The organism is Amnibacterium endophyticum, from assembly GCF_042680685.1.
GTDB classification, from domain to species: domain Bacteria; phylum Actinomycetota; class Actinomycetes; order Actinomycetales; family Microbacteriaceae; genus Amnibacterium; species Amnibacterium endophyticum.
The window spans coordinates 1-54,062 of the sequence record NZ_JBHUEA010000008.1 but is presented as its reverse complement, the minus strand read 5'-3'; the positions used below and the strand labels follow the sequence as shown (position 1 = coordinate 54,062).

Genomic DNA, 54,062 nt, shown 5'->3' with positions numbered 1-54,062 from the left:
CTCGAGGCCGAGTTCTACCTCCGCGCCGTCACGGGCAAGGGGCTGAACATGTCCGACGCCAAGGGCGGTGATGACGCCGCCGCCGGTGCCGTGTTCGGCGGCCACGAGGTGCCGTGGAAGAGCGCCATGATGAAGTCGTACGCCCGGGAGATCGCGCGCGACGAGCGCGAGCACGTCCGCTTCCTGCGCAAGGCGCTCGGCGGCTCCGCGGTGGCGCGTCCGACCATCAACTTCGACAAGGCCTTCACGGCTGCAGCGGTCGCGGCCGGCGTGATCAAGAAGGGGCAGAAGTTCGACGCGTTCGCGAACGAGACGAACTTCCTGCTCGGCGCCTTCCTGTTCGAGGACGTGGGCGTGACGGCGTACAAGGGCGCCGCGGGCCTGATCAAGAGCAAGACCTACCTCGATGCGGCCGCGGGCATCCTGGCGGTCGAGGCGTACCACGCCGGCGCGGTCCGCACCCTGCTGACGGCCGAGGCCGCGAAGAAGGGCAAGGAGTCCCTCTGGGGCACGGTGCAGAAGCTCTCGGACGCGCGCGACCGTCTCGACGGCCCGGGTGACGACGATCAGGGCATCTCGCAGAGCAGCTACGGGAGCAAGAGGCCGATCAACGATGCGAACCTCACCCCGACGGATCGCAACGGCATCGCCTACGGGCGCACGCCGGGCCAGGTGCTGAACATCGTCTACCTGAACCTCTCGAGCGCTTCGGTGAGCAAGGGCGGCTTCTACCCGCGCGGCTTCAACGGCGCGGTGAAGGCGAGCGCCAGCAAGTAGCGACGCCGCTGGTCGCGACCGCCGCGGAGGAGCCCGTCCGGATCGTCCGGACGGGCTCCTCCTATGAGGCGGCCCTGACAGCGCTGTGGGAGTGCCCCGCACCCGCAGGGGAGCCCCTGCGGCCCGTGCCCGTGCAGCATCCGATGCGCTTGCATTGAGGTCCCCTCCAGGAAGGACCTCATGAACACGCCGGCGGTCGTCTGGGTGCTCACCGTGATCTTCATCGTCGGGCTGCTGCTGTTCGACTTCTTCGCCCACGTGCGGAAGGCCCACGCCCCGTCGCTCCGCGAGGCCGCGGCCTGGTCCGGCGTGTACGTCGGCGTGGCGGTGCTCTTCGGCGTCGGGGGCCTGCTGCTCGCCGGGCCGCGGTGGGGCAGCGAGTACTTCGCGGGGTACCTCACCGAGAAGGCGCTGTCGGTCGACAACCTGTTCGTCTTCATGGTGATCATGGCGGCCTTCGCTGTGCCGCGGGAGTACCAGCAGAAGGTGCTGCTGTTCGGCATCGTGTTCGCCCTCATCGCGCGAACCGGCCTGATCCTCCTCGGCGCCACCCTGATCGAGGCCTTCGCCTGGATCTTCTACGTCTTCGGCGCCGTCCTGATCCTCACCGCGGTCAACCTGCTCCGGCCGGGCGGGCACGAGGCGAGCGGCGACAACGTGGTGGTCCGGCTGGCGCAGCGGTTCCTCAACACCACCGACGAGTACGACGGCGACCGGCTCACGACCCGGGTCGCCGGCAGGCGCATGCTCACCCCGATGGCGCTCGTGATGGTGGCCATCGGCGGCACCGACATCCTCTTCGCGTTCGACAGCGTGCCGGCGATCTACGGGCTGACCGAGGACGTGTACATCGTCTTCACCGCGACCGCGTTCTCGCTGCTCGGGCTGCGGCAGCTCTTCTTCCTGATCGACGGGCTGCTCGACCGGCTGATCTACCTCAGCTACGGCCTCGCGGCGATCCTCGCCTTCATCGGGGTCAAGCTGCTGCTGCACGCCCTGCACGAGAACGACCTGCCGTTCGTGAACGGGGGCCGGCCGGTGCCGGTGCCGGAGGTCAGCACCCCCGCATCGCTCGTCGTCATCGTCGTGGTGCTCGCGCTCACCGTGATCGCCTCGCTCGCCACCCCGGCCGGGCGGCGGAACGGGCGGCTGCTGAAGCTGCGCGAGCACGCGCGCATCGTGCTCGACCCGACCGCGGCGCCGCACAAGCGCCACGAGTCGCTGGAGCGGGTCGAGGAGGTCCACGGCGACCTCGAGGCCTCACGCGACGAGCTGTCACCGGAGGATGAGAACCTTCTCCAGCAGGCTCGCTCCACCCGCCTCTAGGGCGGCAGGAAGGATCACCGTGTACGACCTCACCCTCTACCCCGTGGCGTCGCTCTACAGCGTGCTCGCGCTCGTGACGGCGGTCGTCGGCGTCGGGATGATCGTCTGGCAGACCGGGGCGACCCAGCACGCCCTGCTCACCCGGCGCGGCATCCTGGTCGGCGGGGTGCTGCTCATCCTCATCGCGGGACTCGTGGGCACGACCCAGGTCCTCGCGATCGTCAGCGGCTCCTACGGGGGGCTGCCGGGCAACGTGCCCTGATCGGGCGATCCGCGCCGCGCGCTCAGGGGCGGGACTCGTCCGCGCCGTCCTCGGCGAGGGGCGAGAAGAGGCGATCCATCGCGGCCTGACGCTCCTCGGCGTCGCCCGGTCCGGCCGGAGACCGCGGCGTGCGGACGGGCCGCGTCCTCGTCGGCGGCTTCCGCCCCGCGGGCGCGGGTCGCTCGGTCGGAGACGGCTCGGCCGCGGTCGTCGCCGACAGCTGCGCCGTCGGCGCGTCCGCCTGCTCGCCGGCCGGGGTGCGCGCGTCGTCCGGAGCGGCCTCCGCCGGGGGCGCGGGCGTGCGCCGCGACCAGGGCGTCCGAGCGGCGGGTGCCGCCCTCGGCGCGGTGAACCGGTCGTGCAGGCCGCGCGCGGCGCCGGGCAGGTCCGTGCCGGTGCGCTCCAGCAGCACGACGAGCACCAGGGCGGCGACGGCCAGCAGGCAGACCAGCACGGCGAGCAGCACGAGCAGGAGGGTCGGCAGGAGGATCGCGGTCGCGAGCAGCACCCCGCGAGCATGCCTCCCCGCGGCGCCCCGCGCTACTTGAGCAGCCGGAAGAACTGGATGCGCAGGTCCTTCGCCATCACCCGGGCGAACAGCTGGGTGCTGCCGCCGTACTGCCGGTTCAGCGTGTGCGACGTGTAGTAGACGTCGTGCCGGCCGTTCGGCAGGACCACGACCTTCGACACGATGCCGGTGTGGTCCCAGGCCGAGTAGCCCTTCTTGTGGCCGGGCCACCGGAACTGCACGATGTCGCCGACCCGCACCTGGTCCCGCTGCCGGTAGGGCAGGCGGGTCGCGAGATCGGGCCGCGTCTTCAGCCAGCTGCTGAGCGCGGTGGAGGAGACCCAGGTGGCGCTCCAGCGGCCGGGGCCGGAGTTGTACCAGTCCGGGCCGCGCTTCCATCCGCGAGCGAGCAGCGTCTGGCTGGCGAAGTTCGCGCAGTCGCTGTTCGACAGGTAGCCGAAGGTGCTGTTCGAGGTCGAGTTCCAGTTCTGGAACGCGTAGGCCATCTGCCGGTCGACGCGGTTCGTCACCCGGTAGGTGAAGGTCAGGCTCGTCGGCCGCGTGATCCCGTCGACGGAGGTCAGCGAGATCGGCGCCACCTGCGCCTGGTAGTCGATCGCGTTCTGCAGCCGGAAGCGCGCCGACGTCGGGGACAGGATCACGAGGTTCGTCACCGGCTGCCCGGCGACCTGCACCATGGTCAGGTTCTGCAGCCGCGAGCCCGTCAGCGTGAGGGTGCGCGAGCCCGACGCGTGCCCGCCGGTGGAGCTGAGCCGCGTCGCGACCGGCGGCGGGACGATGGGCGTGGGCGTGGGCGTGGGCGTCGCGGACGGGGTCGGTGTCGCGGGCCTCGGCGGCAGCGTGATCCGGGACGGCGTCGTGGTCGGCGCCGTCGTCGCGCGGGGGGCCGTCGGAGCGGCCGAGCCGGTGACGGCGGCCGGGGTCGACGTCGCGGGTGCCGGCGCGGCGGTCGTCGGTGCGGTGCTCGCCGTCGGCGCGGTGGTCGGTGCCGTGCTCGGCGCCGGCGTCGGCGTGACGGCCTGCGCCGGGAGGCCTCCGCACAGCACGGCGCCGGCGACGATCGTCGCGGCGAGCGCGGACAGGGTCGTGGAACGGTCGCCCATGCCTCTGGTCCTTCCCTCGGGTTCTGTCAGCAGATGCGAAGGACCAGGCCCCTGTTCAGGGGAAACGCGCCGATAGACTGCCCCCGCCGTCCGCATGGTGACGGTAGGCCGAGCCCGCCCCGCGCGGTCATCCCCAGACCGGGGCGCACCGCGGCGGGGCGAAGAACCGCTGACCAGGGGGGCGTGTATGCGAGCGCCGTCACGGCTCCCGGTCGCGCAGCACGGGCGTCAGGCGACCCGTGGGCCGGTCGCGGCGGTCCTGCGCCTGCTCGCGATCGGGCTGTGCGTCGTGCTCGTCGCCGGCGTCACCGTGGGGGCGATCGCGTTCGAACGCCTCCGCGCCGGGCTCGAGCGGAACACGGTCGCGCTGCCCGGGCAGTCGGACGAGGCGGTGCCGACGATCGGCCCGTACTCGGGCGCGGTGAACCTGCTCCTCGTCGGCAGCGACACGAGGAACGGGCAGAAGGGGCACTACGGGGAGAACCCGGGCAGCACCCTGAACGACGTCAACATCCTGCTGCACATCAGCGAGGACCACCGGAAGGCGACCGTCCTCAGCCTGCCGCGCGACCTGTACGTCTCCCGCCCGGCCTGCACGAACCCGGACACGGCGGAGCAGCTGCCGGCCGCGTCGGGCGTCAAGATCAACAGCATCCTCGAGTTCGGCGGGCTCGGCTGCGTGCGCGACACCGTCGCGGACCTCACGGGCATCCAGATCCCCTTCGTCGCGATGATCACGTTCGACGGCGTGGTGGAGATGTCGAACGCCGTCGGCGGGGTGCCGGTCTGCGTGGCCGAGCGCATCGACGACGACTACACGCAGCTGCACCTCTCGAAGGGCGAGCACGTGCTCGAGGGCACCGACGCGCTGAAGTTCCTGCGCACCCGCCACGGCGTCGGCGACGGCAGCGACCTGACCCGCATCAGCTCGCAGCAGGTGTTCCTGTCCTCGCTGGTCCGCACGATGAAGAGCACCTCCACGCTGACCGACGTGACCAAGCTGTACGGCCTCGCGGTCGCGGCGGCGCAGTCCATGCGCCTGTCGACCTCGCTCGCGAGCCCCGACACGATGGTGTCGATCGCGCGGGCCGGCGCGTCCATCCCGCTCTCCCAGTTCGTGCTCGTGCAGTACCCGACGGTGCTGTCCGGCGACGGCGTCGTCCCGAACGAGTCCGCGGCGAAGACCCTGATGGACGCGGTCAGGGCCGACAAGACGCTCCGGCTGTCGAAGAAGCAGGTCGGGGCCACGGACGGCAAGGGCTCGGTGGTGCGGGGCGGATCCGAGTCCGCGAGCCCGTCGGCCTCCGCCTCGCCGTCGAGCAGCGCCTCGCCGTCGAGCAGCGCGGACGACGGCGTCGACCTGCCGGAGACGGTCGTCGGGCAGACGGTCGAGCAGCAGACCTGCACGGTCGGCAACGACCTGGGCAGGCGATGACGGCGGTCGTCCTCCGCGCCGAGCCCGAGGGCGGCGTCGCCGGCCTGGCGACCACGGTGCTCGAGGCCCTCGGCGACGTCGGCGTCGGCGTGCTCGTGCTGCTCGAGACGATCTTCCCGCCCATCCCGAGCGAGGTGATCCTGCCCTTCGCCGGGTACCTGACGCAGTCGGGGCGGCTGCACCTGGGGTGGCTCATCGTCTGGAGCACCGTGGGGTCCACCGTCGGCGCGCTGCTCTTCTACTGGCTCGGCGCCGCGGTCGGCCTGCGGCGTGCGATCGCGCTGCTGACCCGGACCCACCTCATCAGTCGGGACGACCTGGAGCGCGGCAGCGCCTGGTTCGCTCGGCACGGCGCCGCAGCCGTGCTGCTCGGCCGCCTCATGCCCGGGGTCCGCAGCCTGATCTCGATCCCCGCCGGCGCCGCCCGGATGCACCTCGGGGTGTTCGTGGTCTGCACCGCGATCGGCAGCGGCATCTGGAACGGCGCGCTGATCGGGCTGGGCGCCGCGCTCGGCACGCAGCGGGACCTCATCGACCCCTATCTCGGCGTGCTCGACTACGTCGTGTACGGCGCGCTCGCGGTCGGGCTCGTGGTGCTGATCGTCCGCCGCGTGCGGCAGGCCAGGGCGATGCGCCGCCCCTGATCCCCCGCTCGGCCCGGAGGGCGCCGCCGCGGACGACGGCGCCCTCCGGGCCGAGCGCGATCAGGCGCGCGCCTCCTGCTGGCGGCGCTGCTCCGCACCGCTCGAGATCGCCGCGCGCAGGTGGCCCTGCTCGTAGCCGAAGGCGTCGACGAGGCCCGTGGCGTGGGGACGCATGCGCGTCACGAGGGCGTCGAGCAGCCGCGTCACCGCGCGGGCGCGCTGACGGGACAGCCGACCGCGGACCAGGTACCAGCCCAGCTCGCGCTCGATCGTCTGCAGCGCGAACACGTCGCGGACGAGCGCCAGCAGCGCCCGGGTGGGCGCGTGCTCCTCGGCCTCCACCGCGCGGGTGAAGGCGCGCCACTGCTGCAGGCGTGCGGACGCCCGCGCGGCCTCGATCAGCTCGTGCTGGCGGGCGCCGAACCGCCGCGCCAGCTCCTCCGGCGAGGCCGAGCCCGGCCGCAGGTCCGGAGCGATCTCCGCCACCGCGACGTCGACGCGCTCGGCCAGCAGGCGCTCCTGCTCCGCGGGGTCGCGCAGCGAGCGGGCGGCGCCCGCCGCGGTCCCGCCGTCGGCGACGCGCTGCACGAGCGCCGTGACCCCCGCGGCGCCGGCGGCGCGGCCCGCGATCCCGGCGGCGACGATGCCGGCGGCGGCCGGTCCGGCGGCCTTCAGGCGCTTCCCGTAGTCGGTGAGCAGGCGCTTGCCGACCAGCTGCAGCAGCACGGTGTTGTCGCCCTCGAAGGTCGTGTAGACGTCGAGGTCGGCGTGCAGCTGGGGGATGCGGTTCTCGGCGAGGAACCCCGCGCCGCCGCACGCCTCGCGGCACTCCTGGATCGTCTCGAGCGCGTGCCGGGTCGCCTCGGCCTTCGCTCCTGCGGCGAAGGTCTCGAGCGCCTGGCGGCGCTCGTCGGTGTCCTCCTCGCCGGTGAAGACCCGGTGGAAGTCGGTCAGCAGCTCCTCCTGGTTGAAGGCGGCCGCGTAGACGCCGGCGAGGCGCGTCAGCAGCCGGCGCTGGTGCCGCGGGTAGTCGAGCAGCACCTGCTCCTCGCCGCCGGCGTCCGCGAACTGGCGCCGCTGGTCGGCGTAGGTCACCGCGATCGCGAGCGCGACCTTGGCGCCCGAGTTCGCGGCGCCGGCGAGCGACACCCGGCCCTGCACCAGGGTGCCGAGCATCGTGAAGAAGCGGCGCCCCTGGCTCGCGATGGGGGAGGAGTACGTGCCGTCGGGTGCGACGTCGCCGTAGCGGTTCAGCAGGTTCTCCCGGGGGACCCGCACCCCGTCGAAGTGCAGCCGGCCGTTGTCGATGCCGTTCAGGCCGCCCTTCGGGCCGTCGTCCTCGCCGCCGACGCCGGGCAGGAAGCGGCCGGCCTCGTCGCGGATGGGCACGAAGAACGCGTGCACGCCGTGCCGCTCCCCGCGCGTCTCGAGCTGCGCGAACACGACGGCCGCGCGGCCGTCGACCGCGGCGTTGCCGATGTAGTCCTTCCACGCCGCCCGGAACGGGGTCGTGATCACGAACTCCTCGCGCTCGGCGTCGTACACCGCACGGGTGGCGATCGAGGCGACGTCGGAGCCGTGGCCGGTCTCCGTCATCGCGAAGCCGCCCGGCGTCCGCAGCTCGATCGCGTCAGCGAGGAAGCGGTCGTGGTGGCGCTGCGTGCCGAGGTGCAGGATCGCGGCCGCGAACAGGCCCCACTGCACCCCCGCCTTGATCTGCAGGGACGGGTCCGCGGTGACGATCTCCTCGAAGGCGACGAGGTTGCCGCCCGCGTCGCCCGTGCCGCCGAACGCCTCTGGGAAGGGCAGCCGCACCTGGCCGCTGTCCAGCAGCACCTGCAGCTGGGCCGTGACGCGCTCGCGGTGGTCCGCGACCGTCTGGTCGACGATGCGGTGCAGCGCGGGATCGAGCATCCGGTCGCGGGCGGCCTGCCGCACTCCGGGCCACCGGCCCAGCAGCGCCGTCCGGATCCGTTCGAGATCCGGCCCGCCCGCCGTCGCCGTCCGCTCCACGGTCTCCGGGACCACCTGCTGCACGACCATCCACGCCTCCTGTCCGATCGGTCGGACGGTAGTCGCGCGCCGCGCGGATTCCGAGCGCGGTGTCGGGAAGCACGACGGCGCCCGGGCGGGGCGTCGGCTGGAGTAGTCGACGACCTACAAACGCGGCGGTGTTCCCTGAGAGGAGTTCTCCACCTCGCGCCGGACCAGGAGGCCCTCGCCGAGACGCTCGCGCATGACCTCGACCGCCTGCGGGTTGTCGTCGACCAGCACGAAGCGACGGCCGAGCCCGCGCGCCGCCGCGCCCGTCGTGCCGCTGCCGGCGAAGAGGTCGAGCACCCAGTCGCCCGGCCGGCTGCTGGCCGCGACGATCCGCCGCAGCACGCCGAGCGGCTTCTGCGTGGGGTAGCCGGTGCGCTCCCGCCCGGTCGGGGACACGATCGTGTGCCACCAGACGTCGGTCGGCAGCTTCCCCGCCGCGGCCTTCTCGGCGCCGGCGAGGCCGGGGGCCATGTAGGGCTCGCGGTCGACCGCCTCGGCGTCGAACCAGTAGCGGTCGGGGTCCTTCACGTACACGAGGATCGTGTCGTGCTTCGCGGGCCAGCGGCGCGCGGAGCGGCCGCCGTAGTCGTAGGCCCAGACGATCTCGTTCAGGAAGCACTCGCGGCCGAAGAGCGCGTCGAGCAGCACCTTGGCGTAGTGGACCTCGCGGGCGTCGAGGTGCAGGTAGAGGGTGCCGTCATTGGCGAGCAGCCGCCACGCCTCCTCCAGCCGCGGCTCGAGGAAGGCCCAGTAGTCGGCGAACTCGTCGTCGTAGCGGGCGAGCACGCTCCTCGTGACGTCGTAGGGCCGGCCTCGGAAGCCGAGCCGGCTGCCGCCGAGCGGCGGGTGCCCGCGCCGTGACGGCCGCTCCTGCACCCGCCCGGTGTTGAAGGGCGGGTCGAGGTAGATCACCGTGAACGCGCCGTCCGGCAGCCCGCGCGCGACGGCGAGGTTGTCGCCCTCGACGACGAGGTCCGGCCCGTGCGGCGACCATCGCGGCCGCACCGCAGGCACCTCGAGCGTCACCCGGCGGACGCTAGCGCCGTCCTCCGACGGCGGCGTCACCTCGGGCATCGCCGTCGTGGACACGGCAGGAGCCCCGCAGCACGCGTGCTGCGGGGCTCCCGATCTCGCGCGCCCGGAGGGACTCGAACCCCCAACCTTCTGATCCGTAGTCAGATGCTCTATCCGTTGAGCTACGGGCGCATGCCGCTGTCAAAGCGACCGGACGATGCTACCAGGCCCGCCGCCCGAGGTCCGACGGGGCCGAGCGGGTGCGTGCGTCGCCGGTGCAGCGCTGAGCGGCGCGGGCGGTGCTGGGCGGGCGGTGACCGTGCTGCTGCGGGCTGCACGGGCGGGAGTCAGCGGCGCTCGTGCGTCCAGGCGAGCAGGTCCTCGAGCGGCCACGTCGTCACGATCCGCTCCGGCGGCACGTCGGCCGCGGCCGCCCGGCTGGCGCCGAGGCCGAGGAGGTCGAGGTGGCCCGGCGCGTGCGCGTCCGTGTCGATGCTGAAGAGGCAGCCGGCGACGAGCGCGCGGGCGAGCAGGTCGTCGGGCGGGTCCTGGCGCTCGGGCCGCGCGTTGATCTCGATCGCCACGCGCGACTCGGCTGCGGCCGCGAAGACGCGGTCCGCGTCGAACACCGACTGCGGCCGGGTGCCGCGCCGGCCCTCCACGAGCCGCCCGGTGATGTGGCCGATCACGTTGGTGTGCGGGTCCGCGATCGCGCCCAGCAGCCGTGCGGTGACCTCCGCCGACGGGGCGCGGAGGCGCCCGTGGAGGCTCGCGACCACGACGTCGAGCCGGTCGAGCATCGCGGGCTCCTGGTCCAGGGTGCCGTCGTCGAGCACATCGACCTCGATGCCCGGCAGCAGGCGCACGCCGCCCGTGCCGTCGAGGCGGCGGACGAGCTCGAGCTGCTCGGCCAGGCGCTCCGCGGTCAGGCCGTTCGCGACCGTCAGGTGCGGGGAGTGATCGGTGAGGGCGAGGTACTCGCGGCCGAGCAGCCGCGCGGCGTCGAGCATCGCCTCGACCGGCGTCGTGCCGTCCGACCACTCACTGTGGGTGTGCAGGTCGCCGCGGAGGCGCTGCAGCAGCGCCGTCCCCTCGGGGGACACGTCGTCGGCCGCCCGGTCCCGGAGCCCCTGCAGGTAGTCGGGCACCCGCCCCTCGAGGGTCTGGGCGATCACCTCGAGGCTGCGGCCGCCGATGCCCTTGGTCGCCTTCAACCGCCCGGTCGCGAGCGCTGCCCGCAGGTCCTCGTCGTCGCGCCCCTCGATCGCGGCGGCCGCGCGGCGGAAGGCCTGGATGCGGAAGGGCTCGGCCCGATCGCGCTCCAGCCGGAACGCGATCTCGGCGAGGGCGTCGTGCGGGCTCACCCGCCCATCATCGTCCGGTGACCGCCTGCAGGGTCACGAGCAGGACCAGGGCGTTCAGGGAGCCGTGGGCGACGACCGACGCCCACAGCGTGCGGTGGAACCGGGCGATGAGCGCGAGGCACAGGCCCGCGGTGAAGAGGTAGGGGAGCAGCAGCGGGACGGCGTGCGCACCCGCGAAGAGGACGGACGAGCCGACGACCGCGACCCAGACGGGGAACCGGCGCGCCAGCCCGCCGCCGATCACGCCGCGGAACACCGCTTCCTCCCACACGGGGACGAGGACGACCACGCCGACGGCCAGCACGGGCACGAGCGACGTCGCGCCGTCCCGCAGGACCAGGTCGACCCCCTGCGTCTGCTCCGCGGTGCCGATCACCGACGCCGAGACCGCCGCCACCGCGACGACGACCACGACCATCAGCGGGACCTGCCAGAGCAGGTGGATGAGCCGCGCGGTCGGCGGCCGGAACCCCAGGTCCGCGAAGCCGACGTGCCAGCGCCGGAGCAGCAGCGCGATCGCGCCCAGCATCACGAGCGCGTGCCCCGGTGCGAGCCAGGCGATCAGTGCGATCGGGTCCGCGCCGCCGCGGACCGCGAGCCCCAGTGCGCCGACCAGCAGCGCCGACACGAGCAGCAGGACGGCGAGCAGGACGAGCGATCGCCGCCAGGGCAGCGGAGAGGTCATCGGACCGGAGGCGGGTGAGGGCTCGGTCATGAGCGGAGACGGTGGGATTTGAACCCACGGAGCCCTAATAGGGCTCTCCACCTTAGCAGGGTGGTGCACTCGACCGGACTATGCGACGTCTCCCGGCGCCAGCAGCATAGCCGCTGGGCGGTCCTCCGCGGACGAGTCGGCGGCGCGGGCGCGTGCGCCTCCTTCGCCGGGCGGGGCCGCGTTGCGAGCGGGTCCGGCGCGGGACTAGATTCCTCGCGCCGGGCACCCCCGAAGACGCCCGGCGCGGTCAGTGCCGCCCACCCCCTCGACTTCCGGACGATCGCGCTCGCGTTCCTCCGGCTCCGGAAGTCTCATCATCCGACCGTTCGGGCCGTCGCTGGTGAGACCAGGGGGGCCGTCGGACTGCACATGGGTATGCAGCGCCCGGCGGCTCCCCGCCTCTCGGCCCGGCTTCTTCGCCGCGGGGTGACGAGTTCGCCGCTGCTCCCGGGCGGATCCGTCACGGAGGGGTGAAGAAGCGGGCGGGTCAGTCGGCGTCGGCGACGGGCAGGGCGCTCGCGACCGGCTCGCGGCGCTCGACGCGGTCGAGCGGCTCGGGCTCGGGCTGCGCGACCTCGCCGCGATCGGCGGCCGCGAGCGGGCCCCGGACCAGGCTGAGCACCAGCGCGGCGACCGCCACGGTGCCCGCCGCGATGAAGAACGGCAGGTGCGCCTCCGGGTCGAAGGCCTCGACGAGCAGACCCGCGACGAACGGGGCGAGACCGCCGCCGATGAAGCGGACGAAGCCGTAGGTCGCGCTCGCGACCGGCCGCTCGACCGGCGCGATGCTCATCACGGCGGTGGTCACGAGCGTGTTGTTCACCCCGATGAAGGCGCCGGCGACGATCACGCCCACGACGACCACCGCGGGCACCTGCGAGAAGACGCCGATCAGCGCGAGGTCGACCGCCATGAGCGCGAAGTTGACGTAGAGCGTGCGGGCGGTGCCGAAGCGCCGGTGGAGCCGCGGGGCGACCAATACGGAGAAGACCGCGACGAACGCGCCCCAGCCGCAGAACACGGCGCCCAGCAGGATCGGGCTGTCGATCCCCATCAGGAAGGGGGAGTAGCCGAGCAGGGTGAAGAAGCCCCAGTTGTAGAGCAGCCCGACGATGCTCGTGAGCGCGAGGGAGCGGTGCTTCAGCGCCACCAGGGGTTCGCCGAGGCGCTGCTTGCGCGCGGCCGGCGGCGTCTTCGGCAGCAGCGTCAGCGTCGCCACGAGCGCGATCGCCATGAGGACGCTGACGCCGTAGAAGGGGCCGCGCCAGCTGATGCTGCCGAGCACGCCGCCGATCACCGGGCCGAGGGCGATGCCGACCCCGAGCGCCGTCTCGTACAGGATGATCGCGCCCGCGAAGCCGCCCGAGGCCGACGCCACGATCACCGCCAGGCTGGTGGCGATGAAGAGCGCGTTGCCGAGCCCCCAGCCCGCGCGGAAGCCGACGATCCCGCCGATGCTGCCCGACGAGCCCGCGAGGGCGGCGAAGACGACGATGATCGCGAGGCCCGCGATGAGCGTCCGCTTCGCTCCGAGGCGGCTCGAGACCCAGCCCGTGATCAGCATCGCGAACGCCGTGATGACGAGGTAGCTCGTGAAGAGCAGCTCGACCTGGGTCGGCGTCGCGTTCAGCTGCCCCGCGAGGCTCTTGAGGATCGGGTCGACGAGGCCGATCCCCATGAAGGAGACGACGCAGGCGAAGGCCACCGCCCAGACGGCGCGGGGCTGGCGGAACGGGCTGGTGGGAGGGGAGTCGTGCACGGGGCGGGGTCCAAGTCGTCAGCGGTCGCGGGGCGGGACGGCGACGAGGTGGCGCAGCGCCGGGAGGGCGCGCTCCAGCGCGGCCTGGTCCGCGGGGTCGAGCGCGGCGAGCCGCTCCGCGATCCGCCGCGAGCGGTCGGCCCGGTGCCGGTGCAGCCGCTCGTGCCCGTCCTCGGTCAGGCGGACGCGCTGGGCGCGCCCGTCGTCGGGGTCCGGCTCCCGCGCCACCCAGCCCGACTCCTCCAGCCGGTTCACCAGCGCGGTGGTCGCGGGCTGCGTGACGCCCTCGGCCGCCGCGAGGTCGGTGACGCGTTGCGGGCCGGTCGTGTCCAGCCGGTCCAGCACGCTGAGGCCGGTGGCGGACACGTCGGTGCGCGGGCTGCGGCGCAGCCATGCGGCGATCTCCTCGAAGGCCCGGCCGAGTGCGAGGTGCTGCTCGGCGGGTCCGTCGTCCATGAGGAGAACTGTATCACCGGCTTATGCAAATACTCGTGCGTCATGCCCGGCACGCGAGACGGGCGCCTCCCGACCGCCCGGGCGCGATGCGTCGCCCGTGCAGTCGGAAGGCGCCCGTGGACGGCGCCGCTCGGTCAGCGAAGGGTGGTCGGGCGCTCGGTGTCGTCGCTGCGCGCCGGCTCCGGCGACGCCTCGAACTCGGTCCACGCGCGCTGGTAGACCTCCTGCTGCGCCGGCAGGGCGGTCTCGAAGTAGCCGTCGTAGATCGCCTTGCCGCCGGACTGCGGGAAGTCGGTCAGCTGCTCCACCTGCTGCGCGAAGGCGGCGATCTCGTCGCCGCGGTCGGTCTGCTCGGTCAGCCATTCGGGGAAGGTGGGGGTCGCCATGCGCCCAGTCTGGCCTCGGGGGTTTGCGCGGCCGCTGGGCGCGGGGTGAGGATCGCGGCATGCCGTTGACCGGGGAGTACGAGCCGAGCACGTCGGCGTGGGCGCGCGACCAGGCGGAGCGCTTCGAGGCGAGCGGGGGCGCCGAGGCGAACACCCTGCGGGGCAGGCCGATCATCGTGCTCACCTCCGTCGGCGCCCGCAGCGGGAAGCTGCGGAAGACCGCCCTGATGCGGGTGGAGCACGAGGGCCGGTACGCCGTCGTCGCGTCGAAGGGCGGCGCGCCGGAGCACCCGGTGTGGTTCTGGAACCTGCAGAACCAGCCCCACGTCGAGCTGCAGGACGGCCCGGAGAAGAAGGACTACGACGCGCGCGAGGTCACCGGGCCGGAGCGCGACGAGTGGTGGGCCCGCGCGGTGGAGGCCTGGCCGGACTACGCCGAGTACCAGCGGAAGACGGACCGGGCGATCCCCGTGTTCGTGCTCGACCCGCGCTGAGCGGCCTCATGGGCGGGAGCGCCTAGCCTCGGGACCCATGAGCGATCCCGAGACCGTGACGGGAGCCCCGGGTGTGCAGTCGCACGTGCCCGGGCAGGACGAGGACGACGCCTCGGCGGCGGGCGTCGCGCCGGGCGCGCGCGACCTCGACGCCGCGACCAACCCGGACGCCCCGGCGAACGAGTCGCTCGACGCGAGCGGCGACTCGATGGCGGACGACACCGCGGGCGCCGGCGACGACGCCGCGGCGGGCGAGACGACGGGCGCCACGGCGCTCGACGCGCCCGAGGCGGACGAGGACGCCGGCGGTCCCGGCGACGACGCGGCGGGTGCGGTCGGGGTCTGACGGCGGCCCGCGGGTCCTGCTCGTCTGCGGCGACCTGCGTCCGGGGCTGGACGGCGTCGCCGACTACGTGACCCGCCTGGCCGCCGAGTTGCGCGCGGCGGGCGCCACGGTCCGCATCCTCTGCACGGGGCCGGAGCCGTCCCCGCCCGGCGCCCGCTCGGTCGGGCGCCGATGGACGCCCTCCGCGCTCGCGACCGCCGCTCGCGCCGCCCGCGGCGCGGACGTCGTGCACGTGCAGTTCGCTCCGTCCATGTACCGGTTCCGCGCCGGGATCGGCCTGCTGCCGCCGGCGCTCGGCCGGGCCCCGCTCGTCGTCACGCTGCACGAGTACGGCTGGTGGCGGTGGGAGCGCGCGCTGCCGGGGCGCCTCTGGCGCCTCGTCGAGCGGCGGCGCCTCGCGGATCGGGAGACGGTGCTGCTCGTGCCCCGCGCCGCGGCGGCCGTCGTGACGAACCCCGCCCACGCCGCGGTGCTGCAGCGGCGGTTCGCCGGGCGCGTGCGCTCGACCGCCGTGCCGATCGGCGCGAACGTCGGGGTCGCGGAGGTCGACCGCGCGACGGCGCGGCGGGAGGTGCGGGCCGAGCTCGGCGTCGCCGCGGACGCGGTGCTCGTCGCCTTCTTCGGCTTCGTCCACCCCGTGAAGGGCGTCCGCTACCTCGCGGAGGCCGTCGCGACCCTCGTCGCCGAGGGGCGGGACGTGCACCTCCTCGTCGTCGGGGGCTTCGAGTCCCTCGCCCTGCCCGCGGACGAGGCGCGCGCGTTCGAGCGGGAGCTGCGGGGCCAGGTCGCCGACGCCGGCGCGGGGGAACGGACGGCGTTCACCGGCTTCCTCGCCGCCGACGCGGCCTCCCGCCTGCTCGCGGCGTGCGACCTCGCATGCCTGCCGTTCACGGCGGGCGTGACCGCGAAGAGCGGCTCCCTCCTCACCGTCCTCGCGCACGGGCTGCCGACCCTCGTCACCGCGCCGCCGGACGGCGCGGACCCGGAGCTCGCGGACGGCCTCCGGGTCCTCACCGCCTCCCCGGTGCGGGACGGGGCAGCGCTCGCGACCGGGCTGCGGCGGCTCCTCGACGACCCGGGCCTCGCCGCGCGCGTCGCCGAGGCGGGGAAGGCGTGGGCCGCCGAGCGGGACTGGTCCGGCATCGCCGCCCGGCACCTCGCGCTCTACGCGGAGGTCGGGGCGTGACGGACGACGTCGTCGTGGTCGACACGATGGGCGGGCTCGGCGACCTGCTGCTCGCCCTGCCGCTGATCGAGGCCCTCGGGCGCTCGCACCCCGAGGCGCGGCTCACCGTGGTGACGACGGCGCCGTGGCACGTCCTGCTCGAGCGCGACCCGCGGATCCACGCCGTCGTACCGGTCCCGGGTCGCGACGGCGCCGCCGTGACCGGTGCCGTGCGCCCCGTGCTCGAACGACTGCGACCCGACCTCGCGGTCACGACGAACCGCCAGCACGGGCTGCCCGAGCTCCTCGCCGCCCACGCGCGTCGGGCGGTGACGGACCTGTGGCGCAGGCCCCCTGCGGACGAGCCGGTGGATCTCCGCATGCTGCGGCTGCTGGTCGAGGAGGGCGTCGTCGACCCCGCCCTCGCGACCCTGCCGCCGAAGGTCGTGCTCGGGGAGGACGAGGTCGCGGCGGGGCGCCGCGTGCTCGACTCGCTCGGCGCGCGGGCACCCGTGCTCGTCATGCCGGACTCGGGGATGGCGGTCAAGCACTGGCCGCTCGCCTCGTGGGCGGACGTCGTCCGCGGGCTGGCCGCTCGCGGACGGACCCCGGTCGTCGTCTCCGAGGTCGCCGAGCAGCGGCGGGTGCTCGCCGAGGCCGCCGCGGCTGCGGCGCCGGCGCTGCCGATCCGCGGGGTCGCGGGCCTCGCCGCGGCCGCCGCGGGGCTCGGGGGAGCGGCCGCCGGCGGCGACACGGGACCCGTGCGCCTCGCCGCGGCCGCCGGGCTGCCGGTCGTCGGCCTCTTCGGGCCGACCCTCGCCGCGCGCTACGGGTACCGGGGCGCCGCCGTGAACCTGCAGGGCCTGCCCGGCTGCCCGGTCCGCCGCCCGACCGCGATCACGGAGCAGGAGTGCTGGTGGGAGGCGCGCTGCCCGCTGACCGCCGACCACGCGCCCGCCTGCATGGCCGACATCGCGCCGGCGGGCGTCCTCGCCGCCCTGCTCGCGGCGGCGTAGCGGCCTTCGAGGTCAGCTGGCGATCGAGCAGGTCCGCTGGGCGGCGGTCTGCCCGCGGAGCCCCGCGATCGTCGGGTCCTCCTCGGTCCCGTCCGCGCCGGCCGACTCCGACTTCTTCGTCCCCGTGGTCTTCGACGGCGAGGGCGTGGGGTCGGCGGACTTCGACTTCGACAGCCGGGTGCTGAGACCGAGCGCGTCGTCGCCGAGCGCGATCGGCCGGTCGCGCAGCACGCGGTCCATCAGCACCGGCGCGAGCTGCGCGTTCGGCACCACCTTGTTGTGGTTCACCGGGTCGTCGACCACCGGGTACTGCACGAAGACGAGGTGGTCGAGGTCGACGTTCTTCAGCGCGAGCGCCATCTGCACCATCGGGTCGATGCCCGCGAGCGACTTCGACAGCTTCACGTTGTCCGCGGCCGCGTTCGCCAGCGCGTACAGCTTCGTCGGGTCGGACAGCGTGTTGCTGCTCGTCATCTTGCGCATCAGCGACGACATGTAGGCCTGCTGGCTCGCGATCCGGGACAGGTCGCTCTGGTCGCCGACCCCGTGCCGGCTGCGCAGGTAGGCCAGCGCCGTGCGGCCGGAGATCGTCGAGCGGCCCTTCTTCAGCTTCAGGCCGGCGTCCGGGTCGTCGATCGCCTTCGTCGTGCAGACCTCCACGCCGCCGACGGCGTCCGCCATCTTGACCGTGCCCTCGAAGGAGAACAGCGCCGCGTAGGGGATGTTCAACCCGGTCACCGACTCGACGGTGTTCACGACGCAGCGCAGGCCACCGCGGGAGAACGCCTCGTTCAGCGGCTGCGCCGCCATCGCGCTGAAGACCTCGCCCGTCTTCGGGTCCTCGCACTGCGGGTGCGGGATGATCAGGTCGCGGGGGAGGCTGACGACGGTCCCGCGGGTGTGGTCGGCCGAGACGTGGACGAGGATGTTGACGTCGTTCAGGGTCGCGTCGCGGGCGGCGCCCCACGACTTCTGCCCGACCGCGTTGTCGGCGCCGACCAGCAGCACGTTGAAGGCGCCGTCGATGGGGGCGATCTCGGGCTCGCCGTCGCCGAGGTCGATGCCGCCGGCGACCACCTTCTGGTTGATCCGCCAGGCGCCGTAGGCCGCGACCGAGACGCTGCTGATCAGGACGACGGCGACGAGCACCGCCAGCGTCCTGACGAGACCGCCCCAGATCGAGCGGGGTCTGCCGACCGCGTGTCGAACGGCGGACACGTCCGTGTCGTCGCGCACCTGCCGGCCCCCTGATGGTCCTCGAGTCCGGTCCACCTCACGGACGACCGGGAACAGCGGCACTGTAGGCACCCGTTCGCGTGGCACGGCGGAGGCGCGGCGGCGCGCCGTCGGGGTCCGCTCAGGCCGCGAGGTAGCGGCCCGGGCGGTGGTTCATCACGAGGACGAGGTTCAGCAGGGCGGCTCCGGCCGCGGAGACGAGCACGAGCGGCCACGGGACCACCAGCAGCGACAGCAGCACGATCGTGGCGTCGAGCGCGAGCTGCACGCGTCCGGCGGAGACGCCGAACCGGTCCTGCGCCAGCAGGGCCAGCGTGTTCAGCCCGCCGAGGCTCGCGTTGTGGCGGAAGAGCATGAGCATGGCGATGCCGATCAGCAGGTCGCCGGTGAGCGCGCCGTAGAGCGGCGGCAGCGACAGCCCGGGCGCGGCGACGGGGTGGAGGAACGCCCACGCGGCGATGAGGCCGATGCAGATCGCGGTGCGCGCTGCGAACGCGACGCCGCGCGTCCGGGCTGCGAGCGCGAGGAACGGCAGGTTCAGCACCGCGTAGACGGCGCCGAACGGCAGGTGCAGCGCGTAGCCGAGCAGCAGCGCGAGGCCGGCGGTGCCGCCGGTGACCGCACCGCTCGAGTGCAGCAGGAACACGCCGAAGGAGGCGACGTAGGTGCCGAGCAGGATCGCGACGACGTCCTCGAGGCGCGAGTGCGCCAGCGGGCGTGCGGGCGCGCCGTGCTCGCGGGTCCGGGTCACCGCGGCGACGCTACCGAATCGTGAGGAGGAGGGGCTGGCGCGCGCCTTCCCCGTGCGGGATCCTTCCGGCCGTGAGCGCCGCCGATCGCCGCCGTCCCCTCCCCGGTCCCGCCCTGCTGTCCGGCCCGCTGCTCGCGGCCGTCCTGCTGCTGAGCGCCTGCAGCGCGCCGGAGGACGCGCCGGGGCCGGCGAGCGGCTCGAGCGGGTCGTCACCGACCGCGTCCGCGGTCGAGGAGCAGGACGAGGACGGCTCGTCCGCGGGCGCCACCGCGGCTCCGTCCGTCCCCGCGGCGTCGTCGGGGTCGTCGCGCCCGGGCTCCGCGCCCGCTGCGTCCGGGGGCTCCGCCCTTCGGGACTGCGACCCGGTCGACCTCGACCTGGCGCTCGGCGGGACCGACTCCGGGGCCGGCTCGATCGACCGCACGATCGTGCTCGCCAACCGCGGCCGCGTGGCGTGCTCGATCAGCGGAGCCCCGGTCGTGCACATGGTCGACGCGGACGTCCAGCCGCTCGGGCCGGACGCGACCGGCTCCGGCGCCCCGACGCCGGTCCTCCGGCTCCCGGTGGGCGGCAGCCTGAGCGCGGTGGTCCGCATCGTGAACGTCGGCGAGGACGGCGGGCCGCTCGGCGACCGCTGCACCCCGGCGACCGGGGCCGCGCTGATCGTCGAGACCGCGGACCGCCGTCGCGGCGACCCGCTCGAGGGGGCCTTCCGCGGCTGCCGCGAGCCCGACGTCGCCACGATGGCCGTCACCCCCTGGCGGCTCGACGGCTGACGCCCGGGCCCGTTCCGGACATCCGGGCCCGCCGCGGCGGGCCCGGATGTCCGGAAGGGCCCGAGTCGGTGTCAGCCGCGCATCTCGGCGTAGGCGTCGAGCGCGGCCTGCCGCGACGCCTTCAGGTCCACGACCGGCGACGGGTAGGCCGGCAGGCCGGTGCCCTCCGCCGCGGCCGCGAGGTCGTCCGGCACCGTCCACGGCTCCTGCCGGCCCTTCGCGTCGAGGTCGCGCAGCTCGGGCACCCACTCCGCGATGTACTCCCCGGCCGGGTCGAACTTGTGCCCCTGCGTCACCGGGTTGAAGACGCGGAAGAACGGCGCCGCGTCCGCCCCGGATCCCGCGACCCACTGCCACTGCGCCGGGTTGTTCGCCGGGTCGGCGTCCACGAGCGTGTCCCAGAACCACTGCTCGCCCAGCCGCCAGTCGTAGCGGAGGTTCTTCACGAGGAAGCTCGCGACGACCATCCGCACCCGGTTGTGCATCCAGCCCGTGTGCCACAGCTGCCGCATCCCCGCGTCGACGAGCGGGATGCCGGTGCGACCGCGCTGCCAGGCCCGCAGCACGTCCTGGTCGACGTCCGCCCAGGGGAAGCGGTCGAACTGCCGGTGCACGTTCTCCTGCTCGAGGGCGTGCCCGCGCTCGAGCAGGTCGTAATCGAACTCGCGCCAGGCCAGCTCGGTGAGGAACTTCGTCCGCACCTCCTCCGTCGCGTCCGCCGCGGCCACCCGGTGCCACACCTGGTACGGGCTCAGCTCGCCGAACTTCAGGTGGGCGGAGAGCCGCGACGACACGTCCGCCGCCGGCTCGTCGCGGTGGGCGGCGTAGTGCCGCAGGTGGTCGCGGACGAAGCCGTCGAGCCGGCGGTGCGCGCCCTTCTCTCCGGGCTCCCACGTCTCGGCCATGCCGCCGCTCCAGTCGGGCGAGGTCGGCAGGAGGCGCAGGTCGTCCAGCGCCTCGCTGTGGACCGACCCCTCCCAGCCGGCGATGCGCTGCGGCGCGGGCAGCGGCTCGCGCGGGTCGCCCTGCCGCTGCAGCGCGCGGAAGAAGGGGGAGAAGACGCCGAAGCGCTCGCCGTCGCCGTTCAGCACCGCGCCGGGCTCGTGCAGCAGGCTGCCGGTGAACGACTCCACCTCGGCGCCGGCCTGCTCGGCGAGCCGCTGCACCCGCTGGTCCTGCTCGCGCTCGGCGGCCGCGTAGCGCCGGTCCATCAGCAGCCGCGAGGCGCCGCTGCGCCGCAGCACCGCGCGGATCTCCTCCTCCGCGTCGCCCTCCCGGAGCACCAGACGAGCGCCCCGCTTCTCGAGGGACGCCGACAGGGCGGCGAGGCTGTGGTGCAGCCACCAGCGGCTCGCCGCCCCGAGCGGCCTCGCGCCGTGGCCCGAGTCGTCGACGACGTACACGGGCAGCACCGGCGCCCCCGAGTCGACCGCGGCGCGCAGCGCAGGGTGGTCCGAGACGCGGAGGTCGTCCCGGAACCACACGACGACCGGTCCGTCCTGCGTCACGTCAGGGATCCAAGCAGCGCGCTCCGACGAGACCCCCGACGGAGGGCCCCCCGTTGTGGGACTTCGCGGAATTCCCAGGCTCTTCCTAGTTTCGGAGCCGCGGCTCCCCCAGGCCGCCCGCGCGGTCCACCCAGCCGCCCGCAACCCGCCGACGCCGGCTCCCCTCCCTTCGCCACGCGTCCGCCAGCCCGGAGACCCCCATCCGTGAACACCCCCGCGAACCCCTCCGCCACCGCCTCCACCGGTGAGGTGACGCAGCTGGAGCACCTGCTCGAGCTGCCGACGCGCCGCAAGGTGCAGGACGTCCGGATCGCCGCGATCCTCCCCGCGTACAACGAGGAGGAGTCGATCACCGCGACCCTCGAGTCGCTGCTGAACCAGACGCGCGTCCCCGACGCGGTCTTCGTGCTCGTCAACAACTCCACCGACGAGACCTACTTCGTGGCCCGCGAGTTCGAGGGCCTGCACTCCCGCACCTACCGCGACCACCGGTACAGCTGCCAGGTGACCGTGATCGACCTCGGCGAGGTACCGGACAAGAAGGTCGGCGCCCTCAACTACGGCTTCGCGCTGGCGAAGGACTTCGACTACATCCTCGGCGTCGACGGCGACACGACGCTCGACCGCCGCTGCGTGCAGCACCTCACCGAGGAGATGGTGAGCGACAGCCGCATCGGGGGCATCTCGGCCATCTACGGCTTCGACCAGAGCCACGCGCGCACCGGCATGCAGCGCTTCCTCGTGCGCTCGCAGCGGTTCCAGTTCGCCGGCTTCAACATGGACAACCTGCTGCGGAACCGCAACATGGCGGTCCTGGGCGGCCAGTGCTCCCTCCTGAACGTCGAGGCGATGAAGCGGACGATGGCCGCCAACCGCCAGGACTCCCCGTGGGTCACGGACTCCGAGATCGAGGACTCGCTGCTGTCGCTGCAGCTGAAGTCCGCCGGCTACCGCACGAAGATCTCGTCCAAGGCGCGCGCGGACGTCGGCCCGATGCTCACGATGCGCGCGCTCGACGCGCAGCAGGTGAAGTGGAACGCGGGCGGCGTCGAGCTGATCCTGCAGAAGCCGTTCCACGCGAACCTGCGGCTGCGCTGGCGCGAGAACCTCGCGATGATCATGAACCTGGCCTCCCGCGTGCTGTTCATCGCGCTCGCCGCGGCGTCCCTGTCCATCGGCGCGTTCCAGTTCAGCTGGTGGTGGGCGATCCCGCCGGTCGTGTCGATCCTGCTCACCCTGCGCATCGCGATGAGCATCAAGGGCTACACCGCCCGGGACGTCTTCTACGCGCTGCTCTTCGTGCCCGGCGAGCTGTACATGCTGCTGCGCGGGATCCACTTCCTGAAGGCGTGGGTGCAGGTGCTGACCCGCACGGAGCGCGACAACTGGGCCGCCCAGGCGCGGGCCGAGAACGGCGACGGGGGCGGCGGCGGCGTCGTCCTCGGCCTGCTCGGCACCGTGCTGGTCGCGGCGGCGCTCGGCTGGGGCTGGCTGAACCTGCTGCCCGCGGTGCAGTCGACGCTGCTGGCGGTCGGCTGGACGGCGCTCGCCGTGGTCACGATCGTCCAGACGCTGACGATGATCCGCAAGCTCTTCCGACGGCACCGCGGCTTCACGGTCTGACCGGTGCTCGCGAAGAAGGCCCCGCTCCTTCACGGAGCGGGGCCTTCTTCGCGTCCGCCCGGGTCACCAGTCCGAGCGATCAGGGGCCGGCCGCAGAGGCGGCGACCGACCCCATCCCTTGCACCAAGAGTGTCCTGCAATCACACACGCCGTCCGCCACAGCAACCGGTCGACGCGAGAACGACCGTATAACGGTCAGGTAACGGGGCGCCAGCCCCCGCGGCGTGTCGGACGCTCGGGAAGTGCTGTGAGCGCGACGGGCGGATCGGTGCTAGACGCGGTCGGGGCTCGCCGTCTGGCCGTAGCGGATCACCACGTCCGCGTGGCGGTCGAAGCGGTACCCGCCGCCCCGCACGGTGCGCACGACGTCGCCGTACTCGCCGAGCTTCGCCCGCAGCCGTCGCACGTGGACGTCGATCGTGCGCTCGTTCGGCACCTCGGCGTCCGTGCCGCCCCACAGCGAGTCGATGATCTCGGTGCGCGGCACCGTGCGGCCCTCGCGCAGCACGAGGAACTGCAGCAGCTCGAACTCGCGGTACGTGAGCGGAGCCGTCTCCCCGTCGACGCGCAGCTTCTTGCGGCCGAGGTCGATCGTGAGCCCGGTGCGCCGCTTCGGCGCGGGCGCCGAGGCGGGAGCGCGGTCGGCGAGCGCGCGCCGCACGACGTCGACGTCCCGGCCGCCGGCGCCGGCCGGGGCCAGGGCGACGGCGGCGTAGGTCTCCGCGCCCGGCACGAGCTCGGCGGTGAGTCGGCGCAGGGCGTCGACGACGGTCGCCAGATCGACGCCGGCCGCGCGGGCCGTCTCCTCGTCGACGCCGACGTAGAGGGCGAAGCCGCGGGCGCGGCCCGACGGGGCGGTGGTGGCGGTGGTGGGAGCGGTGGTGGAGGAGGCGGTGCTCATCGCGGAGGTGGTCCTTCGGTGCGGTCCGCGCGGGCGGACGTCAGCGGGGGAGCCGGCCCGTGGCGGGTCGGCCGTTCGGAGCGCGCACGACGGCGCGGGGCCCGCGGTGCGGGCGGCGATCACGAACGGTCAGCGACACATTCGGCGGCTGAGCGGGCCGCGCATCATCGACTGCGGGGCCTGCCGAGCCGGAACGGCGGTCGTGCAGCGCAGGGAGGACATGCCGGGATGATGCCCGCCGATCCCGGACGTGTCAACCGTCCGAGCGCGAGCGCGCCGAGGGGGCCTCAGGCGGGGACGGTGCCGTAGAGCCGGTCGCCCGCGTCACCGAGCCCCGGGACGATGTAGCCGCGCTCGTTCAGGCGCTCGTCGAGCGCGCCGAGCACGACCGTGACCTCGCGGCCCGCCGTCGCCCGCTCCACGGCCTCGAGGCCCTCGGGGGCCGCGAGCAGGCACACCGCCGTGACGTCGACCGCGCCGCGGTCGAACAGGTACTCGATCGCGGCGATCAGGCTGCCGCCGGTCGCCAGCATCGGATCGATGACGAAGCACTGCCGGTCGTGCAGATCGGCGGGGAGCCGCTCGGCGTACACCGCCGGCTCGAGCGTCTCCTCGTCGCGCACCATGCCGAGGAAGCCGACCTCCGCGCTCGGCAGCAGCGTCGTCATCCCCTCCAGCATCCCGAGGCCGGCGCGCAGGATCGGCACCACGATCGGCTTCGGGTCGGCGATCGCGACGCCCTCGGTGCGCGCGACGGGGGTGTCGATCACGACCGGCACCGTGCGGACGGAGCGGGTGGCCTCGTACGCGAGCAGGGTCACCAGCTCGCTCGTCAGCGCCCGGAACGTGGGGGAGGAGGTCGTGCGGTCCCGCAGCACCGTGAGCTTGTGCGTGACGAGGGGGTGGTCGGCGACGTGCACGCGCATGCTGCAAGGGTAGTGACCGCGCGGGCACCGGATCCCGGCGCGAGGAGGGGCCGTGGAGGACCGGGACGCCGTGCGGCTCGCCCTCGCGCAGGCGCGGCTCGCCGCCGCCGAGGGGGAGGTGCCCGTCGGCGCGGTGGTCCTCGCCCCCGACGGCCGCGTGCTCGGCGCCGGCCGGAACCGTCGCGAGGCGCAGCACGACCCGCTCGCGCACGCCGAGGTGGTCGCCCTGCGGGAGGCGGCGCGGACGGCTGGCGACTGGCGGCTCGACGGCTGCACGCTCGTCGCGACGCTCGAACCCTGCACGATGTGCGCGGGAGCGCTGCTCGAGTCCCGCGTGCGCCGGCTCGTCTTCGGCGCCTGGGACGAGAAGGCCGGGGCCGTCGGCTCGGTGCTCGACGTGCTGCGCGACCGCCGCGTCGGTGCCGCGGTCGAGGTCGTCGCCGGTGTCCTCGCGGACGAGTGCGCCGCGGTGCTCGCCGACTTCTTCGCCGTCCGGCGGGCGTCGCCCGGGCCTACTCCATCCCGCGGATGACGATCGCCTCGGTCGGCGTCGCCTGATCCGCCGCGACGTCCGGTTCGACGTGCACCGCCGCGCCCGCGGGGACCAGCCGCGCGAGCGTGAGCTGCACGTGGGCGATCGCCGTCACGACCTCCGTCAGCGGCAGCAGCGGCGGCAGCCCGACCCGGATCACGACGACCGGGCGTCCCGTCTCGTCCTCGTGCGCGTACCGGACGAGGGGCACCGAGCGCACGTTCTTCACCCGGCCCACCGCCTGGACGATGCCCTCCGTCGCGTGTCCGTCCGTCGCCGCCATCGCCGTCCCTCCCGAGGAAGCGGCCGAGTGTAGGCGGGGGTCCTGCGCCACGGATGCATGCGCCGAGGGGAATGGTGCTTCCCGGTGCATGCGCCTAGGGTCGGGAGCCGTGGCGGATCTGTTCGACGTCGTCGCCGACCCGACCCGGCGCGAGTTGCTGCGCGCACTGCTCGACGAGGCCGAGGTGCCGGGCGGCGCGGGCGAGGCGAGCGTCGGTCAGCTCGTGGCACGGCTCGGGCTCAGCCAGCCCACCGTGTCGAAGCACCTCAAGACGCTGCGCGAGTTCCGGGTCGTGACGGTGCGCGAGCAGGGGCAGCACCGCTTCTACCGGCTCGAGCCGGCCGGGCTGCAGCCGATCGCCGAATGGCTCGGTCCCTTCGTCAAGCCGGCGGTCGCGGCGGCGCAGCCCGTGCCCGAGCCGGTCGAGGCGGTGGCCGAGCTGTCTCCCGCGCCGCTCGCGCCGCGGGCGCGGGTCGCGGCCGTGCGCCTCGGAGCGACCGCGGCGTCGCTCGTCGGCCGCATCCGACGCTGACCTGAAGGGCGCGGAGCCGCGGTCGTCTAGACTGTCGGGGCTCTTCCGCACGCCCCGCTCTCGCCGGCGTGCCGGTCAACAGCGAGAGTGAGGAGTTCCCATGGGTTCGGTCATCAAGAAGCGCCGCAAGCGGATGGCGAAGAAGAAGCACCGCAAGCTGCTGCGCAAGACGCGCCACCAGCGCCGCAACAAGAAGTAGTCAGCGGGTGCGGGCGCCCGCCCGCACCCGACGGCGCTCGGCCCGGATGCTCGCCGGGTCGAGCGTCAGCGTGCGCCAGCCCTGCGCCCTCGCGTGCTGCTGCAGCGCCCGGTCCGGGTTGATCGCCACCGGCGTGCCGACGGCCGTGAGCAGCGGCAGGTCGTTCATCGAGTCGCTGTAGGCGAAGCAGTCCGCGGGATCGCAGCCGTGCTCGCGCATCAGCGCCGTCGCCGCGACCGCCTTCTCGGCGCCGTGCATCGTGGGTCCGGTGAACCGGCCGGTGAAGATCCCGTCCTCCACCTCGAGCCCGCTGCCGATGCCGCCGGTCGCGCCCAGCTCGGCCGCGAGCTCCGCGGCGAGGAAGTCGGGGGTCGCGGAGATCAGCCAGACCTCGTGGCCCGCCTCGCGGTGCGCGTCGAGGAGGGCGCGGGTCTCCGGCCAGATCTTCGGCTGCATGGTGCGCACCACCTGCCCGGCGAGCCGGTGCAGCTCGGCGGCGGAGTGCCCCGCGAGCAGCACCATCGCGCGCTCGCGGACCTCGTCGAGCACGCTCTGGCGCTCCCCGTGCCGGCGGAACGAGAGGGCCTTCCACCCGAAGCGCACGAGGTCCCGGCGGCCGACGATCCCGAGCGACCGTGCCGCCCGCGCGAGGAAGAGCGCGCTGGCGCCGTTGACCAGCGTCTTGTCGACGTCGAAGAAGGCCGCGACCGGCAGCGGTCGCGGCACGACGGGCGCGTCCTCCATGGGAGGACCAGCCTATGCGTGCTCGGCCCCGCGTCGCGGCTCGGGCGGTCCGGGGAGGACCGGTCGCGCTCGCTGATCGGCCGCATCGCGACGACCGGGTCGCTCCCTTACGCCCGTGCCGTACGGTTCCCTGCGTGCCGCTGCCGACCCCGCCCTGGACGACCCGCGGCGCACGCGCGGGCGCCCACCGGGTGACGACCGCGCCGCCGCGGAACCCGGTCGCGGTGCGGCAGGAACCGCTGCAGAAGCCCCGGGGCACCTCCGCGCGCAGCGGTGACGACTCGTTGCTGCTGGAGGGCGCCCTGCTCGGCGGCCGCTACCGGCTCGGTGCCCGGATCGGCTCGGGCGGCATGGCGACGGTCCACGCCGCCCGCGACCTGCTGCTCGGGCGGGACGTGGCGATCAAGCTGTTCCGCACCCGCGCGGCCGAGGCCGAGGCGCTCCGCCTGCAGGAGGCCGAGGCGCGGGTCGTCGCCGCGCTGAACCACTACGCGCTCACCACCCTCTTCGACGCCGGCGTCGAGACGCCGGAGGGCGAGGCGCCGCAGATCTACCTGGTGATGGAGCTGGTGCGGGGCCGGGACCTGCGCACGCGGCTGGCCGGGGGCGCCGTGCTCACCGCGACGGAGGTCGCCTGGCTCGGCTTCGACCTCGCCGAGGCGCTGCACTACGTCCACCGCTCCGGGTTCATCCACCGCGACCTCAAGCCCGCCAACGTGCTGCTGTCCGACCTCCACGGCGCCAAGCCGATCACCGGCAAGCTGGCGGACTTCGGGATCGCCGCCCTGGTGGGCGAGCGGGACACGAGCGAGTACACCGTCGGGTCGGCCGCCTACCTCAGCCCCGAGCAGGTGGAGGGCCTGGACGCGACGCCCGCGAGCGACGTGTACTCGCTCGGCCTCGTGCTGCTCGAGGCGCTCACCGGTCGCGTCGAGTACCCGGGTTCGATCGAGGCGTCCGCGTTCGCACGGCTGGAGCGGGACCCGCGCATCCCGGACGACCTCCCGACCGGGCTCGCGGACACCCTGCGCCGGATGACGGCGTTCGAGCCCGCGCATCGGCCCTCGCCGCACGAGGTGGCCGTGCGGCTGCAGCAGCAGCTGGTGGTCGAGGGCGTCGACGCCCAGGACGTCGATGCGGGCCTCCTCGACGCCGACGAGTCGAGCCGGCTGGCCGTGCTGCGCAGCTACGACCTGCTCGACTCGCCGCCGGACGAGGTCTTCGACACCATCACCCGGCTCGCGAGCCGCATGCTCGGGGTGCCGATCGCGCTCGTCACGCTGATCGACCTCGACCGCGTGTGGTTCATGTCGAGCCACGGGTGGGCGGAGCGGCAGGTCGACCGGAGCACGGCCTTCTGCTCGACGACCCGCACGGGTGACGGGGCATGGTCGATCCCGGACGCCCTCGTGGACCCGCGGACCCGCGGCAACGCCCTGGTGGTCGGCGGCCCGGAGGTCCGGTCCTACGCGGCGGCTCCGCTCGTGGGCGACGACGGCCACCACCTCGGCGCGCTCTGCGTCTTCGACCGCCGGCCGCGGGAGTTCACCGAGGCGGAGATGGCCTCGCTCGTCGACCTCGCCGCGCTCGTGATGCACGAGATCGAGCTGCGGCGAGCGGCGCGGAGAGCGCTCTTCACGGACCGCGTGTAGCGCCGCCGTCCTACGCTGGCGACGTGCTCGTGCCCGAACTGACGCTCGTCGGCAAGCCCGCCTGCCACCTCTGCGACGAGGCCCGCGCGGTCGTGGAGCGGGTGGTCGGCGACCTCAGGGCGGAGGGCGTGGAGGTCGCGGTCGCCGAACGCTCGATCCTCGACGACGCCGCGCTCGACGCCCGCTGGCACGACGACATCCCGGTCGTGCTCATCGGCACGGCGCTGCACGACCGCTGGCGGATCGACGCCGGGCGGCTGCGCGAGGACCTGCTGGCGGCCGCGGGGGCCTGACGCGGATCAGGCGGGCTGCGCCGACCCGTCGTCCGACTCGGACTCCCCGTCGTCCCGCGAGGGGTCGCCGTGGCCGTTCCAGGCCTTGATCGCCGTCCAGATCACGCTGGCGGTCGGCACGGAGAGGATCGCGCCGATGACGCCGCCGAGGATCGTCCCCGCGGTCAGCGCGAGCAGGATCACGAGGGGGTGCAGCGACAGCGCCTTCCCCATGATCAGCGGCTGCAGCAGGTTGCCGTCCACCTGGTTGACCAGGATCACCACGCCGATCACCGCCAGCGCGATGAGCGGGCCGTTGAAGACCAGCGCGACGAGCGCGGCGACCGCCCCCGCGAGCGTGGCGCCGACGACCGGGATGAAGGCGGTGACGAACACGAGGCCCGCGAGCGGCAGGGCCAGCGGCACCTGCAGCAGGAAGAGCCCGACGCCGATCAGGGTCGAGTCGACCGCGGCGACCGTCGCGGTGCCGCGCACGTAGGCGCCGAGCACCTCCTTGCTGCTCTGCCCGATGCGCGCGGCCCGCGCGTGCGCCTCGCCGTGGAAGACCTGGATCAGGAAGGCCCAGATGCGGCCGCCGTCGCGCAGGAAGAAGAAGGAGATCACGATCACGAGCAGCAGCCCCGTGACGATGTTGCCGACGGTCGAGAGCCCGGACAGGGCCGTGGAGCCGAAGGAGGCGCTCGTGACGTAGTCGCCGGCCGAGTTCAGGGCCTGCTGCACCTGCTCGCTCGAGATCTGCACGCCGAACCCGGAGAGGAACGTCTCCAGCTGGTCGATCCCGTCCGAGACCGCCGAGCCCAGCTGGTCCGTCTGGCCGGCGACGGCGAAGCCGATGAGCGTGAGCACGCCCGCCAGGAGCCCGATCACGACGAGCAGCGTGATGAGCGCCGCGAGGGCGTTCGGCAGGCCCACCCGCTCGAGCAGGCGCACCAGCGGGTGGAAGGCGCAGGAGAGGATCAGCGCGACGAGCAGCGAGATCACGACGGTCTTGACCGCCAGCCCGGCGATGACGACGCCGGTCGCGAGCGCGATGACGATGATCGCCTGCAGGCAGCGGATCGCGAAGCGGCCGAAGCCGTCGCTCCACTGACCGGCGACCACCCGGCCGCTCTCCCCGGCCGTGGCGCGGTCCCGGCCGCGTCGCGCGAGCCCGCTCACGGCCGGAGCCGGTTCGGGCCGCGGAACAGGTAGGTGGTCTCGCGGATGCTGGACCTCCCGAGCATCAGCATCAGCACGCGGGCGAGCCCCATGCCGAACCCGCCGTGGGGCGGGACGCCGTACCGGAAGAACTCGAGGTAGTCGTCCAGCTCCGCCGGGTCGAGGCCCTTGTCGCGCACCTGGTCGAGCAGCACGTCGATGCGGTGCTCGCGCTGCGCGCCCGTCGAGATCTCGGTGCCGCGGTAGATCAGGTCGTAGCTGTTCGTGAGCGCGGGGTCGTCGTCGTGCCGCCGGTGGTAGAAGGGCCGGATGCTCGTGGCGTAGTCCGTGAGGAACACGAAGTCGTGCCCGAACTCCTCGCGGACGAAGTCGCTGATGCGGCGCTCGCCCTCAGGGTCCATGTCCGCGTCGGCGCGCGGGACGGTGTAGCCGCGCTCGGCGACGATCTCCTTCGCCCGGGCGAGCGGGATGCGCGGGAACGGGGTGCTCGGCACCTCGACCGTGACGCCGAGCAGGCGCTCGACCTCCTCCCCGTGCGCCTCGCGGACCGCCTCGAACCCGGCGACGAGCACGGCCTCGTGCATCGCCATCACGTCCTCGTGGCTGTCGATCCAGCTGATCTCCGCGTCGACGGACGTGAACTCGGTGGCGTGCCGCGCGGTGAACGACGGGTCGGCGCGGAAGGCGTCCGCGATCTCGAAGACCTTCCCGAAGCCGGCGGCCTGCGCCATCTGCTTGAAGTGCTGGGGGCTCTGCGCGAGGTAGGCGGTGGTCTCGAAGTAGGGCACCTGGAACAGCTCGGCGCGCGACTCCGACGGGCTGTTCATCAGCTTGGGGGTGTGGATCTCGATGTAGCCGTGCTGGACCCACCAGGTGCGCAGCGCGTGCTCGAACGTCGTCTGCACCTTGAAGATCAGGGCGTTCACCGGGTTGCGCAGGTCGAGGAAGCGGTGGTCGAGGCGCTTGTCGATCGAGGAGTCGGCGGCGATCGGCTGCTCCGGCAGGCTCGCGGCGACGACGTCGAGCGACTCGACCTTCACCTCGATCCCGCCGAGCTTCACCCGCTCGTCGTGCTTCAGCGCGCCGGCGACTCGGACGAAGCTGCCGAGCGCGAGCCCGGAGATCGCGGACGAGACCTCGTCGTCGCCCTCGGGGCGGGGGCGGACCAGCTGGACGGCGCCGGACTCGTCGCGCAGCACGACGAACTGCACCTTCTTCTGGTCGCGCACCGTCTCCACCCATCCGGCGACGGCGACGGGGCCGTCGGGCAGCGGGGCGAGGTCGGCGATCAGGGTGCGGTCGGTCACCCGCGAAACCCTAGTCAGCCGCCCGGAACGACCGGTGGCCGCGCGACGACCCCTCGGGGGCTCCGTACACTGCGGGGGTGGTCGCACGAGCCGTCCACCTCGTCCGCCACGGCGAGGTGCACAACCCCGCCGGCGTCGTCTACGGGCGCCTGCCGGGCTTCCGCCTCTCGGAACGCGGCGAGGCGATGGCCGCGATGACGGCCGAGGGGCTGGCACCCCTGCCCGTGACCCGCCTGATCGCGTCGCCGATGCTGCGCACCCAGCAGTCCGCGCAGCCGATCGCGGACCGCTTCGGGATCGAGATCGAGACCGACGAGCGGGTCGTCGAGGCGTGGAACCGCTTCGAGGGCCGCAGCCTCGCCTGGCGGTCCCTCGTCCGCTCGCCGAAGGACTGGCGGCTCTTCGCGAACCCCGGCCGCCCGTCGTGGGGCGAACCCTTCACCGACGTCGTGCAGCGCATGCGGCCCGCGGTCATGGAGGCGCTCCGGACGACCCCCGACGGGGACGTCGTGATCGTCAGCCATCAGCTGCCGATCTGGATGGTGCACCGCTCGGTCGCGCGCAAGCCGCTCGCGACCGACCCGCGGCACCGCCGCTGCGCGCTGTCCTCCGTCACCAGCTTCGCGCTCCAGGGCGGCCGGCTCGTCGAGACCGGCTACCGCGACCCCGCGGCGCCGCTGCTCGCGGGCGCCGTCGACCGGGGCGCGACGTGAGGCGCGCGCTCGTGCCGGTGCTCGCGGCCGCGCTGCTGCTCACCGGCTGCACCGAGGCGGGCCCGAACCAGGACCGTCTCGACATCAACGGGGTGGTGACGGAGTGGAAGCACCCGGACACGCCGCCGGTCGAGTTCACCGGCACCACCGTGGAGGGGAAGCCGTTCGACCTGAAGGACACCCGGGGCTCCGTGACGGTCGTGAACTTTTGGTACAACGCCTGCTCGCCGTGCCGCGCCGAGGCGCCGGTGCTGAAGGACCTCGCCGCGGACTTCGCGAAGGACGGCGTGCGGTTCGTCGGCGTGAACACGAGGGACGACCGGGCCACCGCGGCGGGCTTCGAGCGGCAGTTCTCCCCGGGCTACCCGAGCGTCGTCGACCAGGAGAACGGCTCGGCCGCGCAGCTCGCCTTCGCCGGGGTCCGCGGCCCCAACACGACCCCGACCACGCTCGTGCTCGACCGGGAGGGCCGGGTGACGGCGCGGTACGGGTCGCTGGCGAACGAATCGGTGCTCCGGACCCTCATCCAGGACGCCGTCGACGGGACCGCGGCGTGATCGGGCCCGCGCTCGGCGGGCAGCTGCTCCTCGGAGCGCCGATCGCCCTCGCCGCCGGCGCCGTCTCGTTCGCGTCGCCCTGCGTGCTGCCGCTGGTCCCCGGGTACCTCGGTTACGTCTCCGGCACGGAGACGGCCGCGGCGCAGGGGCGCCGCCGCGTCGTGCTCGGCGCCGCGCTGTTCGTGCTCGGCTTCTCCGTCGTCTTCGTCGGCACGTCGACCGTGTTCGCGAGCGTCGGGTTCCTGCTGAACCAGTACCTCGACCTCGTCACGCGCATCGCCGGGGTGGTGGTGATCCTGCTCGGGCTCGTCTTCGTCGGCGGGCTGGGCCCGCTGCAGCGCCGCTTCGCGGCGACCTGGCGGCCGCGCACGGGCCTCATCGGCGCGCCGCTGCTCGGCGTCGTCTTCGCGCTCGGCTGGACGCCGTGCGTGGGACCCACCCTCTTCGCGATCCAGTCGATGGCGCTCACGAGCGGCTCGCTCGGCGCGAGCGTCGTGCTCGCGGCGTGCTACTCGATCGGGCTCGGCGTGCCGTTCGTGCTGCTCGCGCTCGGCTTCGGCTGGGCGTCGGGCGCCGTCGGCGCGGTGCGCCGGCACATCCGCGCGGTGAACCTCGCGGGCGGCGCGCTGCTCGTCCTCGTCGGCGTGCTCATGGTGTCCGGCGCCTGGGCCGTCATCGTCGACCGCCTCCAGGTCCTGATCGGCGGCTATGTCCCGGCCATCTGACGGGCGCGACGAGTTCGTCGTCGTCGCGGACCAGGTCGTGCACCCCGCGCTCGGCCCGGTCGAGTGGCTGCGCTGGGCGTGGCGGCAGCTCACCAGCATGCGGACCGCGCTGCTGCTGCTGCTCGCGCTCGCGGTCGCCGCGGTGCCGGGGTCCCTGCTGCCGCAGCAGTCCGCCGACCCGAACGGCGTGATCGCCTGGCGGCGCGCGAACCCCGCCTTCGTCGGCGTCGTCGACTTCCTGCAGGGCTTCACCGTCTACACGTCGGTCTGGTTCTCCGCGATCTACATCCTGCTGTTCATCTCGCTGATCGGCTGCGTCGTGCCGCGGCTCGGGCACCACCTGCGCGCGCTGCGCGCAGCGCCGCCCCGCACGCCGTCGCGCTTCGGCCGGCTGCCCGCCTCCTCCGCCGTGGTGCTCCCGGGCGTCGCGGCCGAGGACGCGGTCGACGCGGCGCAGCGGCTGCTGCGCCGCGGGCGCTACCGCACCGCGCGCTACGGCACGAGCGTGTCGGCCGAGCGCGGCTACCTGCGCGAGAGCGGGAATCTGCTGTTCCACGGCGCGCTCGTCGGGGTGCTCGTCACCGTCTTCATCGGCGGCGGCTTCACCTGGACCGCGCAGCGCGTCGTCGTGACCGGCGAGACCTTCACCAACTCGCAGAACGACTACGACAGCGTCACGCCGGGCCGCTTCTTCTCCCCAGGGTCGATGCGGCCCTACGCGCTGACGCTCGACCGGCTCGACGTGACCTACGAGAAGCAGAACCCGAACGCGCTCGGGCAGCCCATCGACTACACCGCGCACGTCACGACGCGCATGTGCACGACCTGCGCCCCCGAGCAGCACGTGATCAAGGTGAACCAGCCGCTCGACATCGGCGGCACCAGCGTCTACCTCCTCGGCAACGGCTACGCCCCCGACGTCACGATCCGGGACGCGGACGGCGAGGTGCTCCAGTCCGGCCCCGTGCCGTTCCAGCCGGGCGGCGACCCCGGCCTGACCTCCTCCGGCGTCATCAAGGTGCTGAACACCCCGGACCAGAAGCGGCAGATCGGGTTCCAGGGCTTCCTGTACCCCACCGCCGCGGAGCTGACCGACGGCACCTTCAAGTCGATCTACCCGTCCGTCGGCACGCAGAGCCTGCTGTCGCTCTTCGCCTGGGAGGGCGCGATCGACAACGGCGCGGGCGTGCCGCAGAACGTCTACGAGCTCGACCCGACCGGGCTCACGCAGATCGCGGGCAGGACCGACCCGGTGCAGCTGGCGATCGGGCAGACGAGGACGCTGCCGGACGGGCTCGGGTCCATCACCTTGAACGGCATCGACCGGTACGCCGCGCTCGATGTGCACCACGACCCCTCCCAGGGGCTCGTCGCCCTGTTCGTGGGGCTCGCGGTGCTCGGTCTCATCACCTCGCTGCTCGTGCCCAGGCGGCGGATGTGGGTCAAGGTGAGCGAGCAGGAGGACGGGCTGCTCGTGGAGTACGCGGGGCTCGCCCGCGGCGACGACCCGGGCCTCGAGCGGGCGGTCGCCGACCTGCAGCGGGAGCACCGGGGGCTCCTCGAGCCGGGAGCCGCCCGACCGGCGCCGGCGACCCGCTGACCGCCGCTTAGGCTGCTGCCCGTGAACCCGCTCGATCAGCTCTCGGAGCTGCTGCTGGTCTCGGCGATCGCCGTGTACGCGATGGCGTTCATCGCCTTCGCGCTCGACCTCGCGCGCCGATCCGCCGCGGCCCAGGCCGTCTCCGCGCCGCTCGTGCGCGAGGAGTCCAGGGCCGAGCGGGGCGGCGGCACCGCCGTGCTCGTCGCGGAGCCGCCTGCGGCCCCGCCGTCCGAACCGCGACGCACCTCCGCCCGGGTGGGCCTCGCGCTGACGGTCGTCGCGCTGGTGCTGCACGCGGGCGCCGTCGTGCTGCGCGGGGTCGCGGCCGGCCGGGTGCCGTGGGCGAACATGTACGAGTTCTCGATGACCGGCACGCTGGTGATGGTCCTCGTCTTCCTCGGCGTGCTGACCCGCATCGACCTGCGGTTCCTCGGCTCGGTGATCACCGGCTTCGTGGTCCTGCTGCTCGGCATCGCCACCGTCGGCTTCCACGTGGAGGTGTCGCCGCTGCAGCCCGCGCTGCAGTCGTACTGGCTCGTGCTGCACGTGCTCGTCGCGATCCTCGGCACCGGGTTCTTCACCCTCGCGGCGGCGCTGTCGGCCGTGCAGCTGCTGCAGGTGCGCCGGCAGCGGCAGGTGGACGCGGGCCGCCCGGAGCGCCTCAAGCTGCTCGCCACCGTGCCGACCGCCGACCGCCTGGAGAACCTGGCGTACCGGATCAGCGTCGTCGGCTTCATCCTCTGGACCTTCACCCTGATCGCCGGTGCGATCTGGGCGGACCACGCGTGGGGCCGCTACTGGGGCTGGGACACCAAGGAGGTGTGGACCTTCATCATCTGGGTCGTCTACGCCGGCTACCTGCACGCCCGCGCGACCCTCGGCTGGCGCGGCACCGGGTCCGCGTGGCTGAACCTGATCGGCTACGCCTGCATCCTGTTCAACTTCGGCGTCGTGAACGTCTTCTTCAAGGGCCTGCACACCTACAGCGGCCTCCCCACCGGCTGACCTTCCATCTTGTAGGCGGATCGCCGCCGGCGGGCGAGATCTGCCTACAAGTTGAACGATCAGGGGAGCAGGGCGGCGCAGCGGCGGACGCGGTCCGCCCACCACGCGGTGCGCTCGGCGTCGGCGGCGAAGCGGTCGAGCAGCGCCGGGGACGGGACGACGCGACGGACCGGGATCGCTCCGGACTCCGGCAGCAGGCGGTCCTCCGTCACGTCGGCCCGCAGCAGCGCGCCGGTGCCGAGGCCGCAGTCGTGGGGGAGGCGCGGCAGCGCTCCCGCGAGGTGCGCGCCCATCGCGAGCCCCACCGAGGTGTCGAGCGCCGAGGACACCACCGCGGCGCGGCCCGCGAGGCGGGCGAAGGCCAGCGCCTTCCGGATCCCGCCGATCGGCGCGGCCTTCAGCACGACCACGTCGACCGCCGCCGCGGCGGCGAGCGGGTCGGCGGAGCGCCGGATCGACTCGTCCGCCGCGACCGGGATCCGCAGGTCGCGAATCCGCTGCTGCAGCCGCACCAGCTCGTCCACCGTGCCGCAGGGCTGCTCCACGTACTCGAGGTCCGCGGGCGCGAGGGCGCGGAGCGCGTGCTCCGCCTCGTCCACGTTCCACACCGCGTTCGCGTCGATGCGGACCCGGCCCTCCGGCCCGAGCGCGTCCCGCACCGCGCGCACCCGCGCGACGTCGTCGGCGAGCGAGGAGCCCGGCTCCGCGACCTTCACCTTGGCGGTGCGGCAGCCGGGGAAGCGGGCGAGCACCTCCGGGACGCGGTCCGCCGCCAGGGCCGGCACGGTCGCGTTCACGGGCACCGAGGCGCGGACCGGCTCGGGGACGGCCTCCCAGCCGAACTCGATCGCGGCGGCCAGCCAGCGCGCGGCCTCCTCGTCCCCGTACTCCGGGAACGGCGCGAACTCGGTCCAGCCCTCCGGGCCCTCGAGGAGCGCCGCCTCCCGCACCTCGATCCCGCGGAAGCGCGTCACCATCGGCAGCGCGACCACGCGCAGCGTCGCGAGCAGGTCCTGGGTGTCGGGCACCGCCCCATCCTGGAGCGCCGCCACTGGACGGACGGTCACCCCCCATCCGTTCCGCGGGCGCCGCTCGTAGGGTGAGGCGGTGCCCGTCTCCGAGCTGTTCGACGCCGACGCCTGGACCCCGTCCGCGGTCGCCGCGGACTTCACCGACGTCACGGCCCACCGCAGCCGCGACGGGCGGATCGCCCGCGTCGCCATCGACCGGCCGGAGGTGCGCAACGCCTTCCGCCCCCGCACGGTCGACGAGCTGTACCGGGCGCTCGAGGACGCGCGCACCGACCCCGCGGTCGGGGTCGTGCTGCTCACCGGCAACGGACCGAGCCCGAAGGACGGCGGCTGGGCGTTCTGCTCGGGCGGAGACCAGCGGATCCGGGGCCGTGACGGCTACCGGTACGAGGGCGAGCAGAACGCTGCGGGCGGCGGACGCCTGCACATCCTCGAGGTGCAGCGGCTGATCCGGTTCATGCCGAAGGTCGTGATCGCCCTCGTGCCCGGCTGGGCGGCGGGCGGCGGGCACTCCCTCAACGTCGTCTGCGACCTCTCCATCGCCTCCGCGGAGCACGGCCGCTTCAAGCAGACCGACGCGGACGTCGGCTCGTTCGACGCCGGCTACGGCAGCGCCTACTTCGCGCGCCAGGTCGGCCAGAAGGCCGCGCGCGAGATCTTCTTCCTCGCGCAGGAGTACGACGCGCAGCGGGCGTACGAGCTCGGCGCGGTCAACGCCGTGGTGCCCCACGCCGACCTGGAGACGACCGGCATCGCCTGGGCCCGCACCGTGCTCGGCAAGAGCCCGACGGCGATCCGGATGCTGAAGTACGCCTTCAACGCGGTCGACGACGGCCTCGTCGGCCAGCAGCTGTTCGCCGGCGAGGCGACCCGCCTCGCCTACGGCACCGACGAGGCGCAGGAGGGGCGGGACGCGTTCCTGCAGAAGCGCGACCCCGACTGGTCCGGGCACCCCTGGGCCTACTGAGATCGCCCGCTGACACGGACTGCTGACGTGCGCCTGCTCCCCGTCCCCGACGACCCGGCGCGGCTCGTCCCCGCGCTGCGCGCGGCGCTGGCGGGCGGCCCGGCCGTGCTGCCGCTCGCGGACGCCGGCGCCGAGCCGGGGCGGGCGGTGCCCGACGGCACGGCGGCCGTCATCCGCACCTCCGGCAGCAGCGGGACCCCGAAGGCGGTCGTGCTGTCGGCGGCCGCGCTCGTCGCCTCGGCGCGCGCGACGGAGCGGGCGCTCGGCGGGCCGGGCGGCTGGGTGCTCGCGCTGCCCGGGCACTACGTCGCAGGGCTGCAGGTGATCGTCCGCGCGCTGCTCGCGGGCGGCGAGCCGGTGCCGGTGGCACCCGGTCCGTTCACCGCGTCCGCGTTCGCCGCAGCGGTCGAGGCGCTGCCGCCCGGCCGCGCCTACTCGGCGCTGGTGCCGACCCAGGTGCACCGGGTGGTGGAGGCGGCGGAGCGGGGCGAGCCCGCCGTGCTGGCGGCCGTGGGACGGCTCGACGGCGTCCTGGCGGGCGGCGGGCGCCTCGCGCCGGACCTCGCGGATCGTGCCGCAGCGCTCGGCCTCGTCGTGCGCCGCACCTACGGCGCGTCGGAGACCGCGGGCGGCTGCGTCTACGACGGCGTGCCGCTGCCGGACGTCCGCGTACGGGTGGAGGACGGGGAGCTGCTGCTCGCCGGCCCGATGCTGGCCGACGGGTACCTGGACGACCCGGCCCAGACGGCCTCGGTGTTCGTCGAGCGCGACGGCGGCCGCTGGTACCGCACCGGCGACGCCGGCCGGTGGGACGGCGAGCGCGTCGCGGTCGACGGACGGCTCGACGACGTGGTCATCACGGGCGGGGAGAAGGTGTCGCTCGGCCTCGTCGAGCAGGCGGTGCAGGCGCTGCCGGGGCTGGCGCACGCCGTCGTCGTGCGCGCGCCCGACGCCGAGTGGGGGGAGGTCCCGGTGGTCGTGACGACCGCGGACGTCGACCTCGCGCGCCTCCGCGCCGCCGTCGTGGCCCGGCTCGGCCGGGCAGCGGCGCCGCGCCGCGTCCTCGTGCTGCCCGAGCTGCCGCTGCTGCCCTCCGGCAAGCCCGACCGCCGCCGGCTGACGGACCTCGCCCGCTCCTGAGGGAGTTGCCGCTTTCGCCCCCTTTTCCAGGGCGGAAGGGGACGAAAGCGGCAAGCGCCCGGAGTCGGAGCGGAGTGCTTGCCACTTTCGCCCCCTCTTCGTGCTCGGGAGGGGACGGAAGTGGCAAGCGCGCGATCCCGAGCGAGCGAGCGGGCGGGCGAGGCGGCGCTCAGTAGGATCGCCGGTCGTGGCGAAGGGGAGCAGCACCAGGCGTCCGCCCGTCCGGCGCCGTCCGGGCTCGACGCGGCCCGCGCGCGGCCGGCAGGCGCCCGCGGCCGCCGCGCCCCACCCGACCTGGATCGGCGGAGCCCGGCTGCGCACGCTGCCGCTCGCCGTGGCCCCCGTCCTGCTCGGCACCGGCGCGGTCTGGAGCCAGCGGATCGAGGGCCGGTACTGGCTCGCGTTCCTCGCGCTCGCGGTGTCGCTGCTGCTGCAGATCGGCGTGAACTTCGCCAACGACTACTCCGACGGGGTGCGCGGCACCGACGCCTACCGGGTGGGCCCGCCGCGGCTGACCGCCTCCGGGCGGGTGCGGCCCCGGACGGTGCTCACCGTCGCCCTGGTCTGCTTCGGGCTCGCCGCGGTCGCGGGCCTCGCGATCGTCCTCGTCACGCAGCAGTGGTGGCTGCTCGCGGTCGGTGCGGCCGCGATCGCCGCCGCCTGGTTCTACACGGGCGGGCGCCGCCCCTACGGCTACGCAGGTCTCGGCGAGCTCGTGGTGTTCCTGTTCTTCGGCCTCGCCGCGACGGTCGGCACGGCGTACGTCATCACCGGCACGGTGAACGACGTCGCCTGGTTCTGCGCCGTCGGCATCGGCTGCATCGCGAGCGCGGTGCTCGTCGTGAACAACCTGCGGGACATCGACCAGGACCGCGCCGCTGGCAAGCGCACCCTCAGCGTGCGGATCGGGTCCCGCGCCAGCCGCGTGCTCTACGGCGTCCTCATGCTCGTGCCGTTCGGGATCGCCGCCTGGCTCGCCCTCGTCTACCCGGAGGCGTGGCTGACCCTGCTGGTGCTGCTCGTCGCCCTGCCCGCGGTGATCATCACCGCGACGGCGAAGACCGCCCGGGAGCTGGTCCTCGCGCTCAGCCTGAGCGGCATCACGGCGCTGCTCTACGGCCTGGTGCTCTCCTTCGGGCTCTCGTTCTGAGCGTCGAGGCGGTCGTCCTCGGCCGCCTCGTCGGACCGCGGCCGCCGCGACTCCACCCGCTCGCCGAGCGCCCGGGCGAGCGCCTCGCGCTGCACGCGGAGCAGGATCACGGACAGGGCGAGCCCGATCGCGGCCGCGGCCACCGCGGAGAGCGTCGGGTTGCCGCTGAGACCCCAGATCAGCAGGAACGGCACGGCGAACAGCAGCAGCCGGAACGCCGTGTAGGCGGCCCACACGAGCGCGATCGGCCTCCGACGTCCTGCCACGGTTCGGCAGTGTAGGCACCGGGACGGCGACGCGGGTGCTCAGCATCTTCCAATGCGCGGGAGGGCTGCTCGGGCCGGAGGGGCCGCGGGACCGACGTAGCCTGGGCCCATGGCACGGGTGCTGATCGTGGTGGGCCTGCTGGCCCTGGCGTTCGCCGTGTACGCGGTCGTGGACTGCGCGATGTCGGAGCGCGCCCGGGTGCGGGCGCTGCCGAAGGCGGTCTGGATCCTGGTGATCCTCGTGCTGCCCGTCCTCGGCGGCGTCCTGTGGTTCCTGATCGGCTCCGGCCGTGCCGCGCGGGGCCCGGCGATGCGCTACGTGGGCCCCGACGACGACCCCGACTTCATCCGCGGGTCGCGCCCGACCGCCGCTCCGCCGGTGCCCGACGACGAGTGGCGGCGGCTGGAGCAGGAGCTCGCCGCGATGGACTCCGAGGCGGACTCGGACGACGAGGGCGACGCCCGCCGCCGCTGATCCCGCGCCGCCGCGACCTGCGTCCTACGCTCGTGCCGTGGCGCGCGTGGAGCTGGTGCTGGGGATCGTCGTCCTGCTGCTCTGGGTCTACGCCCTCGTCTCGCTCGTGCTCACGCCCGAGCACGAGGTGCGGGGCGTGCCGAAGTGGGCGTGGCTCGTGCTCATCGTCCTGCTGCCGCTGCTGGGCGCCGTGCTCTGGATCGGGGTCGGGCGGTCCCGGGGAGCCGGGATCCCGCGGCTCCGGAGCGCGGCGCCGCCACCGGTCGGACCGCGCACCTACCAGGCGATGACCGCGGACGAGCGCATCCGGCGCCTCGAGGAGGACCTGGCGCGCCTCGAGCAGGAGGGCCGGGAGGGCGAGGCGCGTGCCTGATTCACCCGCCGCGGACGCCGCGGCCCGGCTGCTCGGCGTGCTCGCCGGCCAGGGGCTGCGCCACGTCGTCGTCTCGCCCGGCTCCCGCTCGCAGGCGCTCGCGCTGGCGGCGGTCGCGCTCGAGCGGGCCCGTGCGCTGACCGTGCACGTGCGGATCGACGAGCGCGTCGCCGGGTTCACGGCCCTCGGGCTCGCCGTCGAGACGGGGACGCCGGTCGCCGTCGTCGTCACGAGCGGCACGGCGGTCGCCGAGCTGCACCCCGCCGTGCTCGAGGCGCACCACGCGGGGGTGCCGCTGCTGCTGCTCACCGCCGACCGGCCGGACGAGCTGCGCGGGATCGGGGCCAACCAGGCCACGGACCAGCCCGGGATCTTCGGCAGCGCGGTCGCCGAGGTGCACGACGTCGCGGCGCCCGAGCCGGGGGAGGACCTCGCGCCCCTGCAGGCCGCGGCCGAGCGCGCGTACCGCGCGGCGCTCGTCACCCGGCAGCCGGTGCAGATGAACGTCGCCTACCGCGAGCCGCTCTCCGGTGCGCCGACGGAGGTCGCGCCGATCGCCGTCGGCGCTCTGCCGCCGGCCGTCGACCACGGGCCGGCGCTCCGCGTCGAGCCAGGTCCCCGCACCGTCGTGATCGCGGGCGACCGGGCGGGCGAGGAGGCGGAGGCGTTCGCCCGCGCGCTCGACGCGCCCCTGCTGGCGGAGGTGTCGAGCGGCGCCCGCTTCGGGCCGAACCTCGTCGGGGCCTATCGGGCGCTGCTCGACGACGCGGACCTCGGCGGCCGGGTCGAGCGGGCGGTCGTGTTCGGGCACCCGACCCTGTCCCGCCAGGTGCCCCGGCTGCTCCAGCGGGAGGACGTGGAGACGGTGCTGGTCGGGCCGCCCGGCGGCGAGTGGTTCGACCCGTCCCGCGGCCGGGCGACGAGGACCGGACGCGTCGAGGCGGGCGGACCGGGCGATCACGCCTGGCGGGGCGCGTGGGTGCACGCCTCGCGCCGGCTGCTCGACGCGACCGAGGACCTGCCCTACGCGGGCCGGCCGGACGAGCCCGGGGCGCGCGAGCGCCGCGACCACACGCGGACCGAGCTCGCCGCCCTGCGCGCCCCGATCACCCGGCGCGTGCTCGTGGACGCCGTCTGGCGGGCGACCTGGCCGCACGACCGGCTCGTGCTCGGCGCCTCGCGGCTCATCCGCGAGGCGGACGACGCGGTACCGGGCAAGCGCATCCGCGTCGTCGCGAACCGGGGCCTCGCGGGCATCGACGGGACCGTCTCGACGGCCACCGGTGTCGGCCTCGGCATGGCGGGCGAGGGCTCCGGCACGGTGCGCGTGCTGCTCGGCGACCTCACGCTGCTGCACGACGCCGGGGCCCTCCTGCGCACGCCGGGCGAGGCCTGGCCGCGGTTGCAGGTGGTCGTGGGCGACGACGGCGGCGGCTCGATCTTCGACTCGCTCGAGGTCGCGGGCACCGCCGACCCCGCGGACTTCGAGCGGGTGCTCAGGACACCGCGACCGGTGGACCTCGCGGCGCTGGCCGCGGCCTACGGCTGGACGCACCGCCGCATCGAGACGCGCGGCGACCTCGACCGCGCGCTCACCGCTCCGGAGCCCGGGCAGAGCCTGCTCGAGGTGCCGCTCGCCCGCTGACGACCGGCTGGACCGTCGGGGCGTGGACGGGTGCCGAGCGAGCCGCCCGGGACCCTGTCAGCCCTCGTCGCGGTCGCGGCGGCGCGCGAGCTGCTCGCCGGCGGCCGCGCCGGCGGCGGTACCGGCGGCCCGCCCGTTCACGAGCTCCGCGATGTCGATGCCGACCAGGTCCTTGACGAGCTTCGTGGACGTCGCGAGCTGGCCGGCCACGCTCTGCCCGAGCGCGCCGGTCGGGTCGCCGTCCGACGCGATGATGGTCATCGTGCCGATGCCCGACAGCGGCTCGGCGGCGGCCCGCACGATCTCGGGCAGCTGCTCGATCAGCTGCTGCCGGAGCAGCTCCGCGGCGCGCTCGGACAGCGCCTCGGCCTGCGCCCGGCTCGACTCGGCCTGGGCCGCACCGGTCGCCCGGATGCGGTCGGCCTCCGCCGCGCCCTCCGCGAGCACCGCCGCCGCGGCGGCGTCGACCCGGTTCCGCTCCGCCTCCGCCTCGGCCTGCGCGCGCGTCGCGACGGCGTAGGCCTCCGCGTCGGCCTGGGCGCGGACCTCCGCCTCCAGCTCCTGCCGCCGCAGCCCGACGCGCTTGCCGGCGGTCAGCTCCTGCTGCGAGACGACCTCCTGCTGCGCGATCGCCTCTGCCAGCGGCGCGGCCGCCGCGGCCTCGGCGCCCGCGCGGTCCGTCTCCTTGCGGATCTCCGCCCGCCGCAGGTCGAGCTTCCGCTGCTGCTCCGCCACGGCCTGGTCGGCGCTGATCCGCGCCTCCTCGGACGCCTGCCGGGCCACGGACTCCGCGATCTCGGCGACCTGCTTCACCCGCGCGGCCTCGGCGCGGCCGAGATCGCGGATGTAGCCGTTGTCGTCGTCGATCTCCTTGATCTGCAGCGTGTCGATCTGCAGGCCCTGCACGTCGAGGGACTCCCGCACCGCCTCGAGCACCTGCCCCTGCAGCGCCTGCCGGTTCGTGATGATCTCCGTCACCGTCAGCTGGCCGACGATGGAGCGGACGGAGCCCGAGAGCACCTCCTCCGTCGACGACTCGATCTGGTCCTGCTGGTTCAGGAACCGCTGCGCGGCGGCGCGGACCATCTGCTCCGACCCGCCGACCTTCACCACGGCGACCGCGTTCACCTTGATGGTGATGGCGTCCCGCGTCTGCGCGGTCGCCTGGACGTTCAGCTGCCGGCTGCGGAGGCTGAGCTTGAAGTAGGCCTCGACCACCGGCTTGACGAACACCCGCGAGCCGAAGACCACCCGCTGCCCGGCGTTCTCGTCGGACTCGTCACCCGTGCGCGCTCCGCGCTGGCGGGAGGTGACGATGATCGCCTCGTCGGGCTTCGCGACCTTGATGCCGCGCAGGACGACGCCCACGACGACCAGCACGACCACCACCAGGGCGACGACGAGGACGAGGAGCACGGGCTCGAATCCGGAGATCACCAGGCCAGTATGGCGAAGCGTGCGGCGTGTCGATCCACGGATCAGGCCGTGGAGCGTGCGGCCTCCGCCACGGCCTCCCGGACGGGCGCGAGCTTCCACTCGGTCTCCGCCAGTTCCTGGTCGGCGTCGGAGCCGGCGACGATGCCCGCGCCCGCGTACGCGCGCACGCGGTCCGGCCCCTCCGACTCCGCCGACCGCAGCCCGATCGCCCACTCGCCGTCGCCCGAGCCGTCGATCCAGCCCACCGGGCCGGCGTAGCGGCGGCGGTCGAAGGGCTCGAGCGCCGCGATCAGGTGCTGGGCGACCGCTCGCGGCGCGCCCGCGACCGCGGCCGTGGGGTGCAGCGCCGCCACGAGGTCGAGGGCACCGACGCCCCGGCCGACCCGGGCGGTCGCGTCGGTCGCGAGGTGCCACACGTTCGGCAGCCCGAGCGCGAACGGCCGGCCGATGACGAGGTCCTCGACCCGCTCGCCGAGCGTCAGCAGCAGGCTGTCGACCGCGAGGGCGTGCTCGAAGCGGTTCTTCGGGCTCGAGAGCAGGGCGTCCCGGGACTCCCCGTCCGCGCCCGGGTCCTCGAAGCGGGCCGCCGTGCCGGCGAGCACCCGGGACCCGATCCGCCGGTCGCGGACCGTGACGAGCGTCTCGGGGCTCGCGCCGAAGAAGCCGTCGACCGCGAAGGCCCACGCCTCCCGGTACCGCTCCGCCAGCCGGTGGGCCGCTGCCGCGACGTCGGGGACGCCGGGGAGCACGACGTCGCGGGCGAGCACCACCTTCTCCAGCTCGCCGCTCCGGATGCGGTCCACGGCGGCGGCGACCGCGGCCCGGTAGCCGTCGCCGTCGAGGTGCACGGCCGCCGGCGGTCGCGAGGACGGCGGGGCGACGGGGCCGAGGCGCGGCAGGTCGGTGCGGAACGCGATCCCGTCGCGCACGCCCACCACGCGCCGCGGCACGACGAGCACGCTCGGGGCGGCGGAGGCGTCGGCGAAGGTGAACGCGCCGAAGGCCACGGCGCCGGTCCCCGGGAGGCGGACCCGGTCGTCGACGGCGCAGCGCCCCGCCAGCGCGCGCCAGGCGGACGCGGCGTCGGCGATGCGCTCCGGGCCCTGCAGGGCGAGCCGCGTCGCGAGCCCGTAGCCCTCGAGCAGCGCGTCGCCGCGCCGCCAGACCGCGACGGGAGCGCCGAGGGTCGCCGCCGCCTCCGCGCGGACTGCGTCCGGATCGGTGATCCTCCTGGTCGCGACGGGGAATGCGCCCCCGTCACCCGCTGTCACCCCCACAGCGTACGCGGGGCGCCTCGGGTACCATCTGCAACCGTGTCCGCGGCCGACCTGACGAAGACGCCGGCCGATGTCGCCGCGATGTTCGACCGCGCCTCGCGCCGCTACGACCTGATGAACACGCTGCTGTCCGGCGGCAACGCCCAGCTGTGGCGGGCGGCCACGGTCGGGGCGGTCGCGCCCCGGGCCGGCGAGCGGATCCTCGACCTGGCCGCGGGCACCGGCACGTCGAGCGAGGCCCTCGCCAATCGCGGCGCCCGGGTCGTCGCCGCGGACTTCTCGAAGGGCATGCTCGCCGTCGGGCGCGCGCGGCACGCGGACGACCAGCGGATCGAGTTCGTGTTCGCCGACGCGCAGGCGCTGCCCTTCGCGGACGACGAGTTCGACGCCGTCACCATCTCGTTCGGCCTCCGCAACGTGGCCGATCCGCATCGCGCGCTCGCCGAGATGTTCCGCGTCGCGAAGCCCGGCGCCCGCATCGTCATCTGCGAGTTCTCCCGCCCGGTGCTCGCCCCGTTCCGCGCCGCCTACTTCGCCTACCTCGACCGCGTCATGCCGACGGTGTCCCGCATCGCGTCGTCGAACGCGCCGGCGTACGGCTACCTCGGCGACTCGATCAAGGCGTGGGCCGACCAGACGACGCTCGCCGCATGGATGCGCGAGGCCGGCTTCCGGCAGGTGCGGTACCGGAACCTGACGGGCGGCATCGTCGCGCTGCACCGCGGGGTGAAGCCGTCCGCCGGCGTCTGGGCGAGCGAGTGACGGCGGCCGGCGTCTCGGCCGGGCGCACCCCCTCCCTCACCTCGCAGCTGCAGCTGACGCGACGGCTGTTCTCCTCCCGCGAGGACCGGGCGATCGCCCGGCAGATCGAGGACGGCCTCGAGCGGGTGGAGGCGGGCATCCTCGAGCAGGTGTCGTTCGCGGACCCGGTCGCGGACGTCCGCTCCCGCTACCTGCTCGCGGCGGGCGGCAAGCGGATCCGGCCGGTGCTCACCCTGCTGACCGCGCAGCTCGGCGACGGCGTCACGGACGACGTCGTCACGGCCGCGCAGGCGGTCGAGATCCTGCACGTCGGCTCGCTGTACCACGACGACGTCATGGACGAGGCGGGGGAGCGGCGCGGGGTTCCCGCGGCGCAGGAGGTGTGGGGCAACTCGGTCGCGATCCTCACCGGCGACCTGCTGTTCGCGCGAGCCAGCCGGCTGATCGCGGCCATCCCGGGCGCCGACGTGGAGCGTCAGGCCGCGATCTTCGAGCGCCTCGTGCTCGGCCAGCTGCACGAGACGGTCGGGCCGCAGCCCGGCGACGACGCCGTCGACCACTACCTGCGGGTGCTCACCGACAAGACCGGCGCGCTCATCAGCGCGGCCGCCCGCTGGGGCGCCGACTTCGCGCGCGCCCCTCGCGCGGTGCTGGACCCGCTGGAGCGCTTCGGCGACCTGATCGGTGTCGCCTTCCAGCTGATCGACGACGTCATCGACCTGTCGCCCGAGGCGGCGGACACCGGCAAGCAGGCGGGCACCGACCTCAAGGCGGGCGTCCCCACGCTGCCGCTCCTGCTGCTCCGCCGACGCGCCGAGCACGACGAGGCCGACGCCGCGCTGCTCGCCCGCCTCGACGCGCTGCGGGACGGGGACGAGGGCGACCTGCCCCGGGCCATCGCGGAGCTGCGCACGCACCCCGTGACCGCGGAGACCGCCGCCGAGGCGCACCGCTGGGCGGACGAGGCGGTCGCCGCCCTCGCCCCCCTGCCCGACGGCGGGGTGAAGCGCGCGCTCGTGCGCTTCGCCGGGATGCTGGTCGATCGCGCCAGATGACATGCCGGGCGCGGCATGCAGCCGCGCCCGTGACGGAAGGACATCCATGACGACGCTTCGCCTCGCCATCGTGGGGGCGGGCCCCGCAGGCATCTACGCCGCCGACATCGCGAAGAAGGCCGAGCGCGGGTTCGACGTCTCGATCGACCTGTTCGAGCGGCTCCCCGCGCCCTACGGGCTCGTCCGCTACGGGGTCGCCCCGGACCACCCGCGCATCAAGGGGATCATCGGCGCGCTGCGCGAGGTGCTCGACAGCGGCGCGGTGCGGCTGTTCGGCAACGTCGACTTCGGCACGGACATCACCCTCGCGGACCTGCAGCGGCACTACCACGCGGTGATCTTCGCCACCGGAGCGATCCGTGACGCCCCCCTCGACATCCCCGGCATCGACCTGCCCGGCTCCTACGGCGCCGCGGACGTGGTCAGCTGGTACGACGGCCACCCGGACGTGCCGCGCACCTGGCCGCTCGAGGCCGAGCGCATCGCCGTGATCGGCAACGGCAACGTGGCGCTCGACGTGGCGCGCATGCTCATCAAGCACCCGGACGACCTGATGCCGACCGAGCTGCCCGGCAACGTCGAGGCGGGTCTGCGCGGGTCGCCGGCGCGCGACGTGCACGTGTTCGGCCGGCGCGGGCCCGCGAACGTGAAGTTCACGCCGCTCGAGCTGCGCGAGCTCGGCGAGGTGCGGGACGTCGACATGATCGTCCGCGACGAGGACTTCGACTACGACGAGCAGGCCCTCACGGCGATCAGGGCCAACAAGCAGGTCATGGTGATGGACCGGATCCTGCAGGGGTGGCGGAAGCGGGAGGTCGGCGAGGCGAGCCGCCGCCTGCACCTGCACTGGTGGGCCCGGCCCGTCGAGATCCTCGGCGACGGGAAGGTGGAGGCGATCCGCTGGGAGCGCACCGAGCCCGACGGCCTCGGCGGCGCCCGCGGCACCGGCGAGTTCCGGGAGCAGGCGGTCGAGGCGGTCTACCGCGCCGTCGGCTACTTCGGGTCGCCCCTGCCGGAGGTGCCGTTCGACGAGGTGCGGGGCGTGATCCCGAACCACGAGGGGCAGGTGCTCGACGCCGACGGGGCGCTCGTGCTGGGCGTCTACGCGACGGGATGGATCAAACGGGGCCCGGTGGGCCTCATCGGGCACACGAAGTCCGACGCCATGGAGACGATCGAGCACGTGCTCACCGACCAGGGCACCTGGTGGAGCCCGGAGCAGCCCGACGAGGGCAGCGTGGACGAGCTGCTCGACTCGCGCGGCGTGCGCTACACGACCGTCGACGGCTGGCACCGGCTGGACCAGGCGGAGATCGCGTTCGGCGAGCCGGCCGGCCGGGCACGGGTCAAGATCGTGCCGCGCGACGAGATGCTCGCCGCAGCCCTCGGGGAACCGGTGCGCTGACCCTCCCGGCGGGTGGCCGTGCCGCGCGGGCCGCGGCACGGCCGCCCGGGTCAGGGGTCAGTAGCCGGCCTGCGACAGGAAGCCGCGGACGTCGACGACCTGCTGCACGTCGAGGTCCTTGCCGTTCGCGGGCCGGTTCAGCACGAGCTCGGTCCCGCCCAGCGTGAAGCGCACGCGGTTGCCGTCCTGGGCCGTGTCGTCCGCGACGGTCTCGAGCAGCGAGACGGTCGCCCGGTACTCCACGTTGTGGCTCGTCGGGTGCTGCTGGATCTGCTCCACCGTGCGCCGGTGGTGGTTGTTCAGGTGCCGGAGCTCGGCCACGTCAGTCCTCCTCGATGTCGAGCGGGCGGCGCAGGTGCGCCGCGACCGCGGCGGATCCCGGCAGCACGCCGGGATCCGGGAAGCGCACCGCGGCGTCGGTGAGCAGCGCGGCGCGGGTCAGGGCCGCGACGGCAGGGAATCGCCCGAGCACTCCTGCGCCGAGGGCGTCGGCCTCGTCCGACGCGATCCAGGGCGGCGCGTCCAGCGCGACGAGGTCGCCTCCGATGCCGTCCGGTCCCATCAGCAGGGTGTCGACCGCGGCGCCCTGGAGCGCCGCGACGACCTCGGCGGTGCCGCTCGCGCCGAGGCGCCCGCCGCCGGCCGACAGCCGGTCCACGAGGGCGCGGTGGGCGTCGGCGAGCAGCGCATCGACGGTGAGCCGGACCGCCTCGGTGAGGTCCGACCGGTCCGCGCCCGCGGCCGCGGTGTCCTTGCCGAGCGCAGCGACGGTCAGGTCGCCCCCGCGCTGCAGCTCGGTCGCGAGCAGCTCGGCGGACCTCGGATCGCCGAGCACGACGACGGTGGACGCGTCCCACCGTCGCGCCGCGGCGGTGACGCGGTCCGCGAGCCTCCGCGCGTTCTGCGCGAGCGCGTCGTCCGCGCTGCCGTCGTGCGCCCGCTGCGAGATCCCGCTCGCGTGCGCCTCGTGCACCGCGAGGTCCTCGCCCGTCACCTCCTCCTGCTCGGCGGCCGGCAACCCGGGGGTCGGGTAGGCGCGCACCACGCCGCCCGCGGCGAGCGCCTCGACGGCGAGGACCGGCACGGCGCGCTCCCGGCCGCGCAGGATCGCCGACAGGTCCGGCACCGCCGTCACCTCGGCGCGCGTCCTCCCGGGCGCGGCCCCGGGCAGGGGCTGCTGCACGACCGCGCCCCGGGCCGAGACCGCGACCATGCCGATCGGGTCGACGGCGCCCGCCACGGGGGCCACCGCGGGCAGCAGGGCGCCGACGAGCGCGTCGTCGCCGCCGGCCGCGCGCAGCGCGTCCTCCGCCTCGCGGCGCCGGCCCTCCGCCTGCGCGGGCGGCTGCATCGCGGATGTCGAGACGTCGACCTCCAGCAGGCCGATCGTGTCACCCGCCGTCAGCAGGCGGGTCAGGTCGTCGTTCGTCATGGTCGATGCCTCCTCGGGGCGCGGTGGAGGCCGGGCGCCCGTCGACGCCCGGCTCGGCGGCCTTCGTCAGCCCGCGGCGGTGTCGTTCGTGCTCGCGACCTCGCTGTCCTTCGCGTAGCGGTAGACCCCGCCCTCGCCCTCGCCGACCAGCGTCCACTCGCCGGGGTAGTCGACATGGGGGTTCTCGAGGACCGTCGGAGCGCCGGTGACGTCCTCCGGGACGGAGATGTCGTGCACCTCCGGGGCGCCGGTCACCTCGCCGACCACCTCGTCGCGGACGAACTCGACCTTGATGCTGCGTGTTGCCATGCCCGGACGGTAGGACCGCGACGCTGAACACCGCCCGGGAGTCAGCCGAGCGCCTCGGCGACGAGGTCCGCGAGCGCCTCGGGGTACACGGTCTCCTCGGTGGTGCGCAGCTCGTCGAGCGTCCACCACCGCTGCTCCTGCAGCTCGCGGCGCTCCAGCTCGGTCCAGCCGGCCGTGTGGGGCGCGAACGCCGGCACCCGCGCGACGAAGTACAGCTCGCGCTGGTCGAGCAGCCGGCCGCCGAACGGGAACACCGAGGCGCGCCGCAGCACCGGGTCGCCGAGCCCCGCGAGCCGGTGACCGGTCTCCTCCTCCACCTCCCGGATCGCCGCGGCCCGCGCGTCCTCGCCCGGCTCGAGGCCGCCCCCCGGCGTGATCCACCACGAGCCCGCCTCCGGCGCGGCCGAGTCGCCGCCGCGCAGCAGCAGCACGCGTCCGGCCGGGTCGATGAGCAGCACCCGCGCAGCGTTGCGGACCACGGGCCGGGGCGGATCCTTCACGCGGGCGACTATTGCAGGGAGGCGGTCAGCCGCGCGACGTTGTCCAGGGTCGCGACCCACACGGGCCGCGCCTGCCACTCCTCGAGCGTGAGGCGGCGGCTGGCGCGGCGGTACCCCTCCTCGAGCTGCCGCAGCTCGCCCACGAACTCGCGGCCGCGGACCATCATCGACACCTCGAGGTTCAGCGTGAAGGAGCGCATGTCGAGGTTGCTCGAGCCGACGACCGCGACGTCGTCGTCGATCGTGAAGTGCTTCGCGTGCAGGATCGTGGGCCTGCGGTACAGCCAGATCACGACGCCCGCCTTCAGCAGGGTCTCGTAGTAGCTGCGCTGCGCGTGGAAGACGACGGCCTGGTCGCCGATCTCGCTGACGAACAGCTCGACCTGCACGCCCCGCTCGGCCGCCGTCGTGACGGCGTAGAGCATGGAGTCGTCGGGGACGAAGTAGGGGCTCACGAGCACGACGCGGCGCTGCGCGGCGTAGATCAGCCCGTTGAACAGCCGCAGGTTGTTCTCGCCGTCGAAGCCGGGGCCGGACGGGACGATCTGGCAGTCGAGGCCGTGGTCCAGCATCTCGACCTGCTGAGGCCGCTCACGGTCGAGCAGCTCGTCCGTCTCGGCGAACCAGTCGGAGAGGAAGATCGTGTCGAGCTCGGCGACCACCGGGCCCTCGAGACGCACCATCAGGTCCTTCCACCGGAGGCCGCGGCGCCGGTTCGTCCAGCGGTCGTAGGTGCGGTCGATCATGTTCTGCGAGCCCATGAAGCCGACCCGTCCGTCGACGACGACGACCTTGCGGTGGTTGCGCAGGTCCGGCCGCTGGTAGCGGCCGCGCCACGGCTGCACGGGCAGCAGCAGGTGCCAGTCCGCGCCCATGGATCGCAGCCGGCGCAGCGTGCGGCGGTAGCCGCGGACCCGCAGGGAGGCGATGTGGTCCAGGAGCACCCGCACCGTCACGCCGCGGCGCACCGCGTCCTCGAGGGCGTCGAAGAACGGTGCCGTCGTCCTGTCGAGGGACAGGATGTAGAACTCGACGTGGACGTACCGCTCCGCGGACCGCACCGCCTCCGTCATCTCCCGGATGCTGCGGTCGTAGTCGCCGTACAGGCGCGCGTGGTTGCCGCCGAGCAGCGGCATGGCCCCCAGCCGCCGGTTGAGCGCGACGAGCGAGGCGAACCAGGCCGGCCACTCGGGGGTCTCGGTCGCCTGCCGGATCCCCTCCGTCGCCGACATGATCGTCCGGTTGATCTGCGCCTGCTTGCGCCGCCGCCGTCGCGGCAGCTTCGTCGAGCCGAGCAGGAGGAACGCGATCACGCCCGCGTAGGGGATGAAGAAGATGGCGAGCAGCCACGCGGTCGCCGTCGCAGGCCGGCGGTTCTTCGGCACGAACACGACGGCGAGGACGCGGATCGTGAGGTCGAGCACGAAGGCGGAGATCGTCAGCGCCAGGGACAGGCTGGCGGGCATGGCGCGATCCTATTGCCGGGGCGGCATGCGCCCCGATCCCGAGTTCGGGTGGTCGTCAGCGCATGTTGACGAACTGCAGGTCGAGGTCGAGGTCGGCGGCCTTCAGCAGCCGCATGGTCGCCTGCAGGTCGTCCCGGCTCTTCGAGGTGACCCGCAGCTCGTCGCCCTGGATCTGGCTCTTCACGCTCTTCGGCGCCTCGTCGCGGATCAGCTTGTTCAGCTTCTTCGCGTTGTCGCTGTCGATGCCGTTCTTCAGCCCCGCCTCGATGCGGTACTCCTTGCCGCTCGCGTAGGGCTCGCCGGCGTCGATCGCCTTGAGCGAGATCCCGCGCTTCACGAACTTCGACTGCACGACGTCGAGCACCGCCTTCACGCGCTCCTCGCTCGACGCGTGCAGCGTGAGCTGCTCGCCCTTGAAGTCGATCGCGGCCCCGACGCCCTTGAAGTCGTACCGCTGGTCGACCTCCTTGCGGGCCTGGTTGACGGCGTTCTCCGCCTCCATCGGGTCCACCTTGCTGACGACGTCGAACGAGGAATCGGCCATGGGACGCAGATCGTAGGACCACGGGCGCAGCGGACGCTGACCGCGAGGCGCCGCCCGCGAGCACGTGCGACCCCGAGGGGTGTCGTCGGGCGGTCATCGCTACGGGTATCCTCGTCACGCGCCTCGGGCCGACCCGCGCAGGGTCGGCCCGAGCAGCCGGGCGGGTTACCCAAGCGGCCAAAGGGATCTGACTGTAAATCAGCCGGCTCAGCCTTCGGGGGTTCGAATCCCTCACCCGCCACAGGCCCGCGCTTCTTCAGGAAGCGCGGGCCTGATGCGTCTTTGCGGGTCAGCTCCTCCGCCTGCCGAGCAGGTAGGAGAGGCCCATCGCCGCGGCGAAGAGGGATGCGGTGACCCCGACGCGGTTCGCGATGACCTCGCGGGCGGTCTCGGGCCGCGCGCGGTACGAGTAGGACACGTCGGACGTGTCGAAGAGCTGCGGGTCCTGTGGCACCGCTGGATCGTACGTGCCGGACGCCCGGGACTCAGCCCGCGCGGACCGCCACGACCGCGCCGTTCGCGCCGCAGTGCAGGTCGACCCTGTCCGGCCGGAACTCCAGGGTGACGACCGCGCCGGGCTCGATGCGTCGCGGGCTGAGCCCCGCGTCGCGCACCCGGGCCGCGGCCTCGTCCGCGGGCAGCCCGCGGAGCGACTCGCCGTGCTGCGCCACCCAGGTCACCGCGTCGGCGGCCATCAGGCGACCGGCCCCTCGGCCAGGACCACCGTCGCGGTGTGCGGGGCCCCCGCCCCGTCGACCCAGGCGACGGCGACGCGGTCGCCCGGCCGGTGCCGCCCCACGGCGTCGCGCAGCTCGCCCGCGGACCGCACCGTGCTGCCGGACACGGCCGTCACCCGATCGCCGGCGCGCAGTCCCGCGCGCGCCGCGGGCGTCCCCGGCAGCGCCTCCCCGACGACGGCGGCGCCACGGGCGGCCGGGTCGATCCGGACGGCGAGGAAGGCGGGCCGGCCGGG

General features: G+C 74.2%; 61 protein-coding genes and 3 tRNA genes (1 of these 64 running past the window's edge). 31 read left to right on the top strand and 33 right to left on the bottom strand.

Features of this window, described 5'->3' with window-relative positions; translation table 11 throughout:
* From ACFSBI_RS06865 to ACFSBI_RS06855, 3 genes are all read left to right on the top strand, one after another.
* Positions 1-777: the 3' portion of a ferritin-like domain-containing protein gene (locus ACFSBI_RS06865; RefSeq protein ID WP_377933349.1), read on the top strand. The gene continues 201 nt to the left of window position 1, outside the view; the window shows 777 of its 978 coding nt (coding positions 202-978); its start codon lies off the left edge, out of view; the stop codon is at positions 775-777.
* Between the two features lie 180 nt (positions 778-957).
* A complete protein-coding gene (locus ACFSBI_RS06860; protein ID WP_377933347.1) occupies positions 958-2,103 on the top strand; it encodes a TerC family protein in 1,146 nt (381 codons plus the stop codon).
* Positions 2,104-2,122: 19 nt separating this feature from the next.
* The gene (locus ACFSBI_RS06855; RefSeq protein WP_377933346.1) at positions 2,123-2,365 is read left to right on the top strand and encodes a hypothetical protein; all 243 of its coding nucleotides are present in this window, start codon (positions 2,123-2,125) and stop codon (positions 2,363-2,365) included.
* A gap of 22 nt (positions 2,366-2,387) precedes the next feature.
* Here ACFSBI_RS06855 and ACFSBI_RS06850 read toward each other — a convergent pair whose 3' ends face one another.
* Complete coding sequence (locus ACFSBI_RS06850; RefSeq protein WP_377933344.1) at positions 2,388-2,873, bottom strand: hypothetical protein; 486 nt, start codon at positions 2,871-2,873, stop codon at positions 2,388-2,390.
* 32 nt (positions 2,874-2,905) lie between these two features.
* On the bottom strand, positions 2,906-3,997 hold the full coding sequence (locus tag ACFSBI_RS06845) for an amidase domain-containing protein (RefSeq protein ID WP_377933342.1): 1,092 nt from the start codon (positions 3,995-3,997) through the stop codon (positions 2,906-2,908).
* 187 nt (positions 3,998-4,184) lie between these two features.
* Between ACFSBI_RS06845 and ACFSBI_RS06840 the strand changes: the two genes are divergently transcribed.
* Positions 4,185-5,432, top strand: coding sequence for an LCP family protein (locus tag ACFSBI_RS06840; RefSeq protein WP_377933340.1), 1,248 nt, complete (start codon positions 4,185-4,187; stop codon positions 5,430-5,432).
* Positions 5,429-6,076 (top strand): DedA family protein, encoded by a 648-nt coding sequence (locus ACFSBI_RS06835; protein ID WP_377933338.1) that lies wholly within the window; start codon positions 5,429-5,431, stop codon positions 6,074-6,076. The genes ACFSBI_RS06840 and ACFSBI_RS06835 overlap by 4 nt, the downstream gene beginning before the upstream one ends.
* Before the next feature lie 60 nt (positions 6,077-6,136).
* Here the strand turns inward: ACFSBI_RS06835 and ACFSBI_RS06830 are convergent, their stop codons facing one another.
* From ACFSBI_RS06830 to ACFSBI_RS06790, 9 genes are all read right to left on the bottom strand, one after another.
* Entirely contained in the window at positions 6,137-8,119 is a 1,983-nt protein-coding gene (locus tag ACFSBI_RS06830) for an acyl-CoA dehydrogenase family protein (protein WP_377933336.1), read from the bottom strand.
* A 114-nt stretch (positions 8,120-8,233) separates the two neighbouring features.
* Positions 8,234-9,208 (bottom strand): DNA-methyltransferase, encoded by a 975-nt coding sequence (locus ACFSBI_RS06825; RefSeq protein WP_377933334.1) that lies wholly within the window; start codon positions 9,206-9,208, stop codon positions 8,234-8,236.
* A 44-nt stretch (positions 9,209-9,252) separates the two neighbouring features.
* A tRNA-Arg gene (locus ACFSBI_RS06820) sits at positions 9,253-9,325 on the bottom strand.
* A 155-nt stretch (positions 9,326-9,480) separates the two neighbouring features.
* Entirely contained in the window at positions 9,481-10,497 is a 1,017-nt protein-coding gene (locus tag ACFSBI_RS06815) for a PHP domain-containing protein (protein WP_377933333.1), read from the bottom strand.
* Between the two features lie 7 nt (positions 10,498-10,504).
* Complete coding sequence (locus ACFSBI_RS06810; RefSeq protein WP_377933331.1) at positions 10,505-11,212, bottom strand: CPBP family intramembrane glutamic endopeptidase; 708 nt, start codon at positions 11,210-11,212, stop codon at positions 10,505-10,507.
* A 3-nt stretch (positions 11,213-11,215) separates the two neighbouring features.
* Positions 11,216-11,305: transfer RNA gene (locus tag ACFSBI_RS06805), tRNA-Ser, on the bottom strand.
* 394 nt (positions 11,306-11,699) lie between these two features.
* Positions 11,700-12,971 (bottom strand): MFS transporter, encoded by a 1,272-nt coding sequence (locus ACFSBI_RS06800; protein WP_377933329.1) that lies wholly within the window; start codon positions 12,969-12,971, stop codon positions 11,700-11,702.
* Between the two features lie 18 nt (positions 12,972-12,989).
* Positions 12,990-13,427, bottom strand: coding sequence for a MarR family winged helix-turn-helix transcriptional regulator (locus ACFSBI_RS06795; RefSeq protein WP_377933327.1), 438 nt, complete (start codon positions 13,425-13,427; stop codon positions 12,990-12,992).
* A gap of 134 nt (positions 13,428-13,561) precedes the next feature.
* Complete coding sequence (locus tag ACFSBI_RS06790; protein ID WP_377933325.1) at positions 13,562-13,813, bottom strand: hypothetical protein; 252 nt, start codon at positions 13,811-13,813, stop codon at positions 13,562-13,564.
* Between the two features lie 59 nt (positions 13,814-13,872).
* Between ACFSBI_RS06790 and ACFSBI_RS06785 the strand changes: the two genes are divergently transcribed.
* Genes ACFSBI_RS06785 through ACFSBI_RS06770 form a run of 4 tightly spaced genes read left to right on the top strand, consistent with a single transcriptional unit; the run spans position 13,873 to position 16,834 of the window.
* On the top strand, positions 13,873-14,307 hold the full coding sequence (locus ACFSBI_RS06785) for a nitroreductase family deazaflavin-dependent oxidoreductase (protein ID WP_377933323.1): 435 nt from the start codon (positions 13,873-13,875) through the stop codon (positions 14,305-14,307).
* 37 nt (positions 14,308-14,344) lie between these two features.
* Complete coding sequence (locus ACFSBI_RS06780) at positions 14,345-14,653, top strand: hypothetical protein (protein ID WP_377933321.1); 309 nt, start codon at positions 14,345-14,347, stop codon at positions 14,651-14,653.
* Positions 14,637-15,839 (top strand): glycosyltransferase family 4 protein, encoded by a 1,203-nt coding sequence (locus ACFSBI_RS06775; RefSeq protein ID WP_377933319.1) that lies wholly within the window; start codon positions 14,637-14,639, stop codon positions 15,837-15,839. The genes ACFSBI_RS06780 and ACFSBI_RS06775 overlap by 17 nt, the downstream gene beginning before the upstream one ends.
* The gene (locus tag ACFSBI_RS06770; RefSeq protein WP_377933317.1) at positions 15,836-16,834 is read left to right on the top strand and encodes a glycosyltransferase family 9 protein; all 999 of its coding nucleotides are present in this window, start codon (positions 15,836-15,838) and stop codon (positions 16,832-16,834) included. Before ACFSBI_RS06775 ends, ACFSBI_RS06770 begins: the two co-directional genes overlap by 4 nt.
* 12 nt (positions 16,835-16,846) lie before the next feature.
* On the opposite strand, the gene ACFSBI_RS06765 is transcribed toward ACFSBI_RS06770, so the two are convergent.
* Complete coding sequence (locus ACFSBI_RS06765) at positions 16,847-18,070, bottom strand: LCP family protein (RefSeq protein ID WP_377933315.1); 1,224 nt, start codon at positions 18,068-18,070, stop codon at positions 16,847-16,849.
* 121 nt (positions 18,071-18,191) lie between these two features.
* Entirely contained in the window at positions 18,192-18,821 is a 630-nt protein-coding gene (locus ACFSBI_RS06760; protein ID WP_377933313.1) for a YitT family protein, read from the bottom strand.
* Positions 18,822-18,892: 71 nt separating this feature from the next.
* On the opposite strand from ACFSBI_RS06760, the gene ACFSBI_RS06755 reads away from it, so the two are divergent.
* Positions 18,893-19,597 carry a DUF4232 domain-containing protein gene (locus tag ACFSBI_RS06755; protein ID WP_377933311.1) on the top strand — a complete coding sequence of 235 codons (705 nt, stop codon included), beginning with the start codon at positions 18,893-18,895 and terminating at the stop codon, positions 19,595-19,597.
* Between the two features lie 71 nt (positions 19,598-19,668).
* Here the strand turns inward: ACFSBI_RS06755 and ACFSBI_RS06750 are convergent, their stop codons facing one another.
* Entirely contained in the window at positions 19,669-21,105 is a 1,437-nt protein-coding gene (locus tag ACFSBI_RS06750; RefSeq protein WP_377933309.1) for a cryptochrome/photolyase family protein, read from the bottom strand.
* A gap of 204 nt (positions 21,106-21,309) precedes the next feature.
* On the opposite strand from ACFSBI_RS06750, the gene ACFSBI_RS06745 reads away from it, so the two are divergent.
* The gene (locus tag ACFSBI_RS06745; RefSeq protein WP_377933307.1) at positions 21,310-22,728 is read left to right on the top strand and encodes a glycosyltransferase family 2 protein; all 1,419 of its coding nucleotides are present in this window, start codon (positions 21,310-21,312) and stop codon (positions 22,726-22,728) included.
* A 271-nt stretch (positions 22,729-22,999) separates the two neighbouring features.
* On the opposite strand, the gene ACFSBI_RS06740 is transcribed toward ACFSBI_RS06745, so the two are convergent.
* Together ACFSBI_RS06740 and upp are read right to left on the bottom strand one after the other, a co-directional pair.
* Positions 23,000-23,629, bottom strand: a complete 630-nt coding sequence (locus ACFSBI_RS06740) for a winged helix-turn-helix domain-containing protein (protein ID WP_377933305.1) — start codon at positions 23,627-23,629, stop codon at positions 23,000-23,002.
* Positions 23,630-23,916: 287 nt separating this feature from the next.
* A complete protein-coding gene (gene upp, locus ACFSBI_RS06735) occupies positions 23,917-24,555 on the bottom strand; it encodes a uracil phosphoribosyltransferase (protein ID WP_377933304.1) in 639 nt (212 codons plus the stop codon).
* A gap of 52 nt (positions 24,556-24,607) precedes the next feature.
* On the opposite strand from upp, the gene tadA reads away from it, so the two are divergent.
* Positions 24,608-25,087: a tRNA adenosine(34) deaminase TadA gene (gene tadA / locus ACFSBI_RS06730; RefSeq protein WP_377933302.1), complete on the top strand. Its 480-nt coding sequence runs from the start codon at positions 24,608-24,610 to the stop codon at positions 25,085-25,087.
* Here the strand turns inward: tadA and ACFSBI_RS06725 are convergent.
* Entirely contained in the window at positions 25,068-25,370 is a 303-nt protein-coding gene (locus tag ACFSBI_RS06725) for a hypothetical protein (protein ID WP_377933300.1), read from the bottom strand. The genes tadA and ACFSBI_RS06725 overlap by 20 nt on opposite strands.
* 109 nt (positions 25,371-25,479) lie before the next feature.
* On the opposite strand from ACFSBI_RS06725, the gene ACFSBI_RS06720 reads away from it, so the two are divergent.
* Both ACFSBI_RS06720 and ACFSBI_RS06715 read left to right on the top strand, forming a co-directional pair.
* Complete coding sequence (locus tag ACFSBI_RS06720; protein ID WP_377933298.1) at positions 25,480-25,902, top strand: ArsR/SmtB family transcription factor; 423 nt, start codon at positions 25,480-25,482, stop codon at positions 25,900-25,902.
* A gap of 100 nt (positions 25,903-26,002) precedes the next feature.
* Complete coding sequence (locus ACFSBI_RS06715; RefSeq protein WP_003792170.1) at positions 26,003-26,101, top strand: 30S ribosomal protein bS22; 99 nt, start codon at positions 26,003-26,005, stop codon at positions 26,099-26,101.
* Here the strand turns inward: ACFSBI_RS06715 and ACFSBI_RS06710 are convergent, their stop codons facing one another.
* Positions 26,102-26,845: an HAD family hydrolase gene (locus ACFSBI_RS06710; RefSeq protein WP_377933295.1), complete on the bottom strand. Its 744-nt coding sequence runs from the start codon at positions 26,843-26,845 to the stop codon at positions 26,102-26,104.
* Between the two features lie 134 nt (positions 26,846-26,979).
* Here ACFSBI_RS06710 and ACFSBI_RS06705 point away from each other — a divergent pair, with 134 nt between their 5' ends.
* Both ACFSBI_RS06705 and ACFSBI_RS06700 read left to right on the top strand, forming a co-directional pair.
* The gene (locus ACFSBI_RS06705) at positions 26,980-28,497 is read left to right on the top strand and encodes a protein kinase domain-containing protein (RefSeq protein ID WP_377933293.1); all 1,518 of its coding nucleotides are present in this window, start codon (positions 26,980-26,982) and stop codon (positions 28,495-28,497) included.
* A 23-nt stretch (positions 28,498-28,520) separates the two neighbouring features.
* Positions 28,521-28,790 carry a glutaredoxin family protein gene (locus ACFSBI_RS06700; RefSeq protein WP_377933291.1) on the top strand — a complete coding sequence of 90 codons (270 nt, stop codon included), beginning with the start codon at positions 28,521-28,523 and terminating at the stop codon, positions 28,788-28,790.
* 6 nt (positions 28,791-28,796) lie between these two features.
* On the opposite strand, the gene ACFSBI_RS06695 is transcribed toward ACFSBI_RS06700, so the two are convergent.
* A complete protein-coding gene (locus ACFSBI_RS06695) occupies positions 28,797-29,948 on the bottom strand; it encodes an AI-2E family transporter (protein ID WP_377933289.1) in 1,152 nt (383 codons plus the stop codon).
* Entirely contained in the window at positions 29,945-31,255 is a 1,311-nt protein-coding gene (gene aspS / locus ACFSBI_RS06690) for an aspartate--tRNA(Asn) ligase (RefSeq protein ID WP_377933287.1), read from the bottom strand. The genes ACFSBI_RS06695 and aspS overlap by 4 nt, the downstream gene beginning before the upstream one ends.
* Positions 31,256-31,332: 77 nt before the next feature.
* On the opposite strand from aspS, the gene ACFSBI_RS06685 reads away from it, so the two are divergent.
* Genes ACFSBI_RS06685 through ccsB form a run of 5 tightly spaced genes read left to right on the top strand, consistent with a single transcriptional unit; the run spans position 31,333 to position 35,855 of the window.
* Positions 31,333-31,968, top strand: coding sequence for a histidine phosphatase family protein (locus ACFSBI_RS06685; protein ID WP_377933285.1), 636 nt, complete (start codon positions 31,333-31,335; stop codon positions 31,966-31,968).
* Positions 31,965-32,525, top strand: a complete 561-nt coding sequence (locus ACFSBI_RS06680) for a TlpA family protein disulfide reductase (protein ID WP_377933283.1) — start codon at positions 31,965-31,967, stop codon at positions 32,523-32,525. The genes ACFSBI_RS06685 and ACFSBI_RS06680 overlap by 4 nt, the downstream gene beginning before the upstream one ends.
* The gene (locus ACFSBI_RS06675; RefSeq protein WP_377933281.1) at positions 32,522-33,250 is read left to right on the top strand and encodes a cytochrome c biogenesis CcdA family protein; all 729 of its coding nucleotides are present in this window, start codon (positions 32,522-32,524) and stop codon (positions 33,248-33,250) included. The genes ACFSBI_RS06680 and ACFSBI_RS06675 overlap by 4 nt, the downstream gene beginning before the upstream one ends.
* Positions 33,234-34,850, top strand: coding sequence for a cytochrome c biogenesis protein ResB (gene resB / locus ACFSBI_RS06670; protein ID WP_377933279.1), 1,617 nt, complete (start codon positions 33,234-33,236; stop codon positions 34,848-34,850). The genes ACFSBI_RS06675 and resB overlap by 17 nt, the downstream gene beginning before the upstream one ends.
* A gap of 15 nt (positions 34,851-34,865) precedes the next feature.
* Positions 34,866-35,855, top strand: coding sequence for a c-type cytochrome biogenesis protein CcsB (gene ccsB, locus ACFSBI_RS06665; protein WP_417281871.1), 990 nt, complete (start codon positions 34,866-34,868; stop codon positions 35,853-35,855).
* 59 nt (positions 35,856-35,914) lie between these two features.
* Here the strand turns inward: ccsB and ACFSBI_RS06660 are convergent, their stop codons facing one another.
* Positions 35,915-36,883, bottom strand: a complete 969-nt coding sequence (locus tag ACFSBI_RS06660) for an o-succinylbenzoate synthase (protein WP_377933277.1) — start codon at positions 36,881-36,883, stop codon at positions 35,915-35,917.
* A 79-nt stretch (positions 36,884-36,962) separates the two neighbouring features.
* Between ACFSBI_RS06660 and ACFSBI_RS06655 the strand changes: the two genes are divergently transcribed.
* The 3 genes from ACFSBI_RS06655 (at position 36,963) to ACFSBI_RS06645 (ending at position 40,143) form a co-directional block, all read left to right on the top strand.
* Positions 36,963-37,853: a 1,4-dihydroxy-2-naphthoyl-CoA synthase gene (locus ACFSBI_RS06655; RefSeq protein WP_377933275.1), complete on the top strand. Its 891-nt coding sequence runs from the start codon at positions 36,963-36,965 to the stop codon at positions 37,851-37,853.
* Between the two features lie 27 nt (positions 37,854-37,880).
* Entirely contained in the window at positions 37,881-38,993 is a 1,113-nt protein-coding gene (locus ACFSBI_RS06650; RefSeq protein WP_377933273.1) for an AMP-binding protein, read from the top strand.
* Between the two features lie 187 nt (positions 38,994-39,180).
* On the top strand, positions 39,181-40,143 hold the full coding sequence (locus tag ACFSBI_RS06645) for a 1,4-dihydroxy-2-naphthoate polyprenyltransferase (RefSeq protein WP_377933271.1): 963 nt from the start codon (positions 39,181-39,183) through the stop codon (positions 40,141-40,143).
* Here the strand turns inward: ACFSBI_RS06645 and ACFSBI_RS06640 are convergent.
* Entirely contained in the window at positions 40,107-40,409 is a 303-nt protein-coding gene (locus tag ACFSBI_RS06640) for a DUF4229 domain-containing protein (RefSeq protein WP_377933269.1), read from the bottom strand. The two genes, ACFSBI_RS06645 and ACFSBI_RS06640, sit on opposite strands and share 37 nt — an antisense overlap.
* Positions 40,410-40,518: 109 nt before the next feature.
* On the opposite strand from ACFSBI_RS06640, the gene ACFSBI_RS06635 reads away from it, so the two are divergent.
* The 3 genes from ACFSBI_RS06635 to menD are packed head-to-tail and all read left to right on the top strand — an operon-like array spanning position 40,519 to position 42,902.
* Complete coding sequence (locus ACFSBI_RS06635; protein ID WP_377933267.1) at positions 40,519-40,884, top strand: PLD nuclease N-terminal domain-containing protein; 366 nt, start codon at positions 40,519-40,521, stop codon at positions 40,882-40,884.
* A gap of 37 nt (positions 40,885-40,921) precedes the next feature.
* Positions 40,922-41,257: a PLDc N-terminal domain-containing protein gene (locus tag ACFSBI_RS06630; RefSeq protein ID WP_377933265.1), complete on the top strand. Its 336-nt coding sequence runs from the start codon at positions 40,922-40,924 to the stop codon at positions 41,255-41,257.
* Positions 41,250-42,902, top strand: a complete 1,653-nt coding sequence (menD, locus tag ACFSBI_RS06625) for a 2-succinyl-5-enolpyruvyl-6-hydroxy-3-cyclohexene-1-carboxylic-acid synthase (RefSeq protein ID WP_377933263.1) — start codon at positions 41,250-41,252, stop codon at positions 42,900-42,902. Before ACFSBI_RS06630 ends, menD begins: the two co-directional genes overlap by 8 nt.
* A gap of 57 nt (positions 42,903-42,959) precedes the next feature.
* Here menD and ACFSBI_RS06620 read toward each other — a convergent pair whose 3' ends face one another.
* Both ACFSBI_RS06620 and ACFSBI_RS06615 read right to left on the bottom strand, forming a co-directional pair.
* A complete protein-coding gene (locus tag ACFSBI_RS06620) occupies positions 42,960-44,339 on the bottom strand; it encodes an SPFH domain-containing protein (RefSeq protein WP_377933261.1) in 1,380 nt (459 codons plus the stop codon).
* Positions 44,340-44,380: 41 nt separating this feature from the next.
* Entirely contained in the window at positions 44,381-45,610 is a 1,230-nt protein-coding gene (locus ACFSBI_RS06615) for an isochorismate synthase (RefSeq protein WP_377933259.1), read from the bottom strand.
* 42 nt (positions 45,611-45,652) lie between these two features.
* On the opposite strand from ACFSBI_RS06615, the gene ACFSBI_RS06610 reads away from it, so the two are divergent.
* The 3 genes from ACFSBI_RS06610 to ACFSBI_RS06600 are packed head-to-tail and all read left to right on the top strand — an operon-like array spanning position 45,653 to position 48,838.
* The gene (locus tag ACFSBI_RS06610) at positions 45,653-46,378 is read left to right on the top strand and encodes a class I SAM-dependent methyltransferase (RefSeq protein ID WP_377933257.1); all 726 of its coding nucleotides are present in this window, start codon (positions 45,653-45,655) and stop codon (positions 46,376-46,378) included.
* Positions 46,375-47,433: a polyprenyl synthetase family protein gene (locus ACFSBI_RS06605; RefSeq protein ID WP_377933255.1), complete on the top strand. Its 1,059-nt coding sequence runs from the start codon at positions 46,375-46,377 to the stop codon at positions 47,431-47,433. Before ACFSBI_RS06610 ends, ACFSBI_RS06605 begins: the two co-directional genes overlap by 4 nt.
* Before the next feature lie 46 nt (positions 47,434-47,479).
* Entirely contained in the window at positions 47,480-48,838 is a 1,359-nt protein-coding gene (locus tag ACFSBI_RS06600; protein ID WP_377933253.1) for an FAD-dependent oxidoreductase, read from the top strand.
* Between the two features lie 57 nt (positions 48,839-48,895).
* Here ACFSBI_RS06600 and ACFSBI_RS06595 read toward each other — a convergent pair whose 3' ends face one another.
* From ACFSBI_RS06595 to ACFSBI_RS06570, 6 genes are all read right to left on the bottom strand, one after another.
* Positions 48,896-49,159: a hypothetical protein gene (locus ACFSBI_RS06595; RefSeq protein WP_377933251.1), complete on the bottom strand. Its 264-nt coding sequence runs from the start codon at positions 49,157-49,159 to the stop codon at positions 48,896-48,898.
* Position 49,160: 1 nt separating this feature from the next.
* Positions 49,161-50,270, bottom strand: a complete 1,110-nt coding sequence (locus tag ACFSBI_RS06590) for a baeRF2 domain-containing protein (protein ID WP_377933249.1) — start codon at positions 50,268-50,270, stop codon at positions 49,161-49,163.
* A gap of 66 nt (positions 50,271-50,336) precedes the next feature.
* Positions 50,337-50,579, bottom strand: coding sequence for a hypothetical protein (locus ACFSBI_RS06585; RefSeq protein ID WP_377933247.1), 243 nt, complete (start codon positions 50,577-50,579; stop codon positions 50,337-50,339).
* Between the two features lie 41 nt (positions 50,580-50,620).
* Entirely contained in the window at positions 50,621-51,079 is a 459-nt protein-coding gene (locus ACFSBI_RS06580) for an NUDIX hydrolase (RefSeq protein ID WP_377933245.1), read from the bottom strand.
* Positions 51,080-51,087: 8 nt separating this feature from the next.
* Positions 51,088-52,545 (bottom strand): cardiolipin synthase, encoded by a 1,458-nt coding sequence (gene cls, locus ACFSBI_RS06575; RefSeq protein ID WP_377933243.1) that lies wholly within the window; start codon positions 52,543-52,545, stop codon positions 51,088-51,090.
* A gap of 55 nt (positions 52,546-52,600) precedes the next feature.
* Positions 52,601-53,089 carry a YajQ family cyclic di-GMP-binding protein gene (locus ACFSBI_RS06570; RefSeq protein WP_377933241.1) on the bottom strand — a complete coding sequence of 163 codons (489 nt, stop codon included), beginning with the start codon at positions 53,087-53,089 and terminating at the stop codon, positions 52,601-52,603.
* A gap of 159 nt (positions 53,090-53,248) precedes the next feature.
* Between ACFSBI_RS06570 and ACFSBI_RS06565 the strand changes: the two genes are divergently transcribed.
* Positions 53,249-53,330 (top strand) — tRNA-Tyr (locus ACFSBI_RS06565).
* Between the two features lie 48 nt (positions 53,331-53,378).
* Here ACFSBI_RS06565 and ACFSBI_RS06560 read toward each other — a convergent pair.
* From ACFSBI_RS06560 to ACFSBI_RS06550, 3 genes are all read right to left on the bottom strand, one after another.
* Positions 53,379-53,543: a hypothetical protein gene (locus tag ACFSBI_RS06560; protein WP_377933239.1), complete on the bottom strand. Its 165-nt coding sequence runs from the start codon at positions 53,541-53,543 to the stop codon at positions 53,379-53,381.
* 31 nt (positions 53,544-53,574) lie between these two features.
* Entirely contained in the window at positions 53,575-53,784 is a 210-nt protein-coding gene (locus ACFSBI_RS06555) for an I78 family peptidase inhibitor (protein ID WP_377933237.1), read from the bottom strand.
* Positions 53,784-54,062: PDZ domain-containing protein (locus ACFSBI_RS06550; RefSeq protein ID WP_377933235.1), on the bottom strand; the 279-nt coding region annotated here is incomplete at its 5' end. The genes ACFSBI_RS06555 and ACFSBI_RS06550, both read right to left, overlap by 1 nt.

Coding starts and splice junctions, on each gene's coding strand:
- cls (WP_377933243.1), bottom strand. CDS start 52,545: ATGCCCGCCAGCCTGTCCCTGGCGCTGACGATCTCCGCCTTCGTGCTC.
- ACFSBI_RS06785 (WP_377933323.1), top strand. CDS start 13,873: ATGCCGTTGACCGGGGAGTACGAGCCGAGCACGTCGGCGTGGGCGCGC.
- ACFSBI_RS06725 (WP_377933300.1), bottom strand. CDS start 25,370: ATGGCGGCGACGGACGGACACGCGACGGAGGGCATCGTCCAGGCGGTG.
- ACFSBI_RS06780 (WP_377933321.1), top strand. CDS start 14,345: ATGAGCGATCCCGAGACCGTGACGGGAGCCCCGGGTGTGCAGTCGCAC.
- ACFSBI_RS06590 (WP_377933249.1), bottom strand. CDS start 50,270: ATGACGAACGACGACCTGACCCGCCTGCTGACGGCGGGTGACACGATC.
- ACFSBI_RS06860 (WP_377933347.1), top strand. CDS start 958: ATGAACACGCCGGCGGTCGTCTGGGTGCTCACCGTGATCTTCATCGTC.
- ACFSBI_RS06715 (WP_003792170.1), top strand. CDS start 26,003: ATGGGTTCGGTCATCAAGAAGCGCCGCAAGCGGATGGCGAAGAAGAAG.
- ACFSBI_RS06810 (WP_377933331.1), bottom strand. CDS start 11,212: ATGACCGAGCCCTCACCCGCCTCCGGTCCGATGACCTCTCCGCTGCCC.
- ACFSBI_RS06710 (WP_377933295.1), bottom strand. CDS start 26,845: ATGGAGGACGCGCCCGTCGTGCCGCGACCGCTGCCGGTCGCGGCCTTC.
- ACFSBI_RS06635 (WP_377933267.1), top strand. CDS start 40,519: ATGGCACGGGTGCTGATCGTGGTGGGCCTGCTGGCCCTGGCGTTCGCC.
- ACFSBI_RS06795 (WP_377933327.1), bottom strand. CDS start 13,427: ATGGACGACGGACCCGCCGAGCAGCACCTCGCACTCGGCCGGGCCTTC.
- ACFSBI_RS06835 (WP_377933338.1), top strand. CDS start 5,429: ATGACGGCGGTCGTCCTCCGCGCCGAGCCCGAGGGCGGCGTCGCCGGC.
- ACFSBI_RS06585 (WP_377933247.1), bottom strand. CDS start 50,579: ATGGCAACACGCAGCATCAAGGTCGAGTTCGTCCGCGACGAGGTGGTC.
- ACFSBI_RS06600 (WP_377933253.1), top strand. CDS start 47,480: ATGACGACGCTTCGCCTCGCCATCGTGGGGGCGGGCCCCGCAGGCATC.
- ACFSBI_RS06790 (WP_377933325.1), bottom strand. CDS start 13,813: ATGGCGACCCCCACCTTCCCCGAATGGCTGACCGAGCAGACCGACCGC.
- ACFSBI_RS06840 (WP_377933340.1), top strand. CDS start 4,185: ATGCGAGCGCCGTCACGGCTCCCGGTCGCGCAGCACGGGCGTCAGGCG.
- ACFSBI_RS06555 (WP_377933237.1), bottom strand. CDS start 53,784: ATGGCCGCCGACGCGGTGACCTGGGTGGCGCAGCACGGCGAGTCGCTC.
- resB (WP_377933279.1), top strand. CDS start 33,234: ATGTCCCGGCCATCTGACGGGCGCGACGAGTTCGTCGTCGTCGCGGAC.
- upp (WP_377933304.1), bottom strand. CDS start 24,555: ATGCGCGTGCACGTCGCCGACCACCCCCTCGTCACGCACAAGCTCACG.
- ACFSBI_RS06740 (WP_377933305.1), bottom strand. CDS start 23,629: ATGAGCACCGCCTCCTCCACCACCGCTCCCACCACCGCCACCACCGCC.
- ACFSBI_RS06830 (WP_377933336.1), bottom strand. CDS start 8,119: ATGGTCGTGCAGCAGGTGGTCCCGGAGACCGTGGAGCGGACGGCGACG.
- ACFSBI_RS06845 (WP_377933342.1), bottom strand. CDS start 3,997: ATGGGCGACCGTTCCACGACCCTGTCCGCGCTCGCCGCGACGATCGTC.
- ACFSBI_RS06570 (WP_377933241.1), bottom strand. CDS start 53,089: ATGGCCGATTCCTCGTTCGACGTCGTCAGCAAGGTGGACCCGATGGAG.